This window comes from uncultured Campylobacter sp., assembly GCF_937980635.1.
Lineage (GTDB): Bacteria > Campylobacterota > Campylobacteria > Campylobacterales > Campylobacteraceae > Campylobacter_B.
Genome location: NZ_CALJPG010000020.1, coordinates 114,616 through 163,750 on the forward strand (window position 1 = coordinate 114,616; position 49,135 = coordinate 163,750).

The 49,135-nt window shown below is 47.3% G+C and carries 47 protein-coding genes, 1 tRNA gene, 2 rRNA genes and 1 pseudogene (1 of these 51 cut by a window edge); 14 read left to right on the forward strand and 37 right to left on the reverse strand.

Annotated features, from left to right (window positions below):
- From Q0460_RS04560 to gap, 10 genes are all read right to left on the reverse strand, one after another.
- Positions 1-1,037, reverse strand: the 5' portion of a protein-coding gene (locus tag Q0460_RS04560) for an oligosaccharide flippase family protein (RefSeq protein WP_299085428.1). 502 nt of this gene lie to the left of the window's left edge; only the first 1,037 of its 1,539 coding nucleotides appear in the window; the start codon lies at positions 1,035-1,037; its stop codon lies beyond the left edge, outside the window.
- Positions 1,038-1,118: 81 nt separating this feature from the next.
- Positions 1,119-2,108: a UDP-glucose 4-epimerase GalE gene (galE, locus tag Q0460_RS04565; protein ID WP_299085431.1), complete on the reverse strand. Its 990-nt coding sequence runs from the start codon at positions 2,106-2,108 to the stop codon at positions 1,119-1,121.
- 53 nt (positions 2,109-2,161) lie between these two features.
- Positions 2,162-3,016 (reverse strand): DNA ligase, encoded by an 855-nt coding sequence (locus Q0460_RS04570; protein ID WP_299085434.1) that lies wholly within the window; start codon positions 3,014-3,016, stop codon positions 2,162-2,164.
- On the reverse strand, positions 3,006-4,370 hold the full coding sequence (locus Q0460_RS04575; protein ID WP_299085436.1) for a 3'-5' exonuclease: 1,365 nt from the start codon (positions 4,368-4,370) through the stop codon (positions 3,006-3,008). The genes Q0460_RS04570 and Q0460_RS04575 overlap by 11 nt, the downstream gene beginning before the upstream one ends.
- The gene (locus Q0460_RS04580) at positions 4,342-4,479 is read right to left on the reverse strand and encodes a hypothetical protein (protein WP_299085438.1); all 138 of its coding nucleotides are present in this window, start codon (positions 4,477-4,479) and stop codon (positions 4,342-4,344) included. Before Q0460_RS04580 ends, Q0460_RS04575 begins: the two co-directional genes overlap by 29 nt.
- 156 nt (positions 4,480-4,635) lie before the next feature.
- Complete coding sequence (locus tag Q0460_RS04585; protein ID WP_299085440.1) at positions 4,636-4,851, reverse strand: hypothetical protein; 216 nt, start codon at positions 4,849-4,851, stop codon at positions 4,636-4,638.
- A gap of 135 nt (positions 4,852-4,986) precedes the next feature.
- Positions 4,987-5,814 carry an enoyl-ACP reductase FabI gene (gene fabI, locus Q0460_RS04590; protein ID WP_299085442.1) on the reverse strand — a complete coding sequence of 276 codons (828 nt, stop codon included), beginning with the start codon at positions 5,812-5,814 and terminating at the stop codon, positions 4,987-4,989.
- A gap of 289 nt (positions 5,815-6,103) precedes the next feature.
- Positions 6,104-6,817: a triose-phosphate isomerase gene (locus Q0460_RS04595; protein ID WP_299085444.1), complete on the reverse strand. Its 714-nt coding sequence runs from the start codon at positions 6,815-6,817 to the stop codon at positions 6,104-6,106.
- Entirely contained in the window at positions 6,814-8,025 is a 1,212-nt protein-coding gene (pgk, locus tag Q0460_RS04600; protein ID WP_177386771.1) for a phosphoglycerate kinase, read from the reverse strand. The genes Q0460_RS04595 and pgk overlap by 4 nt, the downstream gene beginning before the upstream one ends.
- Position 8,026: 1 nt before the next feature.
- The gene (gene gap / locus Q0460_RS04605; RefSeq protein WP_298083303.1) at positions 8,027-9,031 is read right to left on the reverse strand and encodes a type I glyceraldehyde-3-phosphate dehydrogenase; all 1,005 of its coding nucleotides are present in this window, start codon (positions 9,029-9,031) and stop codon (positions 8,027-8,029) included.
- 137 nt (positions 9,032-9,168) lie between these two features.
- Between gap and Q0460_RS04610 the strand changes: the two genes are divergently transcribed.
- Positions 9,169-9,546, forward strand: a complete 378-nt coding sequence (locus Q0460_RS04610; protein ID WP_297905289.1) for a hypothetical protein — start codon at positions 9,169-9,171, stop codon at positions 9,544-9,546.
- Between the two features lie 372 nt (positions 9,547-9,918).
- Positions 9,919-10,362 (forward strand): hypothetical protein, encoded by a 444-nt coding sequence (locus Q0460_RS04615; protein ID WP_299085446.1) that lies wholly within the window; start codon positions 9,919-9,921, stop codon positions 10,360-10,362.
- A gap of 99 nt (positions 10,363-10,461) precedes the next feature.
- Here Q0460_RS04615 and Q0460_RS04620 read toward each other — a convergent pair whose 3' ends face one another.
- From Q0460_RS04620 to Q0460_RS04645, 6 genes are all read right to left on the reverse strand, one after another.
- Entirely contained in the window at positions 10,462-10,743 is a 282-nt protein-coding gene (locus Q0460_RS04620; protein ID WP_299085448.1) for a barstar family protein, read from the reverse strand.
- Entirely contained in the window at positions 10,740-11,567 is an 828-nt protein-coding gene (locus Q0460_RS04625; protein ID WP_299085450.1) for a ribonuclease domain-containing protein, read from the reverse strand. Before Q0460_RS04625 ends, Q0460_RS04620 begins: the two co-directional genes overlap by 4 nt.
- Entirely contained in the window at positions 11,486-12,049 is a 564-nt protein-coding gene (locus Q0460_RS04630) for a DedA family protein (protein WP_299085452.1), read from the reverse strand. The genes Q0460_RS04625 and Q0460_RS04630 overlap by 82 nt, the downstream gene beginning before the upstream one ends.
- A gap of 484 nt (positions 12,050-12,533) precedes the next feature.
- Positions 12,534-13,115 carry a lipid-binding SYLF domain-containing protein gene (locus Q0460_RS04635; RefSeq protein WP_291938039.1) on the reverse strand — a complete coding sequence of 194 codons (582 nt, stop codon included), beginning with the start codon at positions 13,113-13,115 and terminating at the stop codon, positions 12,534-12,536.
- Between the two features lie 10 nt (positions 13,116-13,125).
- Positions 13,126-14,679 carry a ribonuclease Y gene (gene rny / locus Q0460_RS04640; protein WP_299085454.1) on the reverse strand — a complete coding sequence of 518 codons (1,554 nt, stop codon included), beginning with the start codon at positions 14,677-14,679 and terminating at the stop codon, positions 13,126-13,128.
- Positions 14,612-15,229: a 5-formyltetrahydrofolate cyclo-ligase gene (locus Q0460_RS04645; RefSeq protein WP_299085456.1), complete on the reverse strand. Its 618-nt coding sequence runs from the start codon at positions 15,227-15,229 to the stop codon at positions 14,612-14,614. Before Q0460_RS04645 ends, rny begins: the two co-directional genes overlap by 68 nt.
- A gap of 80 nt (positions 15,230-15,309) precedes the next feature.
- On the opposite strand from Q0460_RS04645, the gene Q0460_RS04650 reads away from it, so the two are divergent.
- Together Q0460_RS04650 and ftsY are read left to right on the forward strand one after the other, a co-directional pair.
- Positions 15,310-15,891 carry a TlpA disulfide reductase family protein gene (locus Q0460_RS04650; protein ID WP_299085458.1) on the forward strand — a complete coding sequence of 194 codons (582 nt, stop codon included), beginning with the start codon at positions 15,310-15,312 and terminating at the stop codon, positions 15,889-15,891.
- The gene (ftsY, locus tag Q0460_RS04655; RefSeq protein ID WP_299085460.1) at positions 15,891-16,754 is read left to right on the forward strand and encodes a signal recognition particle-docking protein FtsY; all 864 of its coding nucleotides are present in this window, start codon (positions 15,891-15,893) and stop codon (positions 16,752-16,754) included. Before Q0460_RS04650 ends, ftsY begins: the two co-directional genes overlap by 1 nt.
- A 153-nt stretch (positions 16,755-16,907) precedes the next feature.
- On the opposite strand, the gene Q0460_RS04660 is transcribed toward ftsY, so the two are convergent.
- Both Q0460_RS04660 and brnQ read right to left on the reverse strand, forming a co-directional pair.
- Complete coding sequence (locus Q0460_RS04660; RefSeq protein WP_299085462.1) at positions 16,908-18,677, reverse strand: hypothetical protein; 1,770 nt, start codon at positions 18,675-18,677, stop codon at positions 16,908-16,910.
- 192 nt (positions 18,678-18,869) lie between these two features.
- Positions 18,870-20,201 (reverse strand): branched-chain amino acid transport system II carrier protein, encoded by a 1,332-nt coding sequence (brnQ, locus tag Q0460_RS04665; RefSeq protein ID WP_299085464.1) that lies wholly within the window; start codon positions 20,199-20,201, stop codon positions 18,870-18,872.
- A gap of 210 nt (positions 20,202-20,411) precedes the next feature.
- On the opposite strand from brnQ, the gene radA reads away from it, so the two are divergent.
- Entirely contained in the window at positions 20,412-21,761 is a 1,350-nt protein-coding gene (gene radA / locus Q0460_RS04670; protein ID WP_299085466.1) for a DNA repair protein RadA, read from the forward strand.
- Between the two features lie 269 nt (positions 21,762-22,030).
- On the opposite strand, the gene Q0460_RS04675 is transcribed toward radA, so the two are convergent.
- Positions 22,031-22,156 (reverse strand): hypothetical protein, encoded by a 126-nt coding sequence (locus Q0460_RS04675; protein ID WP_299085468.1) that lies wholly within the window; start codon positions 22,154-22,156, stop codon positions 22,031-22,033.
- On the opposite strand from Q0460_RS04675, the gene Q0460_RS04680 reads away from it, so the two are divergent.
- Both Q0460_RS04680 and Q0460_RS04685 read left to right on the forward strand, forming a co-directional pair.
- Positions 22,155-22,331 (forward strand): hypothetical protein, encoded by a 177-nt coding sequence (locus Q0460_RS04680; RefSeq protein WP_299085470.1) that lies wholly within the window; start codon positions 22,155-22,157, stop codon positions 22,329-22,331. The two genes, Q0460_RS04675 and Q0460_RS04680, sit on opposite strands and share 2 nt — an antisense overlap.
- 177 nt (positions 22,332-22,508) lie before the next feature.
- Complete coding sequence (locus tag Q0460_RS04685; RefSeq protein ID WP_299085472.1) at positions 22,509-23,252, forward strand: hypothetical protein; 744 nt, start codon at positions 22,509-22,511, stop codon at positions 23,250-23,252.
- A 232-nt stretch (positions 23,253-23,484) separates the two neighbouring features.
- Here the strand turns inward: Q0460_RS04685 and Q0460_RS04690 are convergent, their stop codons facing one another.
- The 9 genes from Q0460_RS04690 to Q0460_RS10620 form a co-directional block, all read right to left on the reverse strand.
- Positions 23,485-24,291, reverse strand: coding sequence for a transporter substrate-binding domain-containing protein (locus tag Q0460_RS04690; protein WP_297942989.1), 807 nt, complete (start codon positions 24,289-24,291; stop codon positions 23,485-23,487).
- A gap of 17 nt (positions 24,292-24,308) precedes the next feature.
- Positions 24,309-25,115 (reverse strand): transporter substrate-binding domain-containing protein, encoded by an 807-nt coding sequence (locus tag Q0460_RS04695; protein ID WP_291938062.1) that lies wholly within the window; start codon positions 25,113-25,115, stop codon positions 24,309-24,311.
- A 434-nt stretch (positions 25,116-25,549) separates the two neighbouring features.
- Complete coding sequence (locus Q0460_RS04700) at positions 25,550-26,356, reverse strand: transporter substrate-binding domain-containing protein (protein WP_299085475.1); 807 nt, start codon at positions 26,354-26,356, stop codon at positions 25,550-25,552.
- Positions 26,357-26,526: 170 nt separating this feature from the next.
- On the reverse strand, positions 26,527-27,222 hold the full coding sequence (gene ung, locus Q0460_RS04705; protein ID WP_299085477.1) for a uracil-DNA glycosylase: 696 nt from the start codon (positions 27,220-27,222) through the stop codon (positions 26,527-26,529).
- Between the two features lie 289 nt (positions 27,223-27,511).
- A complete protein-coding gene (locus tag Q0460_RS04710) occupies positions 27,512-27,976 on the reverse strand; it encodes a hypothetical protein (RefSeq protein ID WP_299085479.1) in 465 nt (154 codons plus the stop codon).
- 231 nt (positions 27,977-28,207) lie between these two features.
- Positions 28,208-28,804, reverse strand: coding sequence for a DJ-1/PfpI family protein (locus Q0460_RS04715; protein ID WP_299085481.1), 597 nt, complete (start codon positions 28,802-28,804; stop codon positions 28,208-28,210).
- A gap of 222 nt (positions 28,805-29,026) precedes the next feature.
- Complete coding sequence (locus tag Q0460_RS04720; RefSeq protein ID WP_299085483.1) at positions 29,027-29,773, reverse strand: hypothetical protein; 747 nt, start codon at positions 29,771-29,773, stop codon at positions 29,027-29,029.
- A 35-nt stretch (positions 29,774-29,808) separates the two neighbouring features.
- On the reverse strand, positions 29,809-30,447 hold the full coding sequence (gene thyX / locus Q0460_RS04725; RefSeq protein WP_299085485.1) for an FAD-dependent thymidylate synthase: 639 nt from the start codon (positions 30,445-30,447) through the stop codon (positions 29,809-29,811).
- Between the two features lie 189 nt (positions 30,448-30,636).
- Entirely contained in the window at positions 30,637-30,846 is a 210-nt protein-coding gene (locus tag Q0460_RS10620) for an EexN family lipoprotein (RefSeq protein ID WP_367178654.1), read from the reverse strand.
- 201 nt (positions 30,847-31,047) lie between these two features.
- On the opposite strand from Q0460_RS10620, the gene Q0460_RS04730 reads away from it, so the two are divergent.
- The 4 genes from Q0460_RS04730 (at position 31,048) to Q0460_RS04745 (ending at position 35,527) form a co-directional block, all read left to right on the forward strand.
- The gene (locus tag Q0460_RS04730) at positions 31,048-32,397 is read left to right on the forward strand and encodes a sodium-dependent transporter (RefSeq protein ID WP_299085488.1); all 1,350 of its coding nucleotides are present in this window, start codon (positions 31,048-31,050) and stop codon (positions 32,395-32,397) included.
- A 799-nt stretch (positions 32,398-33,196) separates the two neighbouring features.
- Entirely contained in the window at positions 33,197-34,540 is a 1,344-nt protein-coding gene (locus tag Q0460_RS04735) for a sodium-dependent transporter (RefSeq protein ID WP_299085490.1), read from the forward strand.
- Between the two features lie 131 nt (positions 34,541-34,671).
- Positions 34,672-34,863 carry a hypothetical protein gene (locus Q0460_RS04740; RefSeq protein WP_299085492.1) on the forward strand — a complete coding sequence of 64 codons (192 nt, stop codon included), beginning with the start codon at positions 34,672-34,674 and terminating at the stop codon, positions 34,861-34,863.
- Positions 34,826-35,527: a hypothetical protein gene (locus tag Q0460_RS04745; RefSeq protein ID WP_299085494.1), complete on the forward strand. Its 702-nt coding sequence runs from the start codon at positions 34,826-34,828 to the stop codon at positions 35,525-35,527. Before Q0460_RS04740 ends, Q0460_RS04745 begins: the two co-directional genes overlap by 38 nt.
- A gap of 455 nt (positions 35,528-35,982) precedes the next feature.
- Here Q0460_RS04745 and rho read toward each other — a convergent pair whose 3' ends face one another.
- The 6 genes from rho to gpmI all read right to left on the reverse strand — a co-directional run bounded on the left by rho (position 35,983) and on the right by gpmI (position 42,181).
- Positions 35,983-37,329 (reverse strand): transcription termination factor Rho, encoded by a 1,347-nt coding sequence (gene rho / locus Q0460_RS04750; RefSeq protein ID WP_299085496.1) that lies wholly within the window; start codon positions 37,327-37,329, stop codon positions 35,983-35,985.
- A gap of 61 nt (positions 37,330-37,390) precedes the next feature.
- Positions 37,391-38,329: an acetyl-CoA carboxylase carboxyl transferase subunit alpha gene (accA, locus tag Q0460_RS04755; protein ID WP_297881080.1), complete on the reverse strand. Its 939-nt coding sequence runs from the start codon at positions 38,327-38,329 to the stop codon at positions 37,391-37,393.
- Positions 38,329-39,546 carry a beta-ketoacyl-ACP synthase II gene (locus Q0460_RS04760; protein WP_299085498.1) on the reverse strand — a complete coding sequence of 406 codons (1,218 nt, stop codon included), beginning with the start codon at positions 39,544-39,546 and terminating at the stop codon, positions 38,329-38,331. The genes accA and Q0460_RS04760 overlap by 1 nt, the downstream gene beginning before the upstream one ends.
- An 18-nt stretch (positions 39,547-39,564) precedes the next feature.
- Positions 39,565-39,801 carry an acyl carrier protein gene (acpP, locus tag Q0460_RS04765; RefSeq protein ID WP_005873350.1) on the reverse strand — a complete coding sequence of 79 codons (237 nt, stop codon included), beginning with the start codon at positions 39,799-39,801 and terminating at the stop codon, positions 39,565-39,567.
- A gap of 68 nt (positions 39,802-39,869) precedes the next feature.
- Positions 39,870-40,613, reverse strand: coding sequence for a 3-oxoacyl-ACP reductase FabG (gene fabG, locus Q0460_RS04770; protein WP_299085500.1), 744 nt, complete (start codon positions 40,611-40,613; stop codon positions 39,870-39,872).
- A gap of 101 nt (positions 40,614-40,714) precedes the next feature.
- Complete coding sequence (gene gpmI, locus Q0460_RS04775; RefSeq protein ID WP_299085502.1) at positions 40,715-42,181, reverse strand: 2,3-bisphosphoglycerate-independent phosphoglycerate mutase; 1,467 nt, start codon at positions 42,179-42,181, stop codon at positions 40,715-40,717.
- A 198-nt stretch (positions 42,182-42,379) separates the two neighbouring features.
- On the opposite strand from gpmI, the gene mraY reads away from it, so the two are divergent.
- From mraY to Q0460_RS04790, 3 genes are all read left to right on the forward strand, one after another.
- A complete protein-coding gene (gene mraY / locus Q0460_RS04780) occupies positions 42,380-43,444 on the forward strand; it encodes a phospho-N-acetylmuramoyl-pentapeptide-transferase (RefSeq protein ID WP_299085504.1) in 1,065 nt (354 codons plus the stop codon).
- A gap of 114 nt (positions 43,445-43,558) precedes the next feature.
- Positions 43,559-45,037, forward strand: coding sequence for a UDP-N-acetylmuramoyl-L-alanine--D-glutamate ligase (murD, locus tag Q0460_RS04785; RefSeq protein WP_299085506.1), 1,479 nt, complete (start codon positions 43,559-43,561; stop codon positions 45,035-45,037).
- A 549-nt stretch (positions 45,038-45,586) separates the two neighbouring features.
- Positions 45,587-45,662: transfer RNA gene (locus Q0460_RS04790), tRNA-Phe, on the forward strand.
- A 1,316-nt stretch (positions 45,663-46,978) separates the two neighbouring features.
- Here the strand turns inward: Q0460_RS04790 and Q0460_RS04795 are convergent.
- The 3 genes and pseudogenes from Q0460_RS04795 to Q0460_RS04805 form a co-directional block, all read right to left on the reverse strand.
- Positions 46,979-47,218: pseudogene (locus Q0460_RS04795) on the reverse strand (ComEA family DNA-binding protein); the annotation flags it as partial.
- Between the two features lie 1,060 nt (positions 47,219-48,278).
- Positions 48,279-48,395, reverse strand: a 5S ribosomal RNA gene (gene rrf / locus Q0460_RS04800).
- Between the two features lie 417 nt (positions 48,396-48,812).
- Positions 48,813-49,135, reverse strand: a 23S ribosomal RNA gene (locus tag Q0460_RS04805); the annotation flags it as partial.

Genomic DNA, 49,135 nt, shown 5'->3' on the forward strand with positions numbered 1-49,135 from the left:
TAATTTGCGCCAGCCCATAGCACGATAAACTCACGCCCAAAAATCACCAAAAGCGACGCGATAAAAAATATCACGTAAAATTGCAGCCTACCTATTTTGATAAATTCCGCGCTAAGCTCGGAATCGGTGGAGTTTGCAGAGACCATTTTGGCGATTTTAGGAAGCATTACGCCGCTAATGGTGAGCGAAAGCGTGACGAAAGTAGCATTTATCGTGCTTGCTACGGCATACGTGGAAACCGCTGTAGCGCCTGCGACCGCGCCTAAGATGAAATTATCGACATTCCAGTTTACTTGATCGACTACGATGCCTAAAAATATAAAAAACGAGTAGCCAAAAATTTGCTTAAGAGTGGGGGCGTCGAAATTTCGCACGCTTATCACGGGCGAGACTTTGCTCTTGCAGTAGATGAAATCCGCCGCGACGCAGATTAAATTTACCGCCGTAGCGATGATTACGATCGCGATAGCCTTATATCCCAAAAGTAGCGCAGGCACCGCAGCTAGCGGCAGAGCGATCGTGCGAAAGATACCAATTAGTTTGATAAATACAAAATTCTCATGCGCTGTAAGGATCGACGAATAGATACTAAAAGGAAAGCTAATCGCTAAATTTGCAGTTAGCAGCATTAGCATAATGCGAATTTCGCTCATCTCGCTAGTGCTTAGCTTAGCGCCAAAAATTATGTGCAGATTGGCTAGCAGTGCAGCTCCTGCAAGCACGATCACCGCGCTCATTGCTAAATACACGCTAAAGATCGTGCCGTGCAGCTTATGCATGCGCTCCACTTCGCCGCTTGAGGCGTATTTGGCGGTATAGACCGTCACGGCGTTACCGAAACCCAAATCCAAAATCGCCAAATAGCCGATAACGCTACTCGCTAAAGAATACAGCCCAAACTCGCTCTGCCCCAGCGCCCGCAGGAAAAACGGCGTATAAACCAAAGTAAGTATCGTAGAAACAAAAATATTTACATACGATAGCACGACGCCGAGCTTACGCTGCGCGGCTTCGGGAGCGTTTAGAATTTTAAGCAAACAAGGCTTCCTTTTGCTCGCCGCTATTAAACGCGGCGGAGTAAAATTTTAAAATTTCAAATCGCACTTTCACGCTAGAACCTAGAGCTTCTTTTCCCAATTAAGCGCGCTTAGGATGATCTCATCCAGGCTCTCGTGCTCGGGCTGCCACGAAGTTTTGGTGCGAATTTTATCGGCATTTGAGATGAGGCAGGCAGGATCGCCCACTCTGCGTGGAGTGATCTGCACTTTAAAATCCACGCCGCTTACTTTTTTAGCTTCATTAACGACCTCTTTTACGCTAAAGCCCGTACCGTAGCCTACGTTAAAGACCGCGCTGTCGTTAGTCTGCAGATAATCAAGTACCGCTAGATGCGCGCTTGCGAGATCCTCTACGTGGATGTAGTCGCGTATGCAGGTGCCGTCCTTGGTGTCGTAATCATCGCCGAAAATGCTCATCTTATCGCGCTTGCCGACGATCGTTTGAGTCGCTACCTTGATAAGATGCGTCGCGTTTGGATAGTTTTGGCCGATCGTACCGTCACTTGCCGCACCTGCAACGTTGAAGTAGCGCAAAATTCCATATTTAAAATTCGGATTTGCCGCGGCTGCGTCTTTTAGCACCCACTCGACCATCAGTTTGCTTCTGCCGTACGGATTGATCGGATTTTGCGGAGTTTCCTCGCTTACTTGCGGGACGCCTGGCTCGCCGTAGGTCGCCGCAGTGGAGCTAAAGATAAAGTCTTTCACGCCGTATTTGTTCGCAAGCGCGATCAAATTCATCGCGTTGGCGGTGTTGTTTAGATAGTATTTTAACGGATTTTGCGTGCTTTCAAAAACCTCGATAAACGCCGCAAAGTGAATGATCGCATCGAATTTCTCGCGCTTAAAAAGCTTCTCGATTGCGGGGGTGTTTTCTAGGCTCTCTTGTACGAACTCAAACTCGCCTATCTTGCGAAGCGCCTCGATCGCTCGCATCGAGCCCTTGCAAAGATTATCCAGTATGACGACGTCGTGGCGGTTCGCTTCTAAAAGCGCCTTTGCGACGTGGCTACCGATGTATCCCGCGCCGCCGGTGATTAAAATTTTCATCTATTCTCCTTCGGATCAAAATTTATCAAAATACGCGATTATAGCCCCTTAGATTAAATCGCTGGTCGCACGCGCAAAAATACAGGGAAGCGCGGCTTTTTCTCGCGGGTTAGGTTTTGGTATTGATAGGTGATGATCGTGCCTACTTTAGGCGGATTTGCCCGCATCTCGTCGCTAAAGCCCGTGCCTACTTTAAATTTCGCCCCGCTACGTAGATCCACGCAGCTTAAAGAGCCCATCTTGCCCTCGTTTTTGCCGTAGCCCGGGTTGATTTTTACGACCTTGCAATCGCTATCGTGCATCTTTTTGTATTTTAAAATTTTATCGCTGCGGCCGCTTTCATAAAGCGCGTTTGGATCGCGCAGCACGACCCCCTCGCCGCCAGCGGCGATGACGCGATCGAAATACGCTTGCACGTCGGCGTGCGTGCTTACCGGAGTTTGCTGCACGATGAGTAAATTTTGCGCGCCGCTTGAGGCGATAAAATTTCTTAAAATTTCCATCTTCGCGCTTAGGTTTTTCTGCTCCTTCGGCAGGTCAAACGCGTAAAATTTCACCCTGCTCCAGCGCTCATCGGGCACGCTAGAAGAGACGATCGAAACGAGTTGTTCAAACTCCCCGCGCGCCGTGTATAGCTCGCCGTCGACGAAAAACGGCGGAAAACCCGCGCTCCAGCCCTCAGGAGCGTTTATGATCTTGCCGCGTCTGGAGCGCAGATTTTTGCCGTCCCAGATCGCGCGCACGCCGTCTAGCTTCTCGCTGATCACCCAGCCCGTGATATTCATGCCCGGGACGTATTCTTTAAGCAGCATCGGTTTAAATTTAGCCTCGTCCGCGACCGCGCCGCAGAGCAAAAACAGCGCACCCAAAACCGCGCCTTTTAAAATTTTAAAAATTTCACTTCGCATATGCCGCTAGCTCCCTTTCTATGAAATCGCAAAAAACGGGCGTATAGCTCATGCCCGCGCACTCTTTTTGCAAAAATTCGCCCATCACCGCGATATAATTCAAATAGTCGTCCTTGGTGATCTTGCCGCGCAAAAGCTCGTATTTCAAAAACAGCCAGTAGGTGTTGAGTACGTCGGATCTGCAGTACTCGTCGATCTTGGCCTGCTCGCCTGCGTAATACAGCTGCAAGACCTGATCGCCGTGCACGTCGTATTTGCCCGGCAAGCCCACGCTGGCGCAGATATGATCGAGCTTGAGCCCGCGAACGGCGCCAAAATCGCTGATGTGATCGAGCAGATCCAGATGAAACCGCCCGTCGTAGCGGCTGCGGTAGTTCTCCCATTTGCTCTTGTTATTATCGCGATCGTTCGTCTCAAAATACGCCGCGGCGCTTAGATCGTAGCACATCGCGCGCGCCATAATCATCGGCAGATCGAACCCGCGCCCGTTGAAGCTCACGAGCCGCGGATTAAAATCCTCGATGAAGGCTAGGAATTTTGCGATTTTATCGCGCTCGTTCTCGCCATCAAGCGTCGAGACGCGCAAAAATCTGCCGAATCCGTCCGCCATCACGGCGCTAATGCTAACGACGCGGTGGAAGCAGACGGGCAGGAATTCGCTGCCGGTTTTTTCTTTGAAAATCTCCATCGCCCTAAGCGAGAGCAATTTGTGGTTTAAAATTTTACTTTTATCCGCGTTAAAGATCGGCTGCTTGCCGTAAATTTTAAAATTTAGCGCGTTTAACGCGGGATCTTGCGCGGAATTTGAAGCGAGATTTTCGCTTTTTGAGTTTTCAAATGTAGAGCTTTGGAGCGTAGAGCTTTCCGCCGCGAAACTCTGAGGCGCAGGGCTTCGGAACGCGGAATTTTCTACCGCGGAGCCCTGTGCTGCGGAGCTTTGAGGCACGGTATCGTCGTAAGTTAAATTTAGCGACGCGGAATTTTTAGACGCCGTATTTTGCGGCGCGGAATTTTCGCTCGTAAAATTTCTCTGCGCGAGATTTTCAGCGGAATTTTCACTGGCGAAGCTTTGAGACGCGACGTCTTGCTGCGTAAAGCTTTGCAGTGCGGAATTTTGCTCGGAATTTTCTATTTTAAAATTCTGCTCCGCCGAATTTACAGCAAAATTTAAAGACGCGCTTTGCTTCTCGCCGCCGATCTTTTGCGAGAGCTGCGCGTGAAGAAGCTTTGCGAAGCTTTTTTTATCGAAAGGCTCGAAGCAGCTCGCGATCGCTTCCTCATCCAGCACCCGCACCAGCGCCGCTACGTCTGGGATCGTCTCGCAATCAAATACGCAGATGTAATCCTTTTTCATCAAGCTCCTTCCTGGCGGTTTTACCGCTTTTTTCAAAAACGGCTCTGAAATAATCCTCTATCTCCATGCCGTTTTTAGGTATGCTCGCTAGACCTAGCTCCTTGCTCATCCAAAGTTTTCATCGCCGCTTTCAACCTTAAAATTTTACGCTGCCGTATTTTCGCGGCAAAAGGGGCGTGCGCGGAGGCGGGCAAATTTCGCTACCGCTCGCAGCGAGGCAATTACCGTGCCCAAAAGCGTACCGGTCGTTAAATTTATCTTTTGGTTAAGCGCTTATATCGGGCAAAAGCTCGCCGGACGCCTCGCAAATCCTGCTTCGCAGCACGCTAAAATCGCCGCAGTAATCGCCCAGAAGTTGCAAAATATCGTCTCTGATCGCTTGCGAGCGCTCGCTCAGAAGCAGCTCCTGCAAAAGGGCGAAAATTTCGCTCTCATGTGCCAGCGTGCAGCCATAATATGGATCAAGGTAAAACCAGGGCACAACAGAAGCGAGGCTTTCTCAGCCTCGTCATCACCTCGCAAAACGGCGGCGATGCCCTCTATGCCGCTCTCCGCTATCCGTCTATGACTATCGTCGTAAAAAACTGCGCGCGTCAAATTTTGCCTTTTGCGCCGCTTACTCGGCCCTAGCCGCATCCCACGCAAGGATCGTCTTACCTTCGGCGTCGGTCGCCACGTCGCCCATACCCATGATGTTATAGCCGCAGTCCACGTAATGCACCTCGCCGGTCACGCCGCTAGCTAGGTCGCTAAGCAGGTACATCGCGCTGTTGCCGACGTCTTGCGTCGTGACGTTGCGTTTTAGTGGGCTGTTTACCTCGTTGTAGCGCAAAATCATCCTAAAATCGCCGATTCCGCTTGCAGCAAGCGTCTTGATCGGGCCTGCGGAGATCGCATTTACGCGGATACCGCGCGCGCCAAGATCGTGAGCGAGATAGCGCACTGAGCTTTCAAGTGCTGCTTTTGCGACGCCCATAACGTTGTAGTGAGGCACAAATTTTGGTCCGCCAAGATATGTAAGAGTTAGCACCGAGCCACCCTCTTTTAGCACCGGCAGCACCGCGCGAGTAAGGCTCAGTAGCGAATACACGCTCGTACCCATCGCGATATCAAAGGCTTCTTTAGTCGTGTTTACGAACTCGCCCTCAAGCGCTTCTTTTGGTGCGTAAGCCACTGCATGCACAACAAAATCGATCTCGCCAAGGTCTGCTTTGATGCGATCCGCAAGACCGTCCAAGTGGGCAGGATTGTTTACGTCAAGCTCATAGACGAATTTACTCCCAAACTCCTCCGCGATCGGCTCTACGCGTTTTTTCAGCGCGTCGTTTAGGTAGGTAAACGCCATCTGCGCACCCTGCGCGTGACAAGCTTCGGCGATGCCGTAAGCGATGGATTTGGCGTTAGCGACGCCAACGATGAGGCCTTTTTTGCCTTTTAAAATCATTATTTCTCCTTTCTATTTTGCTTGGCTTTTTCTACTTATTCTGCGTTAAAATTTAAAAAATAATGCTCACGAACCATATGTTCGCTCCGCTTATTTTTTAAATTTTGCCTTGACTAAGCGAAAAATCCTTCGCAATTTGACTTAAAATTCTACAAATTAAAATTTGCAAAATCTCGCGAAACGCCAAATTTTAAACGCAATTCGATAGCGGCAGTATCGCGAAGCTAGACTAGGCGACTTAAAATTTTGCGACGGGAGTTACCCTATTAGGTAATGACCGAGCAAAATTTTAAGGCAACGAAGTATAGCGATGCGAGACGACGCGTATAAGCTCCAAAAAGCTAGAGGCGTCCCAGCTTGCTGTGCCCACTAGCACCCCGTCGCAACCTTTTATCGCGCAAATTTTTGCGATATTTTCAGCATTCACGCTGCCGCCGTAAAGTAGCGGCGCGGGGCTTTTAGCACGCAAGAAATTTAGCATTCTTTCGATCTGCTCGCACTGCGCGCTTCTGCCCGTGCCGATCGCCCAGACAGGCTCGTAGGCTAGTACTAAGCTCGGATATTTCAGATCGATACCCTCAAGCTGTGTCGCTACAAACTCCTCGCTGCGTTTTTGCGCAAATGCCACCTCATCCTCGCCGACGCAAAAGACGATGCGCCAGCCGCGTGCTGCGGCAAAACTGAATTTCTCTCTTATCAGCTCCGCGCTCTCGCCCAAAATGGCGCGCCGCTCGCTGTGACCGATAAGAACGGTTTTGACGTCAAATTCCGCCAGCATATCGCCGCCGATCTCGCCCGTAAAGCTGCCGTGCGCGGCAGGATAGAAATTTTGCGCGCCTTGAGTAAAATTTTTCGCCTTCGCGCAAAATGCGCTAGCAGGAGGAAAAACCAAAATTTCATCCTCGCGCGAAATTAGGCCCGCTAAGCCTTCATCCAAAGCTTTAGCATACCGCTCAAAACTAGCGCGAGTATGGTTGCATTTAAGATTCGCTGCCAGTATCATCGCAGCTCCGTTTTAGCAGTAAGCACTCGCACGCCCGGCAGCTCCTTGCCCTCGATGAGTTCTAAGCTCGCGCCGCCTCCGGTAGAAATAAAAGTCATATCATCGGCGTTGCCCGCGCGTTCGACGACATCTGCAGTATCGCCGCCGCCCACTACGGTTGTGGCGTCGCTATCTGCGATCGCGTGCGATATATGTAGGCTGCCGCGAGCGAATTTATCGATCTCAAAAACTCCCATCGGTCCGTTCCACCAGATCGTTTGTGCATCGTCTAGGGCTTCTTTAAAAAGCGCTACGGTCGCAGGCCCGATATCTAGCCCCATCCAATCGCTTGGAATTTCTTGAACGGTAACCTTTTTTGTAACGGCATCTTGCGAGCATTGCGGAGCTGCGACGGCATCGACGGGGATATAAATTTTAACCCCAAGCTCGCGAGCATTGCGGAGAATATTTTTTGCTTCCTCGATTAGATCCTCTTCGAGCAAAGATTTGCCGATGTCATATCCGACGGCTTTTAAAAATGTAAACGCCATGCCACCTCCGATGATGAGCTTATCGACTTTAGGAAGTAAATTTTTAAGCGCCTGAAGCTTGCCGCTTACTTTGCTGCCACCCGTTACGGCTACGAAAGGACGCGCAGGATCTTTAATAAGGTCTTTAGCAAATTTTATCTCTTTTAGCAGCAAAAATCCCGCCGCTTTGTGTGCCTCATCGTAGAATTTCGTAATCGCCTCTACCGAAGCATGCGCGCGGTGGCATACGCCAAAAGCGTCGTTGATATAAAATTCCGCGTAGCTTGCGAGCCTCTTAGCTAATGCTTCGTCATTTTTGCTCTCGCCCTTTTCGAAGCGCAGATTATCTAGCAGAAGCACTTCGCCCTTTTTAAGCGAATTTACCGCAGCTCCAGCTTCCTCGCCCGCGACATCAGAGACAAATTTTATCTCGCGTTCCAAAAGCCTAGATAGCCTCTTTACCACAGGCTTTAGGCTAAGTCTTTCTTCGTATCCGTTTTTCGGGCGCCCTAAGTGACTGGCTAAAATTACCGCACAGCCCTCGTCTAAGCAATATTTAATCGTAGGGATAGACGAACGGATGCGACGATCGTCCGTAATATTACAAAACTCATCCATCGGCACGTTAAAATCGCACCTGATAAAAACGCGCGCGCCGTCTTTAAATTTCAAATCTTTAATCGAAAGAATTTCGCCCATCTTATTTCCTTCTTTTTGCCGCATATAAGGCTAAATCTATGAGGCGCTCGCTATATCCCCACTCGTTGTCATACCAGCTCATCACTTTTATCAGATTGCCGTCAATTACCTGCGTGCAGTCGCTAGCTACGATGCTGGAGTATTCTGAAGTACAAAAATCACTGCTGACACGGCTATCGTCGTCTACGAGCAAAATTCCTTTCATCTCTTTAGCAGCATAGCGGCGGAAAATTTCGTTTAGCTCCTCGGCACCCGTCTGCTTGCGCGTTAACACCGTTAGATCAACCATCGAAACGTTAGCCACCGGCACGCGCACAGATTGTCCGTGCATCTTACCGCTTAGCTGTGGAAGTACCTTACTAATCGCTTTTGCCGCGCCCGTCGTAGTCGGAGCAATATTAAGAGCAGCGGCGCGTGAACGGCGGAAGTCCTTGGCTTTTACATCGACTAGGCTCTGTCCGTGCGTATAAGCATGAATCGTCGTCATCAGACCCTTTTCGATGCCAAGCTCATCGTCTAGAATTTTTGCAATCGGAGCCAGGCCGTTAGTGGTGCAGCTAGCGTTTGAGATGACGCGTTGTCCTGCATAAGCGCCCTCATTAACGCCGATTACAAAAGTAGGCGTATCATCCTTGGCAGGCGCGCTCATTACGACTACGCCGATACCGTTGTCTATGAACGGCTTACATTTTTCGCTCGTTAAAAACGCACCAGTACATTCAAGCACAGCTTCTGCACCATCGCCCGCAAAATCAAGCTCCGCAGGCTCTCTGGTGGAATAGACGCGGATCTTTTTTCCGTCTACGGCTATGCATTCGTCGCTTAGAATTTCTACTTTTTTACGAAATTCGCCGTGAACCGTGTCGTATTGAAGCAGGTATCTCGTAAGCTCGCGCTTAGCGGTATCGTTGATCGCCACAAGCTCTACATCGTCCCTGCTTAGCGCAATTCTAGCCGCGCACCTACCGATCCTTCCAAAGCCGTTAATTGCGATTTTTACTGCCATAAGGTTCTCCTTATTTGGGATGTTTTCAGCTGGAATTTTACTAAATTTGGGTTAATCTTTGATTAAATAAAAAGTCGCGAAATCTAGGATTTACTTTTTGGCTATATAATTCGCGAACTTTTTTTAAAGGAGAAAAAATGAGACGAATTGTATTCTCGTCATTAGCGGCAATCGCGATTTTAAGCGGATGCAACCAACCTAAGGCCGATACGGCTCCGCAGCAAAAGCAAGAGTCTGTAGCGCACACGATCGTATTTCTACTCGGAGAGACCGGAGATAAGCGCATCAGCCTTAGCTCGAACGATATGTTCGCAACGGGCGTGTTAACCGACGAAAAAGGCAAAAAGCATAATCTTAAACGCGCGGCTTCCGCAAGCGGCATAATGCTTACGAACGACGAAGGTATCGAGCTTCTTTTCAAACGCGGAGAGGGAGTGTATACACCGGGAAAAGGCAAGAAGGATATTCCGGTAACTTACACCGAGCACGAGCACAAAAGCGGCGAAATGATGTAGCCACGGCGGGGTTAAATTTAAGCGCCCGCAAAAGCGAATTAAATTTAACCCCTCATTTCCGCTTCTTTATCCATAGCAAAATTTAACTCTCGTTTCGGTCTCTTTGATCTGTTATGAAATTTAACCTTTTATTTTCGCTTCTTTCGTCTACGCAAATTGAGCTTTTTTTGTAAATTTGAGCTCGCGTGCGTTAAAAAATAAGCTCCGCAAGCCCGAAATCCTCAAATTTTAAAAATCTCCATTTAATTTGCGCTCTACCTACGAATTTTTAGTTTTAAACCGAATTTCACTTCAAATTCGCTAAACTGCGCTGAAATTTTAGCAGACCGGTGCAAATACGGCGCAAAACAGATCATTTATCGAGATTGCCGCATGGATAGCATTAAATTTTACCTAAACGATTACGAAATTGAGCGCGAAAGCTTTACCGAAGTCGTCGTTGCAATAAACGGCGAGCCTTTGCTTGAGCTGATTAGGCAGCGCGAGCAAAGCTTTGCCGCAAAGGACGGGCAGGCCAGCATCGCGGGAAGCTATGCTTATTTGAACTTGATCGATTTTGAGGAGCTATTTTTGCGCGCCGCACTTGAAGCCGATTTGGCGCAAGATGAGCGGGATGTCGTGCTACTGGGCTGTCCGTGCGGGATCTGGAGCTGCTGGTATCTCGCGCTTAAGATTAAATTTGAAGCGGATACGGTTAAGCTTTACGAGTTTAAAAACCCGCGCCGCAAAGATTGGTGGCATGGGTTTGAGTTTAAATTTGACCGCGCGGATTTTGTGAGCGAAATTTCTAAAATCGCCTCTTTTAATAAGCTATAAAATTCGCAAATTTAACGGCACGCTCGAAACTGCGGCGAAACAAACCTACCTTTTCCTCGGCAAAATTTAGCTTTAAAGCGGAATGGCTGCCGCGCGAGCTCATAAGATTAAAATTTTCGCCTCGCCACTACGCAAAACATCCAGCAAAATATCATAAAATTTACCCAGCCTTAGTTTTAAAATTCCGCCCCTTTTGATGACGACAAAAACCTGCCCGCCTCGCTCGCCCAGCGCGTCGTAGAGCGCGTCTAAATTTGCGACGTATTCGGGCTTGAAATCTAGCGCTGCGGCAAATAGTGCGAAAATTTGATCTTTGCGCCTAATCTTTGCGCCGTCGATGATGATCTTTGCGGCGCTGCGCGTTTTAAAATTTAAACTCATTGCACGCGCTCGAAGCTTTCGTAATGATCGGCGGTATAGAAGATCAGCCCGTCGTTTGAAAATATCAGCCGCTTCGCGCCGCGCGGGCCGCCGCGATACTCGATGTCGCATTCGCGCCAAGTCCGTCCCTTTTTATCAGGTAGTCTACGCTCAAAATTGCCGAAGCGGTCGCCGCCGATGCTCTTACCGCGCGCGTATCGCCACAGATCACCGCCCTGCCAGCCAAGCTCACCGGCCTGCTTTTTCGTGATGAAATTTTGCGGCAAAGACCCCGTACGACGGATATGAGCGCTCACGCACTCCCTGCTTATGCAGGGCTCGTCCGCAAGCTGATTTTTAAAATTTTCGGCGGGATTTTGTGAATGTGAAGCTTCGTAATCTACGCTGCTCCGCCTGTGGATATCCGCCTCATCTTTAGGATTTGCCTCGGCGGGCTCGTTTTCTCGCGGATGAGATTTTAAATCTCCTAGGTCTGCCTCGCGCTCTGCCCCACCGTCTGCGCTTCTTGCACCGCTCTCATCTTTTGCACCGACGCTACTTGCAGGATTTTGCGAGCTTGAAATTTTACGATCGGTGCTGCTTACAGAATTTTGCACGCCGCCTTTACGCGACGCAGCATCCAGGGTTTTGGAGGTAAAAATCCGCTCATCTTTAGTCGCGGGGCTGCGCGAATTGGAGATGAAATTTAGCGTCAAAAGAAGTGCTGCAAAAATTGCGATCGGGATCAGCTTTTTTGCCACCGCTAGCCTCTTTTGCGGGTCGCGAAGCGAAAATAGAGCACAATCGCCGCTACTATCGCGCCTAGAGCCAGCGGAGCGATCCACGGCGCGTCCTTGATATGCACATAGAGCTCGCGCACGAAATCGCCCGCGTAGTAGCTCAGTAGCCCCACCACAAGCGCCCAAATGAGCGAGCTTACGGCATTGATGACACTAAATTTTAAAAATGAATATTTTGTGATGCCGATCGCGATCGGCACGAGGGTTTTGAGACCGTAGATAAATTTTTTAATCAAAATGATACGGTCGCCGTATTTACGAAACAAAATCTGCGCCAGAGCAAGGTTGCGGCGCTGTTTGCGCAGATAGGGCATGATCTCTTTTTTATTGTAGCGGCTTACTAAAAACAGCCCCGAATCGCCTATGAAGTTCGATATGCAGGCGATTACGATGCATAAGACGATATTGAGCTCGCCGGCAGAGCTTAGCACGCCCGCCGCCGCAAGCGCCAAAAATCCTCCGCCCAGCGAATACAAAAACAGTATCAGATACCCCCACGTATGGAGGTTTGCAAACATCGATTCCATCGAATCCTTTCATTAGATCGTATAAAATTCTATAAATTTTGACTAAAGCAGCTTTAAAATTCGGCGCGAAAGCTTCACTCTAACGCCCCACGACGCCACTTGATTTTGCTGCGACATTAAATTAAAATTCCGAGCAGCTGTCACGAAATATAAAATTTTGCCGCAAAATATTAAGCAAAATTCTAAAATAAAATTTCTAAGCATCAAGCAAAATCTCCGCAAAATTTAGCGATAAAATTTTGCCAATTCTAAATTTAATGACAAAATTTCGACTTCTTTAGAATTAAAAGTAACTTGCGAATTACGCAGGATATACGCGATATCTTCAAATGCCTCCCACCCCGCGAATTGCAATAAAATTACGCACCTAAGTCTATTATTCTGCAGAAATTACGCGAGCAAAATTCCAAGCCGCTAATAAAACGCTCATAAAGCAGGAATTTTTCGCTAATCTATGCGCCTTAGCATTTCTTCTAGCTAAATTTTACTCATCTGCGCCGATTACTCGCATCAAAAGCGCATAGCCCTCGGTATTTGGATCAAAAGCGCGATCATTTTTGGTCTCCAGCACTGAGCCGCCCAGGCTCACGCCAGCGAACAGCCCGCCTTTATTCGTAAAGACGTACATATCTTGATTTAGCACATCTAAAGAGCCAGAATCGGCGCTGTAGTTACCTGCAACTGCCGTAGCGTCGCCCGAAAGCGTGATTTGGGAATTTCGCATTTTTTGGATTACATCGTCATGCATTACGAAAATGACTAGATAATTATCCTCATAGCCGATCTGAAGTCCTACGCTAGCGCTGCTGATCTCAGCACCGCTTACACTATGCGCGCCGTCGTTATTGTAGATAATGATCCCCTCGCCATACATTCCGCCTATGATGAAGCCCAGCTTTTTGACGCTCGGAAAGATCACTATCGCGCGGGCTTGCTGCGCTAGGTATTTGTATTGCGCATTCGTGCGCATCACCGACGAATAGGCGCTCGCGCTATCAATGATGAGCTCATCCTCGGCAAATGCCGCGCTAAAAAGCAAAAATAAAGCGATTATAAATTTTTTCATTTCACACTCCTTATTTGGCTATCTCGACCGCGCGAAGCTCGCGTATGACGTTAACTTTGATCTCGCCGGGGAATTGGACCTTATCTTGGATCTCCGAAGCGATCTCTTTGGCGACCAAAACCGCCTCGTCGTCGTTCATAAGCTTGGCGTTTGCGATGACGCGGATCTCGCGACCTGCGTTGATCGCGTAGGCCTGTTTGACGCCAGTTTTACTCATCGCGATCGCTTCGATGTCGCTAACGCGTTTTAGATAGCTTTCTAACACCTCTCGTCTGGCGCCCGGGCGCGCGGCACTTAGTGCATCTGCGGCACAGACTGCGGCGCTTTCTACGCTGGTGGCCTCCTCGTGACCGTGGTGGGCGTAGATAGCGTTTATCACCACCGGATGCTCTTTGTAGCGGCGGCAAACTTCGGCGCCCAGATCCACGTGCGAGCCCTCGTATTCGTGAGTTAGCGCCTTGCCGATGTCGTGAAGCAAGCCCGCTCGCTTGGCTAGCTTTTGATCCCCGCCCGTTTCTGCGGCGATAATGCCCGCAAGATGCGCAACCTCAAGGCTGTGCGCAAGGGCGTTCTGCCCGTAGCTGGCGCGAAATTTAAGCTTGCCGATAAGTTTTAAAATTTCAGGATGAATTTTGCTAAGGCCTAGATCCATTACGATATTTTCGCCCTCTTCGGCAATACTAGCTTCAAATTCGTCGCTTACTTTTTTGTAGATGTCCTCGATGCGCGCAGGCTGAATTCTGCCGTCCTCGATAAGAGTTTCGATGACGCGAACGGCGATGGCGCGACGGTAGAGGTTGTGAGAGCTTACGATGATCGCATTCGGGGTATCGTCGATGATAACGTCCACGCCAAGAGTCATCTCAAGCGCCTTTATATTGCGCCCCTCCTTGCCGATGATACGGCCTTTGAGCTCGTCGTTTTTGATATTTACGACGTTGATAAGTCGCTCTGCCGCAAACTCGCCCGCAAAGCGCGACGTAGCCTGCGCCAAAATATAATTCGCCTTTTTTCGCGCCTCTTTTTTGGCTTCCTCTTCATATTTTCGCACGATGTGAGCGATGTCGGTGCGGCTTTGCTCCTCGACCTTCTTAAGCACCTGCGCGCGCGCTTCATCCTGCGTAAAACCCGCCACGCGCTCAAGCACCTTAAGAGCTTCGGAGAGCTTCTCTTCATAGCTTTTCTTTAAATTCGAACCCTCTTCGTAGAGGAATTTCGCCTCTTTTTTGGCGCTTTCGAGCTCTTTTTTGCTGTCTTTTAAAATCTCTTGCTCGGTTAGAAGCGCGTGCTCCTTTTTGCCGAGCTCGTCAAATTTAACGTTAAATTCTTTCTGCAGTTTGCTTGCTTTATCTTCGTATCTTTTCTTCGCTTCAAACTCCGCCTCCTGCACCGAAATTTTAGAATTTCGCAAGATGCCCTCGGCTTCAAATTCTATCGCTTTAGCTTTAGCTTTGGCTTGTTCGACGAAGAAATCGTAATTGGCGTTATTGATCTTTCTAGCTACTAAGTATCCTGTGCCAGCGCCCACCGCAAGAGCGCACAAGGCGATTAAAATCTCTATCATACTTTCCTCTTTTTAGGTAATTTTGGCTCGGAGTTATGTAAAAATCACCCTTTACGTCGTGATCAAGCGATAAAATTTCGCTACAAAAGCAGTCTTTTATACTCACGAACGCGATTGCGGGCTTAAACTTAAGACCTGAAAAAAACATATCGTAAAATCCTTTCCCATGTCCTATTCTAGCCATTGCGCCATCCACTCCGATAGCTGGAACCACGGCTAGATCGACCTTCTTAGAATACCCGTTTTGCGGAAGCGTCTGCCGCAGCCCAAAGCGCGAAATTTTAAAAGGCTGGCGCAATCTTACCATTTTTAAGCTAATATCCACCATAAACGGAACGTAAAATTCGCAGCTTTTTGATAGCTTTTTTCTTAAAATCAAAACGTTCGGCTCGTAGCTCATCGGCAAAAATATCAAAATTTTACGCGCTTTTAAAAATTTTATCAGCCGCTCAAGCCGCCATAAAAGTGCGTAATGCTCACATCTAGCCGATCGCGCGGCGTGAGATTTTAGACGCGATTTGCAAATTGCTCTAAATTCATTCTTTTGCATGGCTTAAGCCTTTTATAAAATTTTAACGCTTATTTTAGCTAGTTTTTGTATAATCTTGCGATTAAATTTTAAGGTTTATTATGAAATTTCGTTTTTTTCTAGCGCTTTTTACGGCTTTTTTCTTTCTTGCAGGTTGCGGCAATGATGAGGATAAAAAATCAAGCAATACCCCTACCGAGGCCAACACCACGCAGCCGCAGTCCGAAACCGAAGCCGTAATCCAAGTCGATTATACCGCTCCTTTTACACTCCAGCTCAGTAACGGCAAAATTTTGAATATGCAAAAGACGAAGCAAGGCTTTCGTATCGATAATAACTCCACCGTGACGCTATTTGCATTTTTTACGCCGTGGTGCGACGCCTGCGCCGTGCAGGTAAGCGCGCTAAATGCTGCCAAACAAGCCTACTCTGGCAAGCTTGATATCATCGGCGTGATGATCGGTGATGCAAATTTAGACGATGCAAAAAATTACGCAAGCGCGCACGAGGTAAATTACGCGATCGCTTACGGCGAAGGGACGGACTTTTTTACAAAGGCGCTAGGCGGCATAAACGAAGTGCCGTATATGACGATATACGACGAAAAGGGCGAGTTTAGCGCGCAATATTTCGGGCTGATGCCGGAAGAAATTTTAATGACCGAATTGGAGAAAATTTTCTGATGTTCGAATTTTTTAAAAAAGGGCTTAGCAAGACCATAGACGCGATGCGAGGCGCGAAAAGCGAAGATAAAATTTCAAAAGAAATTCTAGAAGAGATGCTGCTTGAAGCCGATGTAGGCTACGAGCTCGTGGAGGAAATTTTAGAAAAACTGCCCGCAAAAAAGCTGGTCGCTAAAGATGATCTCAAGGGCATTTTGAAGAGCTATTTCGATTATGAGATCGCTAAAGCTGCAGATGAGAAGCCGTTCGTAGAGCTCATCATCGGCGTAAACGGCGCGGGCAAAACTACGACAACCGCAAAGCTTGCAAATTTATATAAAAATAGCGGCCAAAGCGTGATTTTAGGCGCATGCGATACCTTTCGCGCCGGCGCGGTCGAGCAATTAAAAAAATGGGCGCAGATTCTAAATTTACCGATCGTAGCGACCGCGCAGGGGCACGACCCTGCTGCCGTGGCGTTTGACACCGTAAGCTCGGCAAGTGCCAAAAACATCGATCGCGTCCTGATTGACACCGCTGGACGCCTGCAAAACCAGAAAAATTTAGCCGCAGAGTTAGAGAAGATCGTGCGCATCTGCGACCGTGCAAAAAGCGGCGCACCGCACCGAAAGATCATCGTGCTCGACGCCACTCAGGGCAATCACAGCGTCGCGCAAGCTAGGGCATTCAACGAGATCGTAAGGCTCGACGGCATTATCATCACGAAGCTCGACGGCACGCCCAAAGGCGGCGCACTTTTCGCCATAGCGCGCGAGCTGCGGCTGCCGATACTTTTCGTCGGCGTTGGCGAGCGGATGGAGGATTTGGCGGAATTTAACTCGGATGAGTTCGTAGAGACGCTGGTGGATGGGATTTACGCTTAAGCTATGCGTGTCTGCGTAAATTTACATATTCTCGCTAAACAAGTTCTAATTTTACGCGCTGAAATGCTCGGTAAATTTTGCCGATCAATTATCTTGGAATAAATTTTACTTAGAATTTTACGATTTTCATTTAGAATTTTACAAAATTTTCACTCACGTACACTGCATGAAAAACCCGCTCACCCGCGTCCGCTCGCACCAAAATACGTACAAGATCCCGCCGCTGCCGAAATATACCTCGCCGCCTTGCTCGCAGCTTGGAAGCTCGCTGTCAAGCTGCATCAAAAACTCCATCTTTTCGCCGCATATCGGGCACGTCGGCACCAAGGCACCCTGTATCCACGAGGGTTCGCCGCCGATGCGCGCGAGGTTTTGCCTGCTGTTTGACATCCCCCAGTCCTGAGCCGCCCAGCGCGCCGGCGTGGGCGCAAGTACTACTTCGCACTCCTTTATCGGTTCGTCAAATGCGTATTCCACCTGCGTCCTGCCTCCGATACGTCGCGGCATACCCTGCGCGTCGTGCTCGTAAAAGACTATCTCGCCTTCGTTTATCTCTCTAACATGAGCGGCGAGGATTAGGCGCGGCAGCGAGCGCACGGGCAAGTCGCGGGGCAGCGGATCAAGCGTGATGAGATGAAATAGCGGATTTTGCGCATCGCCGCCCGGCTCGTCCAAGACCCCGCCTAGCCTATATCTCGCCTCGCCGCCCTCAAATCGCCAGGTCGGATGGTGCTTCGCCAGATGCGCCGCATAGGGCGCGCCGAAATAGCCGCGCGGAAAGATTATGTGATACACGCGCTGCCCGCAGTATCTTTTGAGCCTGAATTTCTCGCCGCCAAAGCTTATTTCATCGTTCGACGCTTTTTGTAATTTATCGGCGGCTGGCTCATTTGAGTTAAATTTAGAGCCGTGTTCAGCCGCGCACGCTTTAAAATTTTGGCTCGCTGCCGATTTTAACTCGCCAGCGTTAAATTTAACGGCGCTTGCCGCATCGCGCGCTTCATCTAAACTTTTGCGCGATAGATCGCACTCGTCTGTTTGCAGCGACGCTGAAGTAGTGCCGCCCGGCTCGTTTGACATCTGCGATAGATTGCACTCGCTAGATTGAGCTTGCCTGGCGCCGCCGCATTCGTCCGCATCCATTTTTAAAATTTCATCCGCTGCCGCTTGCGTCGCGCCGTCTGCGTAAAATTTTGCCCGCTCAAAAGTAAATCCCACGGCCTCCAGCCAGTAGCCTATATATTCGAGCAAATCGCACGGGCGATCGAAAAAATCCTCCGCAAGCGCGAACTCGCAGGCAAATTTTACATTTCGCGGATCGCGGGTTTGTAGCAGGCAGCTAAAAATTTTTTGCTTATCGTCTTTGCTCGTCTGCGGATCCGCAAGCCTCTCGCGCCAGATTTGCGAGCTCTCGTAACTAAGCCCGCGCCACGGATACTCCGCGTAATACGCGCTCTCGTTCGGCTGCAATTTAAAAAGCTCGCCAAGATACGGGGGCAAAAGCGGCGCGAACTCGAGACTTGCCGCTGCGATGACCTCTTCGGCGTTTTTCCAGCGCGTGCTTTTTTCATCTCTGCCGCGTTGTCGTGCGCTTTTGCCCGTGCATTCGTCCGAGCGCGCATTTTCTTCCGTCTGGATCGCGCTTTTGCTCTGCTTCGTTTCGCGCCCCTGCGCCGCCTCCTCGCGTAAAATTTCAACCGCCGTAGCGATCAAAGCTTTAAAATTCTCCTCGCCCACGTAGCCCATAGCATCCTTTAGCAGCGTGCCGCCCTCTTGCCGCCCGCACAGTAGGCCGTCTGCTAGCGTAAAATACGCCGCTGCGTCTTCTTGCAGCCGCCAAAACCTCTCATATAAACTGGACACTCTAAAGCCGTCGCGTTCAAAATCTCGCGCCAAGCTTAGCGCTTCGTCCCGCTTACCCATCTTGCCATCCTTACTTTTGAAATTTTATTTTGATAATTCTAGCGTAAATTTAGGTTAAATTTTGAAGGCGACTTATTTTATATGTCGAAATTCTATGGAAAAATATGGGAGATTAAATTCGGCGGCGAATTAAAATTTAGAAGTACGCCGAGCCCCGTAGAGCCCGGCTAAATTTTAAAATAGCTCTTAAATTTAGAAGCTATCGTCTCTTTTTTCAAAGATCAGATGCAGCACGTATGTTACGGCGAAGGTCAAGGTGCTAGGCACGATCCAGCCGAGCATCGAGTCGTAAAACGGCATCATCTTCACAAACGACGTAACAAGCGGCACCGAAATCCCCAAAATATCAAGTCCGTTTATGACGCCCTCGACTACGCAGACATAGACACAGGCGCGGTAAATCAGCTTGCTTGAATCGATCCATGGATTGATCAGCGAGAGGATTATCAGCATGATCGAGATCGGATAGATGGCGACGAGGACCGGGATGGAGCCTTTGATGATGGTAGTAAGGCCGAAATTTGCGACTCCAAAGCCGATCACGCACCAAGCGATCGCCCAGGTTTTGTATTTAATCTTGCCTTTCGTAAGCTCTTCAAAGTATTCGCTAGCTGAGCTTATAAGACCCAGAGTCGTGGTGATGCACGCTAGGAAAAACGCGCTGCCTAGGATCACGACGCCAACTCTTCCGAAGTAATGATCGCTTACTCGCGACAGAAGCTCCGCTCCGTTGATATTCGGCGTATCTTTGAAAAGCTCCGCGGAGGTTGCACCCAGATAGCCCAGCATAAAATATATCGTCATCAGTATGACGCCCGACATCATTCCCGCTTTTATCGTAGAGGTAACGAGGTGCTTCTCGTCGCTCACGCCGGTTGCTTTAATGGCGTTAATTACGATGATTCCAAATGCCAGCGACGCAAGCGCGTCCATCGTCTGATAGCCCTCTACGAAGCCCTTTGCTGCGGCGTGATCAACGTACTCGCCGCTAGGGGCGACGAAGCTTCCGACAGGAAACAAAAATCCCGCGCCGAAAAGTAGCAAAATAAGCGCTAAAAGTATCGGCGTAAGGTATTTTCCTAGCAGATCGACGAGCTTTGAAGGGTTCATACAGATATAATAGTTCAGCGCAAAATATGCCGCGGAATAAACAAATAGCCAAATTTGAAGGCGATTTTCCGCAATAAAAGGCTTAATCGCGATATCAAAAGGCATATTTGCCGCACGCGGTATCGCAAAAAGCGGCCCGATAGTAAGATACAAAAGCGCGGTAAAAACGATCGCAAACACGGGATCTATGCGGCGTACCAGGCTCTGAAGCCCCTTGGCGCGCGCAATGGCTGCGACGCCAAGCACTGGCAGAAGCACTGCCGTAGCGCAAAAAAACATTATTGCGATATAAAAATTCTGCCCGGATTCCCTACCTAGACCCGGCGGAAAAATAAAATTTCCCGCACCGAAAAACATCGCAAATAGCGTAAGCGATATCGTTAAAAACTGGCTTCTACTAAGCTTGCCCTTCATCTTAAACCTTCTTTAAATAAAGTGAAATTTGTATTATAGTTATAAATGTTTAAAACATATTTAAATTTAGCTCAAATTTAGCCGCAAGTCCTCCCTCTTGTGATTTTTTATCCCGCAAGCGGCGCGCAAGGCGACTAAAATTTTAAAAATTTTAAGTATAATTTCGCGAAATTCAAGGCTAAATTTAGACAAAATGAGCGAAGGATAAAGATGGCGAAAGTTAAAACCACGATTTTTGAGTGCCAGCACTGCGGCAATCAGCAAAGCAGATGGCTCGGCAGATGCCCAGACTGCGGCGCATTCGATAGCTTCGTCGAGCTCAAGCCCGCTCAGATCAAAGCGCTAAAAGAGATCGAGGGCGAGCTTGCCTGCGCCTCGTCCGCAAGCGCCAAAGCGATCAGCGAGATACAGATCGAGCAAATTTCACGCATCGACACCAAGGATAGCGAGCTAAATTTAGTCCTCGGAGGCGGCGTCGTGGAGGGCTCGCTCGTGCTAATCGGCGGCAGCCCAGGCATCGGAAAATCCACGCTACTGCTTAAGATCGCGGCAAATTTAGCAAGCGGCGGTCGCGCGGTGCTTTACGTAAGCGGCGAAGAGAGCGCTAGTCAGATCAAAATGCGTGCGCAGCGGCTGGGCGCGATAAGCGAGCAGCTGTTTTTGCTCACCGAGATAAATCTAAGCGCCGTGCTTGAAGAGGTGGAGCGTAGGGATTATAAGTTTATCGTCATCGACAGCATCCAGACACTTTTTAGCGACAAGGCCTCCTCTGCGCCGGGCTCGATCACGCAGGTGCGCGAGATCACCTTCGAGCTGATGCGACTTGCCAAAGCGCGCGGAATTTCGATCTTCATCATCGGCCACATCACCAAAGAGGGCTCGATCGCGGGTCCGCGCATATTAGAGCATATGGTGGACGTGGTGCTGTATTTCGAGGGCGATGCAAGCAAGCAGCTTAGAATTTTACGCGGTTTTAAAAACCGCTTCGGGGCTACGAGCGAGGTGGGGATTTTCGAGATGGGGCCGCACGGGCTCGTAAGCGCCAAGGACGTCGCGAGCAAATTTTTCACGCGCGGCAAAGCGGTAAGCGGCTCGGTGATCACGATCACGATGGAGGGCACGCGCGCGCTCGTCGTAGAGATCCAAGCTCTCGTGTGCGAAAGCGGCTACCCCAAGCGCAGCGCCACGGGCTTTGATAAAAACCGCCTCGATATGCTTCTAGCGCTACTTGATCGCAAGCTTGAGATCGGGCTTGGCGGATACGACGTCTTCGTAAACGTGAGCGGCGGCGTAAAAATCACCGAAACGGCATGCGATCTAGCCGTCGTCGCAGCGATCGTAAGCAGCTTCAAAAACCGTCCGATCAGCAAAGAGAGCGTCTTCATCGGCGAAGTGAGCCTAAACGGTGAGATCAGAGAGATCTTCAACCTCGATGCGCGTCTGAAAGAAGCCGCGATGCAGAAATTTAAAAACGCGATCGTCCCGATGAAGCCGCAAAACGCGCAGGGACTTAAAATTTTCCACGCTACCGAGATCACGCAAATTTTAGATTGGATGTGAAACGGCGCGCTTCTTAGCTTCGGTTTAGCAGAGGGCGCGAATGGGCGAAAATGAGTTTTGAGCGGCAAAAGGCGCGTTGCTTTCGCATGGGCGCGAGGAGGGGGCGCAAGTGCGCCGCTTTTTGCATGGCTCACAAGCAAGCGCAAATGAGCTTGATCGCTAAGGCGCGATTTTTGGAATTTCACGTATCGTAGCGGCTCAAAAATTCGTTTGAGCTTTAAAACGGCTCGGCAATGGTGCGGTTAAAATTTAATCATTCGCGCCGCATCCTAGTGGGCAAGATAGGCGCTTTGCGGCGCAAATTTTAAAATTTTGCTGCAAAGCGGCGCAAAGCCGAGCCCGATAGGTCCTTGCGTCGCGCAAAATTCTATCGCGGCGCGCAGAACGTATCGCATGGGGCTAAGAGCCGGTAAAATTTTAGCGGCGCTAAGCTCTCATGCGCGGGTACGGATACCGCAAGCAAAGTATCGCGCGCCGAGCCGAATGGGCGCCGCCGTAGCACGTCGCAACCCGAAAAGGCTTACTAGCGAGACGATGTGCAAGCCAAAGCGCGAGGTCCGCCTCACGTAGCCAAAAGACAAAGCCTACAAGGCGGCAAGATAGCAACGCAGCGAGAGCGCGATGAAATTTTAACGCAGGCCGCGCATAAGCCGTCGGCAAAGCCTAATTCTACGGACAGGCTCCGCGGATAAAATTTCGCAAATCTAGCGTGGATAAAATTTTATAAATTTAAACGGAAAGGTGTGTATGAGCCCAAATGTAATCGTCAAATTCGTCATTTTGTTTTTCATCAGGGCGCAAAGCTTAAACGTTAAATTTAGCAGGCTCGACGCCGTCGTATCGCGCGCTTACGCCAAATATGGGGCGCTCTTTAAACTAAGCGTGCCGCTACTTGCCGCAGCATCAATATTTGCGCTGTTTAACCTATACGATTTTGCCAAAGCAAACTACGCGCTGACGCTCTTTTTGCTCGCTTTGGGCTCACCTCTGCTAATGTATAGCTTTTTTAAAGCGATAAAATCGGCGATGACCTTCGCGCTATTTGTGATTCCATTTGCGGCGGTGTTTGCGATCATCGCGGTGACGGGCGCACAGAAGCTTGATAACTCGCTAAATTTTAACATCGTCTTTCCGCTGTTTTTCACCCTCGTGTGGTTTGCGATGTCGGTGATCGCCGACGAGGACGTGGCGCAGATCATGAATAAGATCGTATCGAAGCTCTCGACGCTTTTCGTGACGATTTTCATCCTTTATAACTACGAGGCACTGCATGGGATTTTAACCGCAAGCTCGGGAGGGTATCGAGCGAGCGAGGATGAGCTAAGCGCGCTTGATCTGGTGTTTATGACGATTAGATTTTTTACGCTGCCTTCGATTTTTACGCTGATGATTTTTGAGATCAAAGATTATCTTTTTATCAGATACGACGCGTTCGTGCAGGCTCAGCAGGAGCGCATGGGGGATTTAAAAAATTCCAAGGGCTCGAAGTAAAAATTTAAAGCTTATCTAGATCTAGCTTTGCACGCTGTAAATACTCGCAAATACTAAAGATTACGACTGCCGTGTGCACGCTGGGCTTAGGCGCGGCAGTGGGACTAATAAAATTTGAAATGAGATTTTAGGACAAAATTTTAAAACGGATTTTAATGACACACCGGTTATGCGTGGGTTAGAATTTAAAGCCGCAAAGCTTCAAATCCTGACCCGCATCAAATTTAAAATTTTAAAAGAAGCTGTATATGTCGTCTAAAAGGAAGTATTTTTTATCGACGGTGCCTTTGTAGAAAGGCTCGAAAGTATCGTTATACGCCTTTTTGAAAAAGCCCTCTTTGCTAAGCGAAATGAGCGCTTGATTAACGGCTTCTACGAGATCTGCGTTGCCTTTTTGCATCGCGATGCCTAAAAATACGTTCTCGCCAAGACTTTTGATATTAACCTCGACGCTAGGATCTGCGACCGGATAGACCATCACGAATAGATTATCGTCGCACGCGCCGTCGATCTCGCCGCTCTTTAACCGCTTGTAGCAATCGGAGGAATTTTTGCAATACACTAGATTGTAGCCGCCGTCCTTTTGCATAAACGCTTCGCCCGTCGAGCCGCGAATGACGCCTACTTTCTTACCTCGTAGATCGCTCATTTTTTGGATATTGTCGCTTTTTCTGGTTAAAACTCCGGAATTTACCGAAAGATAGGGCATCGAAAACTCATAATTTTTCTTTCTCTCCTCAGTAACGCTTGCAGCCGCGATAAGCATATCCGCCTGATTATTTTGAATGGACGGAAAGCGAGCTTGCGCTGATACCGGTATGAGCTCGATCCTGCCGCCGGTATCGCCTAAAATTTTGCCTCCGATTGCATTAGCAAGCTCCACGTCAAAGCCCTCAAAGCCGTTATCCGTAACTCTACTAAATGGAGGCTCATTTTCATAAACGGCGATACGAATGACTTTACTCTGCTTTATTTGGCTTAAAGAATTCGCAAGCGCAAAGATGCAAGATAAAAGAATTAAAAACAGTGATTTTTTCATTTCAAATTCCTTTTTTATTAAAAAAAGCTGTAAAGATCGTCAAGCAAGAAGTATTTTTTATCGACGGTGCCTTTATAGAAGGATTCGAAAGTATCCTCGTAAGCCTTTTTGAAAAAGCCCTCTTTGCTGAGCGCAATCAAGCCTTTATTGATCGCTTCTAGCAGCTCTGCGTTACCCTTTTGCACCGCGACGCCCAAGAATACATTATCGCCTAAATTTTTTATATTGACCTCGACCGCAGGATCTACGATCGGATAGACCATTACAAAAAGGTTGTTGTTGCAATACCCGTCGATCTCGCCACTTTTTAATCTCCTATAGCAATCGACCGAATCGTTGCAATAAGAAACATTATAACCGCCGTCCTTTTTGATATACGCCTCGCCGGTGGTCTTGCGGATGACGCCGATCTTTTTGCCCATCAGATCGCCTATTTTGTGAATATTTGAGTCTTTTTTCGTTAAAATTCCCAAATTCACCGTAAAATACGGCATCGAAAAATCCACGCTGCCTTTACGCTCTTCGGTGATACTTGCAGCCGCGATTATCATATCGGCTTGATTATTTTGAAGCATCGGAAAGCGCACTTCGTTCGTTACCGGTATGAGCTCGATACGACCGCCGCTGTTACCGAAAATTTTACCGGCTAGCGCGTTGGCGAGCTCGACTTCGAAACCCTCAAAGCCCTTCTCACTTGACTTGCTAAAAGGCGGTTCGTTTTCATAAACGCCCACTCTGATAACCTTGCTTTGCTTGATCTCGCTTAAGGAATTCGCAAAAACAAAGATCGCCGACAATAGAATAAGAAAAAATGACTTTTTCATAATTTCCTCCTTGAATTTTAAATTTTTCGTAATTGTAATGTAAATTTTCTTAAAATTTCATTTTACCAGAACCGAAACTATTCCCTAAACTGCGAGCTTGGCGATAAAATTTCGCAACTAAAATTTCTAAGCATAATGATAGAGGCTTTTTAAATTTTAGCGTCTTTACGCCAAACTCCGCCTACTCTCAATTAAATTTTAGCGCTTCGCTATAAAATTCTGTGCGTCTATTAGCACTATAAAAACAGCGCGCCGCTACGGAATTTTATAAATTCCATAACGACGCGTTCGTAAAATTTTACAATCTAACCCAAGCTCGCAAAGTCGGGCAAAATAGCAAGGCTATGCAAGCCTTTTAAATTTTACCTGGCGTATAGCGCACAGCTCTATGCTTACTGCAAGCAAATGCAGGCGAGCCGTACTGCTATGCTCGCCTAAAATAAGCTATAAAGATCATCCAACAAGAAATATTTTTTCTCCGCAGTGCCCTTGTAATACGGCTCAATTGTCTCGTCATAGGTCTTTTTCATAAAGCCGTTCTTGCTTAGCTTGACTAGCTCGCCATTTAAGAACTCAAGCAGATCCTTATTGCCCTTAGAAACTGCAATGCCTAAGAAATCCGAAACACCTAAATTCTTGATATTTACCTCGGTGTCGCTGTCGATTACAGCATAAGCCAAAACTATTAGATTATCTGTCGCATATCCGATGCCCTTACCATCCTTTAGCATTTTATAGCATTCGTTTGCGGTAGCGCAATTTACGATTTCAAAGCCCTCTTTTCTAAAATACGCTTCGCCCGTAGTTCCGGTTTCTGCGATGATCGGCTTGCCGTGCAGATCCGATACGGTCTTGATCCTATCGCCGGCTCGGGTTAGCACGCCGATATTTACTGCGAAATACGGCGTCGTAAAATCAACTAGCTGCTTACGCTCATTTGTAATCGTAAAGGTCGCAAGCACCATATCTACTTTATTTTCTTCCAACGCTTTTAAACGCTCACTAGCCTTTACGGGCACGAATTCCACCTTGCCCGCCTTGCCGCCAAATATATCTTTTGATAGCGCCTCGGCTAGAGTAACCTCAAATCCTTGAAATTTGCCGTCTTCAAATTTACTAAAAGGCGGTTGCGCCTCGAAAACGCCCACTCTAATCGTGCCCGATTGCCTGATCTCAGATAGGGTATTTGCCACTACACTACTTGTAAATAGCAATAAAATTCCCAAAATTATCTTTTTCATATCGTTCCTTTAATTACAATGATTAGCCTAACCGCGCATTCGCGTCGCTTCGGCAAGCCGTCTTAAGCCGGTCGTATATTATTCGCTCACTTCTCCTTTCGGCATTTTTTAAAATTTCTTTACTTTGAAATTTTGCGGCGCATTTTACGCAAATTTCATTTAAAATACATTTAATCTGCGCCGTGATTTAGATCCCAATCGATCTCTCCCAGACCGTGCGCGCGCAGATATTCGTTGCATCTGCTAAAATGTCTGCAGCCGAAAAACGCCCCTCCTGCAAGCGGGCTAGGATGCGCGGCGGTTAAAATGAGATGCCTCTGCGCATCGATCAGCGCCGATTTTGCTTTGGCGAAATTTCCCCACAGCATAAAGACTAAATTTTGCCGCCTCGCGCTTAAAATTTTAATCACGGCATCGGTAAAAATTTGCCACCCAAAGCCGCTGTGCGAGTTCGCGCGGTTCGCGCCCACGCTAAGGCTCGCATTAAGAAGCAGCACGCCCTGCTTCGCCCAGTAGCTCAGATCGCCGCTTTCAGGCTCGCTGATACCCAGATCGCTCTTAATCTCTTTGTAGATATTTACGAGGCTGGGCGGAATTCGCACGCCGCGCGGCACCGAAAAGCTAAGCCCCATCGCCTGATGCTCGCCGTGGTAGGGATCCTGCCCCAAAATCACCGCGCGCACCCGTTCAAACGGAGTGAGATTGAAGGCATTAAAGATCAAATTTCCCGGCGGATAGACGATCTCGCGCTCCTTTGCGGCTAGCAGGTTTTCTTTGATCTTCGCAAAATACTCGCTTAAAAATTCCTCCCTAAGCGCCTCTTTCCAACCGCTCTCGATCCTCACGTCGTCTAAGTTTATCTGCATGCTAGCCCTTTAAGCTTTAATGAATTAACGCCATAATTTTACAATAAATTTTAAAAATAGTATCGCTTGCACGCCGCTACGAAAGATATATGCAAAAGCAGCGATAAAATTTGAGCCGGTTTCATTTTGTCTTTGTGATCTCCTATTTTATGTAAAACCCACTATATCGTTATTTTATCTACTTTGATAAACGTCCGTAAAACTAAAGTCTAATTTTTCATTTTTAAATTTTATCCCAAAGCTTTTAAATTTATCTTTCAACAACGATATCAATCTGCTGTAAATAAATTTAGCGCACGCTATAATATCCTAAAGTATTTATTTGAACTAAATCAAACTCGGGATAAAAAATAACCTCGTGATCATAATCTATCGGCTGTCCCCACGGTATATGATCCTTTTTATGCCATATTTGCCTTTTATCGTTCATTAACGCCGTTAGTTTTAAATTTTTAGTTGAGCCGTAGATTAAATATTCCCGACTGCCGGCATAGTGATAAAACGGCGCAGCCCACGACAATTTAAATTCGTGTAAATTTTTAGTTTGGGCTATGCAGTCTGACTCGGAAACAAGTTCGTAACCCTCTTGCAGCATTTTTTGTTGCGTCACGGCAAAAGGCTTATCCGCTTTTATAAAATGCGTGTAGCAGATGCAAGTCTGCCATTTATTGAAACAAACACCATCGGGAATCTTTTTGCGATATATCAGCAAAGTTTCACCCTTTCTACTTGTTAGAGATTCAAATTTAGCCAAATCTCGATCTTTTACGTACGGGAATTTAAATAACGGCGAAATTTGAGCATATAAACATATACACATTATCAATAAGAAAAGCGGCAAAATGACTACAAATGCCGTAATCTTGATGGCTTTCCACAATGTTTTTAATATCTTTACTGCTTGCATTAAGATTTACTTCCTCTCTATTTTAAAATTTACTGCGGTATTTATAAATCGCACCACCGATTTAACGGCTTTAAAATTTCATCTCGCAAGCTTGCCTCTAAGGTCGTAATACGGATAATCCATCGCCGCAGCGGCAGCTTCGCGCGCAGAGGCGCCTGCGAATTTCTCGATCACGCAAAGACCGAGCTCTATGGAGCTGCTTACGCCGCCAGCAGTGATGATCTCGCCTCCTTCTGGCAGGCTTTCGCGCACGAGCCGCTCGTGCACCACATCCGCACAGTAAGGCGCCAGCAGATCGTAGCAAAACGGATGCGTGGTCGCGCGCCTACCTCGCAAAAACCCCGCCGCGCCCAGAAGCAGCGAACCGGTGCAAACGCTAAACTTATACTTCGCATCGCGCGCGGTTGCGAGCCACGAGATGAAGCCCGCATCGTCCCTCAGGCGGCGCGTCGCCATACCGCCGGGCACAAAAACCGCATCAAAGCCGCCTAGATCCGTCGTGATCTCGCCCACGTCGATCGTAAGGCCGCCGCTATCCGAAACCTGCCGCTCGCGCGAGCAAAACCTCATCTCAAGCTGCGGGCGGACGGCTTTGAGCCTTAGCATACAATCGTAAAATCCCACAAAATCGAGGTGCGTCTGTCCGCTAAACATCACAAGCGCTAGATTTTTCATGATCCGTCCTTTAAAATTTATCGCTCGCCTATAGGTTTTCGGTTCGTCGCCGTTAAAATTTTCAGCGCTGCAGCCGCAATGAGCGTCTGTTTAAAACGCCCGTTTAAATTTAGCGACCGAATGCCCGCTCGGCTAAAATTTTAAAATTTCATCCTGTCGGGCAGCAGAAATTTGACCGCCCGCGAATAAAATTTCAGAAGCGGTTAAAATTTTGCGCGTTTTTTATTCCGCTTTATTCAGACTTGCAAAAGCCCGCAAGCCCGTATAGTGCAGCCTTTTTGAAATATTCTCAAATTCTAAATTCCAAATCCCCTCGTCGTATTTCCATTCAAACGGCGTTTTGTAGCTTTCCCAAATTTTACGAGCCTGATTATTGACCTCTTTGGTGAGCTCCGCGATATTCAAAGCCTTGCCAGCCTCGCTCATCATCAAATGCCAGTTATCCAAATCGGCGGAGTCTTCGGTGTGAATGGATTTTTCGTGCGGAAGATAATACACAAAATCGCCCGTATCAAAGGGAAATAAAGTATGGCATAGCGCAATGCCGTAAATTTTTTGAGCAAATACGGTCGGAAGCTGCTCGTCCGAATAGCCGAAAGTTGAAACGTATAAAAAGCTGCGTAAAATGCCCGCTAAATTTCTACAAACGGGCGCAAAGGCGTATCTGCATGCCCGCTGCGTTAAAGCGCCGTTTCGGATAAAACTTATGGCGCTATCGATTTCTTTTCTTCTTGCTTGCACGTATTTTATCTTTTTAAATCGCCAAGCTTGCATCAGCTCCAAAGAACCGTCGATAGCTCGCAAATGCTTGTCTCTTTTTTCATCCGCCGTGCCGCTTAGCTCCGCGATCCTCGCAGCAGCCTGCCTCCAAAACGGGATCAGGGTTTTTACCCATCCTAAGTAGCTAAGATAAAGCGCGTTCGGCTCCTCTTTTTCAAAAGCCGCTCTCATCTGCGTAAGTTTTATCATCGCAAGCCCCTTATATCAAAATTTTACTTCGCTCGCTACCTCTCGTCCTGCACCTTCTCGCCGCCCGCCATGCAGCTTTGGAATATAAATTTATGCTCCTGCGGCAGCGCTTCGTAAATTTTACCCGCAAGCTCGCGGATCTCCCAAAGTGCGACTTTGCTAGAGCGCAGAGCGAGAAAATTTTGCAGGCTGCGAGCGTTTATACTCCAGCTAAGCTCGCTCTTGTAGCACTCTGGCAGGCAGTATTTGGCGATATCAAGGCTAATAGGGGTTTGTAAGATTACGCGCAGGTTTTCAAGAGCCGCGATGCTTGCATTATCGACCGCTTCGTTACCCGTAAGCACGATGTATCGCGCGGCGTTTTCAAAGTCACCCTGCGCGAAGCTGTCCTCGCCGCGCAATTCTTTGAGAGTGTAGCGCGTGGATTTTACGCTAAGGCTTGCTAGGCGGTGGCGCGCCAGCTCCTGAAGCAGCGCGCGGGAGATGCCGCTGATGTAGAAGTTGTAGTAGAGGTGTTCGAGCGTGCTTGAGTGCTTGAGCTGGTTGCCGACGCGGTCAATGAGCGCTAGGTCTTTGGCGCCGCCGCAATCGCCGCGCTCAAAGCTCTGCCAGCAGGTGCGTATCGCGTTTGAACAGACCCAAAGCGGAGTGAAATTTAGAAGTTTGACTTGCATGTTTTGCCTTTGGTTTTGAAATTTTTGGATGATTTTAGCGTTTCGGGACTTAAAATTTAGCAGGGCTCGGCATTTGTATTTTAAAATTTACATTCATCAAATTTACCTTGCACCGAGATACAAGGTAAATAAAATGAACTTAAGTATAAGGCGTAAGAGATATTTTAATATTGAATTAATACTAAAATACTATTTTGTTCCCGAGAAAAACTTTTTATCCTCATTAAACTTATAAATTTCTTTAGCATTTTTACAATTCTTATAGGCGTTGCTATTTTCGTTTAATTTATCAAAATCGCATTGTTTGAAAACTTTTTCTGCCTCATCGGGATGATTTTGATAGTATTCTAAAGATTTAACCTCAGTATTATCGCAACCAACTAATAAAGCAGCTAACACCCCCCCCAGAGGAACATTTTAGGATTTTTCATTTCATTCTCCTTGTTTGAAATTTTACCTAGTATTTTACCATCTGTTTACTTTAAGAATTTTGAATTACTGCCATTCTACCTGCGCGGTAAACAAATTTAACGAAGCTTTGATACCGCCCTTAAGCTACATTTCGCTAAGATTGCGGCTAAATTTTAAAAAAGGTGCAAAATGAATGATAAATTTAGCAAAATCGGCTTCATTCTCGCAGTCGCAGGCAGCGCCGTGGGGCTCGGCAACGCGTGGAAATTCCCCACTCTCGTGGGTCAAAACGGCGGTAGCGCCTTCATCCTGCTCTATTTTTTGCTGACGTTTTTAGTAAGTTTCGTCCTTTTTATCGGCGAAATTTGTATCGGAAGGATCGGCGAGAGCGATCCCGTAGACTCCTTCAGGCGTCTGGCGCCTACGCATAAAGAAGCCTGGAGCAAGGCGGGATTTTTTATGATCTCAGGGCTTTTAATCTACTCGTTTTACAGCGTCGTGATGGGCTGGATCCTAAAATACACGATCACGTCGGCGTTTTCGCTACCAAGCGATATGGCGCAAAGCGGCGAGATATTTTCCGCTCTACTAAAAGATAGCCCGGTCGTCGCAATAGCCTGCTTTAGCGTGATGTCGCTGACGTGCTTTTACATTGTCTCGCGCGGCATCAAAAGCGGCATCGAGCGGCTAAACGTCTGGATGATGCCTGCGCTTTTCATCCTTTTGGTGCTGATGGTGGTGTATTCGATGAGCTTCGACGGCTTTAGCAAAAGCGCGAAATTCCTGCTCGTGCCCGATTTTAGCGCGTTAAATTCCAAAAGCGTACTCGAAGCGCTAGGGCTTGCGTTTTTCACGCTATCGCTGGGCGTTACGACAATAATGACCTACGCCGCGAGCCTGCCTGAGCGCACCAATATTCTAACTTCGAGCCTAAACATCGTATTTATCAATGTCATGATCGGCATAATGATGGGGCTCGTGGTTTTTACCTTTATCTTTGAATTTAACGCTGATCCCGCGCAATCGGGCCCTGGGCTTATTTTCGTCTCGCTTGCGATGCTGTTTAGCAAGCTGGGCGCGATCGGGCACGTGCTGGCGTTCGCGTTTTTTCTTACCTTGATTTTTGCGGCGATCACCTCGGCGATCTCGATGATCGAGCCTTCGGTGTATTATCTCGTAAAATCGCACAAAATAAGCCGTCTGCGCGCCTGCGCGATCGTCTTTGCGTTTACCTACGTCCTCGGCATCGCGTGCATTTTGGGCTACTACGGCGCTACGGCGGATAGCTTTAGCATACTTGGCACGCCGTTTTTCGACGTGCTAGACTACGCGACCTCGAAAATTTTAATGCCGATAGGCGGGCTCGTGATCGTGGTTTTCGTGGGATTTGTGATGCGAAAAGAAGCCGTACACGCGCTACTGGCGCCGTATATGGGCGAGCTAGGATTTAAAATTTGGTACTTCGTGCTGCTGCGCTGCGTCTCGCCCGTAGCCATAATTTTGATCGCGCTAAGAGAGCTTGGAATTTTACGCATCTAAGCGCGATTTGAAATTTTGCGGATTAGGCGCGAGTTAAATTTAAAATTTTACTGCGACGCGAGGGTTTGAAATTTTAAAATTTCATGCAAAACGGCGCGGCTGCGATCGCGCCTATCTGCGTAAGCAAACGGAACGTCGCGGTTTTAAATTTAAAATTCTACGCAGGAACTGTGCGCCAAATTTCACGACAAGCCGTGCGGCAACGCGCTTGGAATTTTAAAATTTGTCGCCGAAGCGGCGCGCGAGCCCGCGATCCGTCTAATAGACGGCCGATCCGTTGGAACAGCGCAGGGATCGCGCATTGCGGCTTGAAATTTTAAAATTTTACGCTCTGACGGCTCGGAGCGATAGGCAAAATTCCATAGCGAGCCTCACGGCGATCCGTGAGCGGCCATGGCGGCTGTCAAAAATCGCGCTTGGAATTTTACGTCCAGATAGGAGCGTGCGGCGACCGCAATCAGCCTTTGGCGCGACCACGCTAACCCGCGCGGCAACCTGCGCAAGACCGCGGCAAAAACGCCATAGCGCAGCCGCGTCTGATCACGCTGCGGAATTTTAAAATTCTAAACCTAGGCGGTCGGTGCGCAGATGCCGCGATAGTTTATGACGCGATCTATGCAATCTGCCGCAAAAACGGTACGCAAAATTTTGCAGTGGGTCGCGCGGCATCGCGCTTTGAATTTTAAAATTTAACGCCGAAGCGGTCCAAAAATAGCGCGCCAAATTTCATAGCGAGTTTGCGTATATAGTTTGGAATTTTAAAATTCCGTAGCTTTAAAATTTAAAAATCGGAGCGAAAATGAACGATAAATTTAGCAAAATCGGCTTCATACTTGCCGTCGCAGGCGGCGCGGTGGGGCTTGGCAACGCATGGAAATTCCCCACCCTCGTGGGTCAAAACGGCGGCAGCGCCTTCGTGCTTTTGTACCTCGCGCTCACGCTGGGCGTGGGCTTTAGCATATTTTTAGCCGAGATGGCGCTGGGCAGGCTGAGCGGGCGGGATCTGCCGAGCGCGTACGAGACGCTGGCGCCGCGCGGCGGACGCAAATGGCGCGCCGGAGGCGTTTTCATCGCGGGCGGCATGCTGGTGCTGTCCTTTTACCTCGTGATCCTCGGCTGGGTGATCCGCTATATCTTTTTGGGCTTTTCTCCGCTGCCCGCAACCGCCGAGGAAGCGGGCGCCGTCTTTGACGATCTCATCTCGCATTCGCTAGCCACGAGCCTAGGCTTTTACGCACTTGCGCTCGTGCTGACGCTATCCGTCGTCGCGCGCGGCATCAAAAGCGGTATCGAGCGGTTAAACGTCGTGATGATGCCGCTTCTCTTCGTGCTGCTGCTTGCGATGCTCGCGTATGCGTGCACGATGCAGGGATTCGGCGCGGCGGCGAAATTTCTTTTCTACCCAGACTTCGGCAAAATCACCGTTAACTCCGTCCTCTCCGCGCTCGGACTCGCGCTCTTTACCCTGTGCGTGGGCGTCGGCTGTATCGCGGCATACGCGGCATCGCTTAGCGAGGGGGTGCGGCTGGTGCGAAGCTCGGTAAACATCGTATTTATCAACATCGCGATTGGGCTAATGATGGGGCTCATCGTCTTTACTTTCATCTTCGAATTTCGCGCCGATCCCGCGCAGGGTGCAGGGCTTGTGTTCGTCTCGCTCACTACGATGTTTGCAAAAATGGGGCTAGCGGGGCAGGTGCTTGAAATCGCGTTTTTCGTCTCGCTCTTTTTCGCGGGGATCACGAGCGCGGTTTCGATGATTGAGCCTTTCGTCTTCTATCTCATCGGCAGATTTAAAATTTCGCGCTTGCGCGCAGTCTGCATCTCGGGGTGCGTCATAGCGGTGCTCGGAGCGTGCTCGCTGCTATCGATGCACGCGGATTATGCGAGCAAATTTAAGCTTTTCGGCGCGAGCTTTTTTAACTGCTTGGACTTCGTAAGCTCAAACATCATGCTGCCCCTCGGCGCGCTAACCTCGGCGATCTTTGTAGGCTTTGTGATGGATGCGCAGCGCCTGCGCGGGCTATTTGGCGCCGACATGGGCGAGCTTGGATTTAAAATTTGGTACTTTTCGCTGCGCTTCGTAGCGCCCGTCGCGATTGTGATCATAATGGCAAATCTGCTGTTTTTCAGCGGGAAGTAGAAAGCGATTCGGTTAAATTTAAAGCGGCACGGTTTAAATTCAACCCCTCTTTGGGCGAGCTAAATTTAAACGTTAACATCGCAGCCCGTTAGGCTCGTATTTTAACTAGCGTTTTGCTAAAGGAGTAAATTTTGAAAGCTCTTAAATTTCTAGCCAAAGCCCTAATCGCCGTGCTCGGCGTTTGTGTGATCGTCGGTGCGCTTAATTACAGCGGGTTTAGCTTTCATTATATAAAATGGCTTGATAAAGATGAACTTTTAGACAATTTTATCCAAGATCAATTTAATGATTATATCTACGACTGCTATTTATCAAAATTTTAGCAAAATAGACGATTGCAAAAAAGATATTTTCTATGAACTTGATTCAAATCTTACCGAAATAGACATATTAAATAAGATCGAAAAAATTTTACAGAATGATAATAATCAAACAAAGATTAATATAGAAGAAGAAATTAGAAAAAATTTTACTTTAAACGATATAAGCAAAAATATCATAAGCAATAAGAAAATCGCTTGGACTTTGAAAGATGATAATGAACGATACAAACGAGACAATGAGTGGAATAGATACTATTTTTGGAATACATACTTTAAAATAAATTTTCCTAAAGACAAAAATATTCTAGTCCATTATGACTGGTATAATATATTTTATATTAAAAACTTATATAAAATATCAGAATGTAAAAATAAACCTAAACTATACGATAGACTTAACGGAATATCCAAATATTGTACCTACACTAAAATAATTCAATTCCCAATTTATGAATATAAAATTCAAAGCGATGATTTTATTAATACAAAATGTAAAATAGAAGCATATTTGCAAAATCAACATAGCCCAAATTTCAATAGTTGCGGTAACGAATTTTATGGAGTAGAAATCCTAATTTCGGAAAATAACATAGACAATAACGAGCATGTTGATGAAGGTGGGTATATTGAAATTCTAAAAGATGCTATTGATAAAAGAAGATAATAGAGTGAAAACTGGGAAAAATAGAAAATAAAATACAGAAAAAATTGAATTAATAAGCTACGGCAAAAAGGAAAAATTGCGATAAAAATAGAAATTAAGATTTAGATAATTAAGCTTTGTCAGTATTGTATTAAATTTGAAGCAACGATATCAAGCGCCATAGCTCCGTGCGTAGCAAAACATAAAATTCCTCGTAAAATTTTACGCTTGACATCTTACGAATAGATTTTACCGAAGTAAAATTTTATCGGACGGCGCCGCACCTCGTGCTTTGAGCGCAAAACGTTTAGCAAATATCGCGATAAATTTAAACTTATAATAGTGGAGTTTGAAAAAAAGACGCGCCGCTTGGAAAAAGCGCATACAAAGCTACGTGGCGGTATTTGCGGCAAGCGGCGCAAGCCATGCCGCTAAATTTGAAGCGAAATTTTAAATAAGACTAAATTTAATAAAATTTAGCCGTTCATTATCGATAGCAGCTCGGTGTTGTCTTTGGTTTTTAGCATCTTGGCATATAAAAATTTTAGCGCCTCGACGTCGTCCATCGTCGAGATCGCCGAGCGCAGCGCCCAGATCTTTTGCAGATTTTCGCTGCCTTGCAAAAGCTCCTCTTTGCGCGTGCCGGACTTGGTGATATTGATCGCCGGGTAAATTCTGCGGTCCGAGATATTGCGATCGAGGATGATCTCGCTGTTGCCCGTGCCTTTGAACTCCTCGAAGATCACGTCGTCCATGCGCGAGCCGGTCTCGATGAGCGCGGTAGCGACGATGGTAAGCGAGCCGCCGTTTTCGATATTTCGCGCCGCACCGAAGAAGCGCTTCGGCTTGTGCAGGGCGTTTGCGTCCACGCCGCCGCTCAGGACTTTGCCGCTACTAGGCGTAACGGTGTTGTAGGCGCGCGCAAGACGGGTGATGCTGTCGAGCAGAATGACGACGTCCTTGCCGTTTTCGACGGCGCGTTTTGCCTTTTCGATGACGAGCTCGGCGACGCGGACGTGATTGAATGCTGGCTGATCGAAAGTCGAGCTAAACACCTCGCCTCGCACGCTACGCTCCATGTCGGTCACCTCCTCCGGGCGCTCGTCGACTAGCAGCACCAAAAGCTCGACCTCGGGGTGGTTGCGCGTAATGCCGTTGGCAAGCTCTTTCATTAACTCCGTTTTACCGCTACGCGGAGGCGCCGTGATGAGCCCGCGCTGCCCCTTGCCGATCGGGGTGAAAAGATCAAGCACGCGACCGGTAAGGCGCATAGGATCGTATTCGAGCTTGAGCTTTTCGGTCGGGAAAAGCGGCGTGAGATTGTCAAATAGCGGGCGCTCTCTGGCCTCTTGGATAGATTTATAATTGATCGCCTCAATCTTTAAGAGCGCGTAGTACTTCTCCTGATCCTTCGGCTCGCGCACCTGACCCGTGACGATGTCGCCGACGCGAAGGGCGAATTTACGGATCTGGCTTAGGCTCACGTAGGCGTCGTTGGCGCTGTCACTTAAATTTGAATCTATGCCGCGTAAAAAGCCGTAACCCTCGGCGGTAACCTCCAAAATCCCCGTAAAAAGTATAAAGCCGCCCTGCTTCGTCTGCATGCGTAAAATTTCAAAAACGAGCGCTTGGCGGCGGAATTCGCGCGGGTTCTCGACGCCTAGCTCATCTGCTATGGCGATGAGATTTTCAATATCCATCGAGCGGAGCTCCTCGATCTGGTAGCCCTCGACGGGAACGTGCGTTTTAGCGTAAGTTTTTCTGCCGTTTTGATTAGAATTTGAAACGGCGGTCTGAGCGGAATTTTGATTTGTATTTTCCATTTGTCCTCTTAGAGTGTGAAGTTATTAAATTTGGTTTTAAAAAAGTTGCGAAATTTAAAATTTAGTTTTCTTTATAAGCACCGAACCTTAAAATTTTTTGTTGCCTTCTGCTGATGAGCTCGTCTATGCTAAGATCGTCTAGCTTGTGCAGCTCGGTTAAAACGTAGTTTCCCAGCGCTTTTATCGCGCCGTCTTTATCTCTGTGGGCGCCCGTTTTAGGCTCTTTAATCACGTCATCGATCAAGCCCAGCTCTTTTAGCTCCTCGGCGGTGATCTTTAGCGCCTTCGTAGCGGCCTCGCTCTTGCTTGGATCGTTCCACAAAATCGCGGCACAGCCCTCAGGAGAGATAACTGAAAAAATTGAGTTTTGAAGCATCGCCAGCCGATCGGCCACGCCGATAGCCAAAGCTCCGCCGCTACCGCCCTCGCCTATAACTACGGCGATCGTAGGGGTTTTAATATCGCTAAGCTCATATAGATTTCGCGCGATAGCCTCGCTCTGACCGCGTTCCTCGGCACCAAGTCCTGGATATGCGCCCGGAGTGTCAATCAAAAACAAAATAGGAAGGTTAAATTTCTCAGCAAGTTTTGCTACGCGCAGTGCCTTGCGATAGCCCTCCGGATGGGGCATGCCGAAATTTCGCTTCAGCTTGTTTTTGGTACCGCGACCCTTCTGCTCGGCAATCACGGCAATTTTACGGTTACCCATAATGCCCAGATAACACACGATCGAAGGATCGTCTCTAAAGGCGCGGTCACCGTGAAGCTCCCTGGCGTCTTGCAAAAGCGCACGAATATAATCGATCGCGTAAGGGCGATCCGGATGACGCGCAAGCTGAAGTCTTTGGTATTCGTTTAAATTTTTATAAACTTTGGAAATTTCTTTTTCGAGGTTCTTATTTAAAATTTCGACCGCGTCCTCATCGCCGCGAATTTTTGCAGCGGTGATGTCCTCATCGATCTGCTTTATAGACTTTTCGAAGTCCAGATAGCTAGCCATTAATCTACTCTTTTGAAAATAAGCGATGCGTTCGTGCCGCCGAATCCAAAATTATTGCTCATGACGCAATCGAGTTTGGCTTTTCTAGCGACGTTTGGCACATAGTCCAAATCGCAATCTGGATCTTTTGAAATTTGATTTATCGTAGGCGGTATGATGCCGTTTTGCATCGCCAAAAGGCTGATCGCAGCCTCTACCGCTCCTGCAGCGCCTAGGCAATGTCCTAGCTGACCCTTAGTGGAGCTGACTGCAGGCACTTTGCCCTCACCGAAAAGCTCTTTTAACGCTGCGGTTTCGTTTTTATCGTTTATCGCAGTGGACGTTCCGTGGGCGTTGATATAATCAATCTTCGGGCGTCCTGCCATCTCGTAGGCCTTTTTCATAGCGCGAATCGGACCGTCTAGGCTAGGTGAAGTGATATGATAAGCATCGCCGCTAGCGCCGAATCCTACGAGCTCGCCGTAAATTTTAGCGCCGCGCGCTCTTGCGTCCTGCAGCTCTTCTAAAACTAAAGCCGCCGCGCCTTCGCCCATAACAAAGCCGTTTCGCTCCGCATCAAACGGACGTGAAGCGTGCGCAGGATCGTCATTTCTAGCACAAAGCGCCTTCATCGCAGCAAATCCACCGATACCTACGGGACAAACCGCAGCCTCGGCTCCCACTGCGAGCATCTTTTTCGCTTCACCGATCATGATAACTCTCGCAGCGTCTATAATCGCATGCGCAGAAGCCGCACAAGCCGTAACGCTGGATAAATTCGGACCTTTTAATTTATAATATATCGAAACAAAGCCGCCGAGCATATTTACTAATGCAGAAGGGATAAAAAACGGAGAAATTCGCCTAGGACCGCGCTGCAAGCAGGTATTGGCGTTTATTTCGATATTCGGCAAACCGCCTATACCGCTAGCGGAGCTAACGCCGAATTCGTCGCTATCAAAGCTACTAAATTTAGCGTCATCCATAGCTTCGCCCGCAGCTTTAAGCCCCAGTTGGATAAATCTATCCATCTTTTTTATCTCTTTTCCATCCTCGATTATGCTAGAAGGATCGAAACCTTTTACTTCAGCTGCAATTTGAACCGGGAATTCGCTAGCGTCAAAGAGCGAAATTTTATCAACCCCGGTTTTTCCGTTACAGATATTTTCAAAACTGCTCTGTTTGTCAAGCCCGAGAGAGGTTATCATCCCGATGCCCGTTACTACGACTCGTTTCAAAACCGCTTCCTTAAAATTTTATTTTTTAGGCAAATTTTCTATATAATCTACTACGTCTTTAATGCTTACTAATTTTTCGGACTCGCTATCAGGGATCTCGATACCGAATTTCTCCTCTAAAGCCATTACTAGCTCAACTACGTCAAGAGAGTCCGCGCCCAAATCCTCGATAATTTTAGAGTCAAGTTTAACCTGATCCGGGCTAACGCTGAGTTGTTCTACAACTACGTCTCTTACATCTTCAAATACTGCCATTTTAGCACTCCTTTAAAAAAATACCGCGTAATTTTATAATATTTAACCTTAAATTCCGCTATTTAACGCTACATATAGAGCCCGCCGTTGATTTTAAGCGACTCTCCAGTAATGTAGCCCGCGCCGTCGCTAAGCAAAAACGCAACTCCTTCGGCGACGTCGCTCGTGCTTCCGAGGCGCTTAAGCGGGATGCTCGCTTCGTAGCTTGCTTTTACGTCGTCGCTTAGCGCGTCCGTCATATCCGTAGCGATGAAGCCCGGAGTTATGCAATTAAAGCGGATGCCGCGCGCGGCGCCCTCTTTTGCGAAACTCTTGCTCATCGCGATCATTCCGCCCTTGCTCGCGCTGTAATTGACCTGCCCTGCGTTGCCCATTTCGCCTACGATCGAGGCGATATTTACGACCGCGCCGAAGCGCTTTTTGCTCATTAGCTTTAGAGCTTCGCGGCAGCCGATGAAAGCGCTGCTTAAATTTGCTTCGATCACGCCCATGAAGTCTTCCAGCTTCATCCTAAGCGCGAGTTTGTCGTTCGTGACGCCCGCATTATTTACGAGATAGCTTAGCTCGCTGTCGCTTTGTGCGATCAGGGCAATCGCCTCGCTAAATTCCGCCTCGTTCGTCGCGTCAAATTTTATCACCGCACCCTCTCCGCCGTTTGCGCGGATCTCCTCTAGCAGCGCGTCGGCTATCTCGGGCTTTGAGCGATAATTGATCCACACCTTAAGTCCGTAGCCCGCCAAAGTCCTTGCGATCTGTGCGCCGATACCGCGGCTCGCGCCCGTGATTAAAACGTTTTTCCCGCTAAATTTCATACTTGTCCTTTTGTTAAAATTTTAATCTCTAGCGTAAATTTATCCAAATTTACCTAAATTTTAGCAGTTTAAATCTACTCGCGACCCACGCCGTTGAAATTTCAAAATAGCGCCTCGTCCATCTCCGCGGGCTTTGGCAGCCCCATTAGTTTTAGCACGGTCGCTGCGACGTTGCTAAGCCCAAGTCCGCTTTTTAGTTCACGCACGCCGCGTCCCAGCACGAAGCAAAATACGTCAAAGGTCGTGTGGTTGGTTAAAATTTCGCCGTCAGCGTCTCGCATCGCCTCGCAGTTGCCGTGATCGCTAATCTGCACGTAGGCGTAATCGTGCGCCTTCGCCGCGTTTAAAATTTTACCGATGCACTCATCCACCGCCTCGACCGCCTTTACCGCGGCGTCGTAGTTGCCCGTGTGGCCAACCATATCGCCGTTTGCGAAATTTACGACGATGAAATCGATCCCCGCTTTGATACCGCGGATCACCGAGTTGCACACCGCTGGCGCGCTCATCTGCGGCTGCTCGTCGTAGGTTTTTACTTTGGGGCTTGGGATCAGCACGCGAATTTCGTTCGGCAGCGGCTCCTCAACGCCGCCGTTAAAGAAAAACGTCACGTGGGCGTATTTTTCGGTCTCGGCGGTGTGAAGCTGCGTAAGACCGGCTTCTGCGATCACTTCGCAAAGCGTGTTTTTTAGCACGGGCTTCTCAAAAAGCAGTGGAAATTTAAAGCTCGCGTCGTATTCGCTCATCGTGATTAAATTTTGCACGACGAGCTTTCGCTTGAATTCGCTAAAGCTCTCATCGCCCAAAGCCGCGCAAAGCTCTCTAGCGCGATCGTTTCTAAAATTTATAAAAATCACTCCGTCATCCGCGCCGATACCGCCAAAGCCATTAAAGCTCGCAGGCTCGATAAATTCGTCGCTCATGCCGTGCTCGTAGCTTTGCAGTATATACTCGATAGGCGAAATTTCAAGTGGCGCCGTCTCACCCATAAGCACGTCGTAAGCGCGCTTTACGCGATCAAAACGCTTGTCGCGATCCATAGCGTAAAAGCGCCCGCACACGCTCGCGACTTTAAATTTAGCCTGTAGATGCTTTAAAAATTCCGCTCCGCTGCTAGGCGAAACGTCGCGCCCGTCGGTGATAGCGTGCGCCCATGTCTCGCAACCCGCATTCTGCGCTATCTCGCAGATCGCGTCAAAATGGCGCATATGCGAATGCACGCCGCCGTCGCTGTAAAGCCCTATGACATGCACTCTGCGGCACTTTGAAAGCAGGCTTTGTAGCGCTTCGTTTTTCTCAAGCGAGCCCTCATCAATCGCGCGATCGATTTTAACTAGGTTTTGATACAGAATTCTACCGCTTCCGATCGTCATATGCCCTACTTCGCTGTTTCCCATCTGTCCTTGCGGCAAGCCAACGGCAAGCCCAGAGGTGCGCAGCAGCGTATTGGGCACGTTTTTAAAAAGATAATCATAGGCGGGCTTTTTCGCGTTTGCAAACGCGTTAAATTTATCGCTCGCATTAAAGCCGATGCCGTCGGTGATAAGTAAAATCGTCTTTTGCCCCATTTTGGCTCCTAAATTTCATCTAAATTTCGCTGCGCAGGTCTTTTGAGGCGGATCTGCGGCGCTGTTTTTACGAGCGGCATTATACTTTTTTTTGGCAAATGCGGCAAAATTTCATCCGTCCTAAAAGCTAAATTTTACCTCTTTTATACTAAAATGCGCGTTTTCGTATAAAATTTCATAAAATTTAAAAGGCAAACTTTGTTTTATTATCTTTACCATCTTACGAATATAAATTTTTTCCAATACATCACCGCGCGCGCAGGACTTGCGTTTTTTATCGCTTTTTGTTTTTCGGTCTGGGCTATGCCGCGATTTATCCGCTGGGCGCAAAATAGACACGCCGCGCAGCCCATCTACGAGCTCGCGCCGCAAAACCATCAGAAAAAGAGTAAAACTCCGACGATGGGCGGGCTCGTTTTCGTTACCGCTGCGGTGCTCGCAAGCCTGATGTGCGCCAAGCTAAACAACGTCTTCGTACTCTGCGGCCTGCTTTGCTTGGTAGGCTTCGGCTATATAGGCTTTAAGGATGATATCTCTAAAATTTTAGGCCGCCAAAACCACGCAGGTCTTAGCGCGCGGGCTAAATTTGCACTGCAAAATTTCTTGGCGTTTCTGATTGGGGCGACGCTTTATGCTTTTAGCGATCTAGGCGGGGAATTTTTTGTACCGTTTTTTAAATACCCTCTGCTAAATTTATGGATCTTCGCGCCGCTGTTTTGGACGATCGTAATAAGCGCTAGCTCAAACGCGGTAAATTTAACCGACGGCCTGGACGGACTAGCGACCATTCCGTCGGTGTTTTCGCTCTGCACTTTGGGCGTATTTGCCTATCTTTGCGGGCATGCGATCTACTCGCAATATCTCTTGCTACCGCGCGTCGCGGGCGCAGGCGAGGTCTGCATCATCGCCTCAGCGCTCATCGGCGCGCTGCTTGGGTTTTTGTGGTTTAACTGCTACCCCGCCGAAGTCTTTATGGGCGATAGCGGCAGCCTGAGCGTAGGCGCGTTTTTAGGATACTGCGCGGTCATCACGAAGAATGAAATTTTACTCATAATGATCGGCTTTGTCTTCGTCATCGAAACGCTCAGCGTGATCTTGCAGGTAGGCAGCTTTAAAATTTTTAAACGCAGAATTTTCCTTATGGCGCCTATACATCACCATTTCGAGCTTAAAGGCTGGGTCGAAAATAAAATCATCATCCGATTTTGGATCATCGCGCTGATCGCAAATATCATAGCGCTGACGTCGCTGAAACTGAGATAAAATGCGAGCGCAAATTGAACCCGACTTCGAAACGGCGCGCGAAAGATACGGCGAAATTGCCGGGCTTAGCGCGGACGAGATAACTCAAATTTCATGGGGCAAAAGGGGAGAAAAATGAAAAAATCGCTATTTGGCTACGGACTTACGACCAAAGCGATCGCCGAGCGCTATCGCGACGAAGGCGGCTGGGACATATACGACGATAAATTTGAAATTTCTTCGGGCGCGCCGAAGCTGGATGAGTTCGGCAACGCGCTTTTAAACCCGAGCGAGTTCGATCCCGCCGCAAGCGAGCTTGAAATCCCAAGTCCGGGCTTTCCGCCGTATCACGAGCTGGTGCGAAAGGCACGGAATTTAATCAGCGAATACGATTATTTTGATGATTACAAAGGCCTTAAAATTTGGATCAGCGGCACGAACGGCAAGACCACGACGACGAAGATGATGCAGCACCTACTCGAGCGATACGGCTCGCAAATGGGCGGCAACGTGGGCGTCCCGCTTGCAAAGCTTGATAAAAGCGCCAAAATTTGGGTGCTGGAGACGAGCTCGTTTACGCTGCACTACACCAAGCACGCGCGCCCCGACATCTACGTGCTGCTTGCGATCACGCCCGATCATCTCAGCTGGCACGGCGATTTCGCGGAGTATGAGCGTGCCAAACTCTCGCCCCTGATAGCGATGCGCGAAGGCTCCGTGGCGCTGATCCCGCGCGCCTACGAAAGCTCCGCCGCCGCGCAAAACAGCCTAGCCCGCGTGATCTGCTACGAGGACGAAGCGGATCTGGCGCAAAAATTCGGCATCGATTTAGGCGAGATAAAATTCCGAACTCCGTTTTTGATCGATGCGCTTTTGGCGCTGTGCGTGGAGAAAATTTTATTCGACAGATGCGACGCCATGCGACTAAACAACTTCGTGATCGAGGGTAATAAACTCGAGGAGTTTACCGACGCGCGCGGCAGGCTCTGGGTCAATGACACGAAGGCCACCAACATCGATGCGTGTGCGCAGGCGCTGAAGCGCTACTCGGGGCGCAAAATACATCTGATCCTAGGCGGCGACGATAAAGGCGTGGATCTGCACCCGCTTTTTGCGGAGTTTAAAAAATACGATCTGCAAATTTACGCGATCGGCTCAAACACCGATAAAATCGTGCTTTTGTGCGACGAATACAAAATTCCTTGCGTGCGCTGCGAAATTTTACAAACGGCGGTGAGCGAAATTTCGAAGCGGTATCGAGATGCGGACTTTAAAAAAAGCGGCGCGAGCGAATTGAAAGTACAAAATTTAGGCGCGGATGACGGATGCAACGGCGGTAAGGCGAAAGAAAACGCAAAGATCGGCGAGAATACGCCGCATAAAGGCGGCGGCTCATCTGCCGTAAACGACGACGCCTCTTCGCCGAAACGCCGCGCAAACGACGGTGAAACTCGGAATTCGCAGAATTCTAAAAATTTCGAAAATTTTAAAAATTCCATAAATTCTGCGAGCGAAATAGCGCTGTTAAGCCCTGCATGTGCCAGTTTGGATCAATTTAAAAGCTACGCTGAACGCGGTGAGCTATTTAAAAAACAAGTCGCACAACTCGGATAGATAAGCATATCAAGTTTAGATGGATCAGGTCGAGCCTTTATTAATACAATTTGCAATCGTATTTAAAATTTCAACGCTTCTGATGCGTGGATATCTAAATAAATTTAACCCCGAAGTAAACATCCCCATGTCACACTATTAGCTCGAGCACAATGTTTATAAAGATGCTTCGTCAAGTCCAAATTAAAGCCAATTTTCGATGCTAAATTTAACCAATCGCAGCTATCGCCCATTATGCGCGCAAATTTAAAACGATGCAGCGATTCTTTGGCGCAAATTTATCTACTTTGCACAGCCTAAAACCAAGCGTACAATTTGCAAAGTCGGCTAAATAGTAAAATTTTATACCACTTTGCTTTTTAGATCGATAGCCCTTTTTGATTATTGCAAATTGCTGCACAAGCAATATTTTTTGCTACTGAAATTTAAAAAATTTTAGCTGAGTAAATTTGGCTGTTTTCGAGCGCAACGTGCAAAAATCTAGCGAAAATCAAGGATTTTAACCGAGATTTAAGTATTGCATGGCTAAAATTACTTTTCTTTTTCGGTGGTTGGATAGCTCAGTCGGTAGAGCAGCAGACTGAAAATCTGCGTGTCGGCAGTTCGATTCTGCCTCTAACCACCATTAAGTCTTTTCTTTTTACTTTCATTTAATTCCGATATATAGGTGCTTACTTCATATTTAGATTACTTTTCTTTCTTGTTATTTTTGTTTGTAATATAACTATTTCTGAAAAAAATAAGGATCTTATTAGGGGCTTTTTCGCATTATAAGCTCACGCTACCATTAATATTAATAAGGAGCATTCAATGGCTAACGTATCAAGTGCAAATTTAACCGATAAAGATATTAGGGGTTTAGAATTTTAAAGATCGAATGCATTTTAAAGTTATAGGTAATCCGAAAGAGCTTTATGTATGTCTCTCCCAAAGGGCTAAAGACCTTTAAAATCAGACTTAGAAAAGACGACAAAGATACTTACTACTAAGACGCTTAGCGAATTCCGCCCGGGTATCTACTCCGTAGCAGATGCACGCAAGGATGCCAACGCCCTTCTAGCTCAACTATCACAAGGCAAGGAGCTAAACGTAATCTTAGGCAAATCGGATAAGTATAAATCCAAAAACTTGTTTGACGAATTTATAAAAATAAAACTTATATCAATCGTAATAATACTAGCATTTAAATAGGGTAAAATTTGCTTTAAATCTATCTCTTGTGGTCTTTTTAGCCGCTACGCCATACGCTTTGCGGTCAGATAAACCCACTGCCGCTTCTGCAAAATTGCCGCCCTAAACCGCTATGATTTCTTATGGCTTGACTTTAGCCTACACGATTTCTAGGCATTAGCTTAAACGCGTCGGTAATCGATTTGCCGATACCTTGCTGTAGTTCGGAGGTCTTTGGGGTAATTTTAGTTCTGCTTAAAAGTAGTGAGATTGAAATTTATGAGAAATCAGGGATTTACACCTTAAAATTCTAAAAAATATCGGCTCACCGTACCATAAAATAAAATCGCATCCGCAAGTTTAAATCGAACTGGAGGCTATAAATTTACGGCTGAATTTATAGCAAGTTACATTTACAGAATATGGACTAAATCTATGCATTTGCTACCCAACCCTTGCATTCGTCTCAAGCGCTAGACTTGTAGAATAATGAGCTAAGGTCGGGAGAAATTACTCCCCCCTCCCCTTCTTGCCCTTCTTACCTTTAGCCTTAGACGATCCCTCTTCTTTAGCTTCGTCTTTCATCTTAGCCGTAGAGTTTTTTACTTTACCATCCTCATTCATAGCCTTATCCATGCTATCATCCATTTTCTCTTGCATCTTTTCTGATTTGGCATTTGCTTTAGCTTTAGAAGATTTGACGGTATCTTTGGCTTTTTTGCTTGCTTTTTTCTTGGCAGATTTTAGATCACTAATGTCGGTCTGTCCGCTTACGGCAAGATCGTCCTTAATGGCTTCGAATCTCTTATCGCCTATGCCTTTAATGTTTTTGATATCCTCGATATCTTTAAATTTATTATCCTTGCGGTAATCTATGATAGCTTCCGCTTTTGCTTCTCCAATGCCCGGAAGCGCCATAAGCTCTTCTTTACTTGCTGTGTTTAAATTTACGGCTGCCAACATAAAAGCAGGAAGAGATAGAAATAGTGCGGATTTAAATAGGTTTTTCATTGAAAAGTCCTTTTAAGTTGAGATATTTGTATTGCCAAATAAAACGTTTATTAGCATTGAGAGCTTTTGCATACCTATCCCGTGCCAGTGCTAGAAAAGGAATGCGCCCATATGCTATTACGCTACCTTGCAATACGGTAAGGATTATATTTGCAGCGGGCTTAAAGGGAGATAAATTTAAGAGATATATTGAAATTTTATCTGCTTCGATCGTTTTATTAAATAAATACGTTAAATTTTAGCTTAATCTTAAAAAGCAGATAGGCGCGGATAAAGCTAGATATATTAAATTAAACCGCAAGCATTGAAACTGGATTTGGATTTAAATCATGTAAAAGGCTAAGCGGCGGTATTTATGAAATTTAACCCTACCTTGCTGCGCACGGAGACTTTTTACGTGCGAGACTATATACAATACGGCGACGGGATGCTGGTGTTATGAAAGGCAAGGATACTTTACATGCAAGGCCAGGCAGGCGATATTAATAAAAATTTAGCTGCATCAATTATAAAGCTTTCTTTTTGAGGACATGCTTTTTCTAAACTGATTTTTTATGGGACGTTTCATTATATTAAGTAACAGCGCTTGCCAAGCTTTATTTGGCATCTAGTTTAAATCATACGAAAGCCTTATAAGTTGCCGGTGGCTTTATAATTTAGATATAAAAGCGCGGTAATGTATTAAAAAACGAACGAACGTATAAATCATAAATGAGGCTCGTAGAGGTTAGAAATAAAGATCGCGCCATAGAAGCTAAAAAGCAAACGCAACAGATAGTATTAAAAAACAATACGAACGAGCAAATATTATAGAGAAAAATTTCAATCCGTATCATTTTTCACTCAATATAAGTCAAATTTAATGCAGAGTATTGAGATTTTGTATTGATGGAGGGCTAGATTTAAAATTTGTATTTGCAGAAGGTTCTAAAATCCTAAGAAGGCTATAGAATTTTAAATTTATCAAGCAATATTTATTGGCTAAAAGAAGCGATAAACTAAAGACACCGGAGTAGAATTTAAATTGAAAATTGTATGGAAAGTTATGGAATTCTAACAAAGCCTGCAGCGACCTACTTTCCCCGTCCGAGTAACGGATAGTATCATCAGCCAGGACGAGCTTAGCTTCTTGGTTCGAGATGGAGCAAGGCGTTTCCTCGTCTGTATAGCCACAGGCAGTGTTAAATAAGGGATTGCTTTTATTGTTTGATAGTAATATTATATACTGCGAATACCTTACGAGCTTTAACCGCGTAGCATAGGAGCTTTACTCGTTCCTGTCTGTTCGCCTTATATTAAAAATACTTCGTAATCTAATTTGTATTAATCGTAGATTACGGATATCTTTTATAATCTCTTATTTAACACTGCGTTCATCGTTAAAGTCAGATCTTGTTTTATAAAAACAAAGGTTGATAAGGCATAGTAAAAATTTACTATTTCGAATTGAGAACTAATTTTTTGCTAGGCGAGGCAAACGAGCAAAGACGAGGGAGCATACGTATGGTATGTGACCGAAGTCTGCAGCGAAGTTTAACGAAGCATAGTGAAAAATTAGGAATCAATTTTATCCTTAACAAGGAAGTAATGCTTAAAAGATAAGCAAACGAGCTATTAGTACCGGTCAGCTAAAGGACTTTCATCCATTACACATCCGGCCTATCAAACTAGTAGTCTACTAGAGCTCTTAAAAGAAGATTCATCTTGGAGTCGGCTTCGAGCTTAGATGCTTTCAGCTCTTATCGTATCCCGACTTAGCTACCCGGCGGTGCTCTTGGCAGAACAACCGGTACACCAGTGGTCGGTTCAACCCGGTCCTCTCGTACTAGGGTCAACTCTCCTCAATCTTCTTACGCCCACGGCAGATAGGGACCGAACTGTCTCACGACGTTCTGAACCCAGCTCGCGTACCGCTTT

Coding starts and splice junctions, on each gene's coding strand:
- Q0460_RS04675 (WP_299085468.1), bottom strand. CDS start 22,156: ATGCGATACGTTCTGCGCGCCGCGATAGAATTTTGCGCGACGCAAGGA.
- Q0460_RS04610 (WP_297905289.1), top strand. CDS start 9,169: ATGAGACGAATTGTATTCTCGTCATTAGCGGCAATCGCGATTTTAAGC.
- Q0460_RS04630 (WP_299085452.1), bottom strand. CDS start 12,049: ATGGAATCGATGTTTGCAAACCTCCATACGTGGGGGTATCTGATACTG.
- ftsY (WP_299085460.1), top strand. CDS start 15,891: ATGTTCGAATTTTTTAAAAAAGGGCTTAGCAAGACCATAGACGCGATG.
- Q0460_RS04700 (WP_299085475.1), bottom strand. CDS start 26,356: ATGAAAAAGATAATTTTGGGAATTTTATTGCTATTTACAAGTAGTGTA.
- rho (WP_299085496.1), bottom strand. CDS start 37,329: ATGGAAAATACAAATCAAAATTCCGCTCAGACCGCCGTTTCAAATTCT.
- Q0460_RS04575 (WP_299085436.1), bottom strand. CDS start 4,370: ATGAAAAAGGATTACATCTGCGTATTTGATTGCGAGACGATCCCAGAC.
- gpmI (WP_299085502.1), bottom strand. CDS start 42,181: ATGGGGCAAAAGACGATTTTACTTATCACCGACGGCATCGGCTTTAAT.
- accA (WP_297881080.1), bottom strand. CDS start 38,329: ATGGCTAGCTATCTGGACTTCGAAAAGTCTATAAAGCAGATCGATGAG.
- Q0460_RS04650 (WP_299085458.1), top strand. CDS start 15,310: ATGAAATTTCGTTTTTTTCTAGCGCTTTTTACGGCTTTTTTCTTTCTT.
- Q0460_RS04685 (WP_299085472.1), top strand. CDS start 22,509: ATGAGCCCAAATGTAATCGTCAAATTCGTCATTTTGTTTTTCATCAGG.
- fabG (WP_299085500.1), bottom strand. CDS start 40,613: ATGAAATTTAGCGGGAAAAACGTTTTAATCACGGGCGCGAGCCGCGGT.
- Q0460_RS04580 (WP_299085438.1), bottom strand. CDS start 4,479: ATGAGCAAGGAGCTAGGTCTAGCGAGCATACCTAAAAACGGCATGGAG.
- Q0460_RS04615 (WP_299085446.1), top strand. CDS start 9,919: ATGGATAGCATTAAATTTTACCTAAACGATTACGAAATTGAGCGCGAA.
- Q0460_RS04690 (WP_297942989.1), bottom strand. CDS start 24,291: ATGAAAAAATCACTGTTTTTAATTCTTTTATCTTGCATCTTTGCGCTT.
- galE (WP_299085431.1), bottom strand. CDS start 2,108: ATGAAAATTTTAATCACCGGCGGCGCGGGATACATCGGTAGCCACGTC.
- Q0460_RS04595 (WP_299085444.1), bottom strand. CDS start 6,817: ATGATACTGGCAGCGAATCTTAAATGCAACCATACTCGCGCTAGTTTT.
- fabI (WP_299085442.1), bottom strand. CDS start 5,814: ATGATTTTAAAAGGCAAAAAAGGCCTCATCGTTGGCGTCGCTAACGCC.
- Q0460_RS04660 (WP_299085462.1), bottom strand. CDS start 18,677: ATGGGTAAGCGGGACGAAGCGCTAAGCTTGGCGCGAGATTTTGAACGC.
- Q0460_RS04695 (WP_291938062.1), bottom strand. CDS start 25,115: ATGAAAAAGTCATTTTTTCTTATTCTATTGTCGGCGATCTTTGTTTTT.
- rny (WP_299085454.1), bottom strand. CDS start 14,679: ATGATAGAGATTTTAATCGCCTTGTGCGCTCTTGCGGTGGGCGCTGGC.
- Q0460_RS04745 (WP_299085494.1), top strand. CDS start 34,826: ATGATTATATCTACGACTGCTATTTATCAAAATTTTAGCAAAATAGAC.
- murD (WP_299085506.1), top strand. CDS start 43,559: ATGAAAAAATCGCTATTTGGCTACGGACTTACGACCAAAGCGATCGCC.
- Q0460_RS04620 (WP_299085448.1), bottom strand. CDS start 10,743: ATGAGTTTAAATTTTAAAACGCGCAGCGCCGCAAAGATCATCATCGAC.
- Q0460_RS04635 (WP_291938039.1), bottom strand. CDS start 13,115: ATGAAAAAATTTATAATCGCTTTATTTTTGCTTTTTAGCGCGGCATTT.
- Q0460_RS04645 (WP_299085456.1), bottom strand. CDS start 15,229: ATGCAAAAGAATGAATTTAGAGCAATTTGCAAATCGCGTCTAAAATCT.
- Q0460_RS04715 (WP_299085481.1), bottom strand. CDS start 28,804: ATGAAAAATCTAGCGCTTGTGATGTTTAGCGGACAGACGCACCTCGAT.
- Q0460_RS04730 (WP_299085488.1), top strand. CDS start 31,048: ATGAATGATAAATTTAGCAAAATCGGCTTCATTCTCGCAGTCGCAGGC.
- brnQ (WP_299085464.1), bottom strand. CDS start 20,201: ATGAAGGGCAAGCTTAGTAGAAGCCAGTTTTTAACGATATCGCTTACG.
- ung (WP_299085477.1), bottom strand. CDS start 27,222: ATGCAGATAAACTTAGACGACGTGAGGATCGAGAGCGGTTGGAAAGAG.
- gap (WP_298083303.1), bottom strand. CDS start 9,031: ATGGCAGTAAAAATCGCAATTAACGGCTTTGGAAGGATCGGTAGGTGC.
- Q0460_RS04570 (WP_299085434.1), bottom strand. CDS start 3,016: ATGCGAAGTGAAATTTTTAAAATTTTAAAAGGCGCGGTTTTGGGTGCG.
- Q0460_RS04680 (WP_299085470.1), top strand. CDS start 22,155: ATGGGGCTAAGAGCCGGTAAAATTTTAGCGGCGCTAAGCTCTCATGCG.
- Q0460_RS04720 (WP_299085483.1), bottom strand. CDS start 29,773: ATGATAAAACTTACGCAGATGAGAGCGGCTTTTGAAAAAGAGGAGCCG.
- radA (WP_299085466.1), top strand. CDS start 20,412: ATGGCGAAAGTTAAAACCACGATTTTTGAGTGCCAGCACTGCGGCAAT.
- acpP (WP_005873350.1), bottom strand. CDS start 39,801: ATGGCAGTATTTGAAGATGTAAGAGACGTAGTTGTAGAACAACTCAGC.
- Q0460_RS04735 (WP_299085490.1), top strand. CDS start 33,197: ATGAACGATAAATTTAGCAAAATCGGCTTCATACTTGCCGTCGCAGGC.
- pgk (WP_177386771.1), bottom strand. CDS start 8,025: ATGGGCGAAATTCTTTCGATTAAAGATTTGAAATTTAAAGACGGCGCG.
- thyX (WP_299085485.1), bottom strand. CDS start 30,447: ATGCAAGTCAAACTTCTAAATTTCACTCCGCTTTGGGTCTGTTCAAAC.